At 71.2% G+C, this 54,121-nt stretch carries 48 protein-coding genes and 4 pseudogenes; 23 read left to right on the top strand and 29 right to left on the bottom strand.

From position 1 onward, the window contains the following. Positions 1 to 599, top strand: a pseudogene (locus ACIQU4_RS40935) (2-oxoacid:ferredoxin oxidoreductase subunit beta); the annotation flags it as partial. Between the two features lie 34 nt (positions 600 to 633). On the opposite strand, the gene ACIQU4_RS40930 reads toward ACIQU4_RS40935, so the two are convergent. Then, positions 634 to 996, bottom strand: coding sequence for a winged helix-turn-helix transcriptional regulator (locus ACIQU4_RS40930; RefSeq protein ID WP_385584255.1), 363 nt, complete (start codon positions 994 to 996; stop codon positions 634 to 636). Between the two features lie 105 nt (positions 997 to 1,101). Here ACIQU4_RS40930 and ACIQU4_RS40925 point away from each other — a divergent pair, with 105 nt between their 5' ends. From ACIQU4_RS40925 to ACIQU4_RS40915, 3 genes are all read left to right on the top strand, one after another. After that, complete coding sequence (locus tag ACIQU4_RS40925; RefSeq protein WP_403742558.1) at positions 1,102 to 1,956, top strand: NAD(P)H-binding protein; 855 nt, start codon at positions 1,102 to 1,104, stop codon at positions 1,954 to 1,956. Positions 1,957 to 2,100: 144 nt separating this feature from the next. Further along, positions 2,101 to 3,057, top strand: coding sequence for an EamA family transporter RarD (gene rarD / locus ACIQU4_RS40920; RefSeq protein ID WP_403742570.1), 957 nt, complete (start codon positions 2,101 to 2,103; stop codon positions 3,055 to 3,057). A gap of 210 nt (positions 3,058 to 3,267) precedes the next feature. Then, the gene (locus ACIQU4_RS40915) at positions 3,268 to 4,584 is read left to right on the top strand and encodes a M28 family metallopeptidase (RefSeq protein ID WP_403742554.1); all 1,317 of its coding nucleotides are present in this window, start codon (positions 3,268 to 3,270) and stop codon (positions 4,582 to 4,584) included. A 13-nt stretch (positions 4,585 to 4,597) separates the two neighbouring features. On the opposite strand, the gene ACIQU4_RS40910 is transcribed toward ACIQU4_RS40915, so the two are convergent. The 4 genes from ACIQU4_RS40910 to ACIQU4_RS40895 form a co-directional block, all read right to left on the bottom strand. Then, positions 4,598 to 4,996 (bottom strand): hypothetical protein, encoded by a 399-nt coding sequence (locus ACIQU4_RS40910; protein ID WP_403742551.1) that lies wholly within the window; start codon positions 4,994 to 4,996, stop codon positions 4,598 to 4,600. Then, positions 4,993 to 5,196 (bottom strand): hypothetical protein, encoded by a 204-nt coding sequence (locus ACIQU4_RS40905; RefSeq protein WP_384595905.1) that lies wholly within the window; start codon positions 5,194 to 5,196, stop codon positions 4,993 to 4,995. The genes ACIQU4_RS40910 and ACIQU4_RS40905 overlap by 4 nt, the downstream gene beginning before the upstream one ends. 109 nt (positions 5,197 to 5,305) lie before the next feature. Beyond that, the gene (locus ACIQU4_RS40900; protein WP_403742547.1) at positions 5,306 to 6,523 is read right to left on the bottom strand and encodes an outer membrane lipoprotein carrier protein LolA; all 1,218 of its coding nucleotides are present in this window, start codon (positions 6,521 to 6,523) and stop codon (positions 5,306 to 5,308) included. A gap of 219 nt (positions 6,524 to 6,742) precedes the next feature. Beyond that, a complete protein-coding gene (locus ACIQU4_RS40895) occupies positions 6,743 to 7,753 on the bottom strand; it encodes a polyprenyl synthetase family protein (RefSeq protein WP_403742545.1) in 1,011 nt (336 codons plus the stop codon). Between the two features lie 190 nt (positions 7,754 to 7,943). Here ACIQU4_RS40895 and ACIQU4_RS40890 point away from each other — a divergent pair, with 190 nt between their 5' ends. After that, complete coding sequence (locus tag ACIQU4_RS40890; protein ID WP_403742543.1) at positions 7,944 to 9,470, top strand: peptide MFS transporter; 1,527 nt, start codon at positions 7,944 to 7,946, stop codon at positions 9,468 to 9,470. Positions 9,471 to 9,491: 21 nt separating this feature from the next. After that, positions 9,492 to 11,528 (top strand): annotated as a pseudogene (locus ACIQU4_RS40885) (CocE/NonD family hydrolase). 35 nt (positions 11,529 to 11,563) lie between these two features. Here the strand turns inward: ACIQU4_RS40885 and ACIQU4_RS40880 are convergent. Continuing rightward, positions 11,564 to 12,385: a Cof-type HAD-IIB family hydrolase gene (locus tag ACIQU4_RS40880; protein WP_403742541.1), complete on the bottom strand. Its 822-nt coding sequence runs from the start codon at positions 12,383 to 12,385 to the stop codon at positions 11,564 to 11,566. A gap of 140 nt (positions 12,386 to 12,525) precedes the next feature. On the opposite strand from ACIQU4_RS40880, the gene fahA reads away from it, so the two are divergent. From fahA to ACIQU4_RS40840, 8 genes and pseudogenes are all read left to right on the top strand, one after another. Then, positions 12,526 to 13,764 carry a fumarylacetoacetase gene (fahA, locus tag ACIQU4_RS40875; protein ID WP_403742538.1) on the top strand — a complete coding sequence of 413 codons (1,239 nt, stop codon included), beginning with the start codon at positions 12,526 to 12,528 and terminating at the stop codon, positions 13,762 to 13,764. Positions 13,765 to 13,915: 151 nt separating this feature from the next. Next, positions 13,916 to 14,686, top strand: coding sequence for a GntR family transcriptional regulator (locus tag ACIQU4_RS40870; RefSeq protein WP_403742535.1), 771 nt, complete (start codon positions 13,916 to 13,918; stop codon positions 14,684 to 14,686). 33 nt (positions 14,687 to 14,719) lie between these two features. Continuing rightward, positions 14,720 to 14,947, top strand: coding sequence for a ferredoxin family protein (locus ACIQU4_RS40865; RefSeq protein WP_030011381.1), 228 nt, complete (start codon positions 14,720 to 14,722; stop codon positions 14,945 to 14,947). Positions 14,948 to 14,979: 32 nt separating this feature from the next. Further along, a complete protein-coding gene (locus ACIQU4_RS40860) occupies positions 14,980 to 16,338 on the top strand; it encodes an ABC transporter substrate-binding protein (RefSeq protein WP_403742532.1) in 1,359 nt (452 codons plus the stop codon). Next, complete coding sequence (locus tag ACIQU4_RS40855) at positions 16,335 to 17,234, top strand: ABC transporter permease (protein WP_403742529.1); 900 nt, start codon at positions 16,335 to 16,337, stop codon at positions 17,232 to 17,234. The genes ACIQU4_RS40860 and ACIQU4_RS40855 overlap by 4 nt, the downstream gene beginning before the upstream one ends. Then, positions 17,234 to 18,004, top strand: a complete 771-nt coding sequence (locus tag ACIQU4_RS40850) for an ABC transporter ATP-binding protein (protein WP_403742526.1) — start codon at positions 17,234 to 17,236, stop codon at positions 18,002 to 18,004. Before ACIQU4_RS40855 ends, ACIQU4_RS40850 begins: the two co-directional genes overlap by 1 nt. Positions 18,005 to 18,054: 50 nt before the next feature. Then, the gene (locus ACIQU4_RS40845; protein WP_403742563.1) at positions 18,055 to 20,820 is read left to right on the top strand and encodes a fumarate reductase/succinate dehydrogenase flavoprotein subunit; all 2,766 of its coding nucleotides are present in this window, start codon (positions 18,055 to 18,057) and stop codon (positions 20,818 to 20,820) included. A 149-nt stretch (positions 20,821 to 20,969) separates the two neighbouring features. After that, a pseudogene (locus ACIQU4_RS40840) lies at positions 20,970 to 21,350 on the top strand (Uma2 family endonuclease); the annotation flags it as partial. A 54-nt stretch (positions 21,351 to 21,404) separates the two neighbouring features. Here ACIQU4_RS40840 and nuoN read toward each other — a convergent pair. Genes nuoN through ACIQU4_RS40770 form a run of 14 tightly spaced genes read right to left on the bottom strand, consistent with a single transcriptional unit; the run spans position 21,405 to position 37,240 of the window. Continuing rightward, positions 21,405 to 23,051: an NADH-quinone oxidoreductase subunit NuoN gene (gene nuoN, locus ACIQU4_RS40835; protein ID WP_403742560.1), complete on the bottom strand. Its 1,647-nt coding sequence runs from the start codon at positions 23,049 to 23,051 to the stop codon at positions 21,405 to 21,407. 5 nt (positions 23,052 to 23,056) lie between these two features. Continuing rightward, complete coding sequence (locus ACIQU4_RS40830; protein WP_403742524.1) at positions 23,057 to 24,658, bottom strand: NADH-quinone oxidoreductase subunit M; 1,602 nt, start codon at positions 24,656 to 24,658, stop codon at positions 23,057 to 23,059. A gap of 1 nt (position 24,659) precedes the next feature. Then, the gene (gene nuoL / locus ACIQU4_RS40825) at positions 24,660 to 26,555 is read right to left on the bottom strand and encodes an NADH-quinone oxidoreductase subunit L (RefSeq protein WP_403742521.1); all 1,896 of its coding nucleotides are present in this window, start codon (positions 26,553 to 26,555) and stop codon (positions 24,660 to 24,662) included. 12 nt (positions 26,556 to 26,567) lie between these two features. Then, positions 26,568 to 26,867, bottom strand: coding sequence for an NADH-quinone oxidoreductase subunit NuoK (gene nuoK, locus ACIQU4_RS40820; protein WP_030864698.1), 300 nt, complete (start codon positions 26,865 to 26,867; stop codon positions 26,568 to 26,570). Continuing rightward, a complete protein-coding gene (locus tag ACIQU4_RS40815) occupies positions 26,864 to 27,673 on the bottom strand; it encodes an NADH-quinone oxidoreductase subunit J (RefSeq protein ID WP_403742518.1) in 810 nt (269 codons plus the stop codon). The genes nuoK and ACIQU4_RS40815 overlap by 4 nt, the downstream gene beginning before the upstream one ends. Next, complete coding sequence (gene nuoI, locus ACIQU4_RS40810; RefSeq protein ID WP_385580391.1) at positions 27,670 to 28,284, bottom strand: NADH-quinone oxidoreductase subunit NuoI; 615 nt, start codon at positions 28,282 to 28,284, stop codon at positions 27,670 to 27,672. Before nuoI ends, ACIQU4_RS40815 begins: the two co-directional genes overlap by 4 nt. Continuing rightward, the gene (gene nuoH, locus ACIQU4_RS40805; protein WP_403742516.1) at positions 28,277 to 29,647 is read right to left on the bottom strand and encodes an NADH-quinone oxidoreductase subunit NuoH; all 1,371 of its coding nucleotides are present in this window, start codon (positions 29,645 to 29,647) and stop codon (positions 28,277 to 28,279) included. Before nuoH ends, nuoI begins: the two co-directional genes overlap by 8 nt. Then, positions 29,644 to 32,151: an NADH-quinone oxidoreductase subunit G gene (locus ACIQU4_RS40800; RefSeq protein WP_403742514.1), complete on the bottom strand. Its 2,508-nt coding sequence runs from the start codon at positions 32,149 to 32,151 to the stop codon at positions 29,644 to 29,646. Before ACIQU4_RS40800 ends, nuoH begins: the two co-directional genes overlap by 4 nt. Continuing rightward, entirely contained in the window at positions 32,148 to 33,494 is a 1,347-nt protein-coding gene (gene nuoF, locus ACIQU4_RS40795) for an NADH-quinone oxidoreductase subunit NuoF (RefSeq protein WP_403742512.1), read from the bottom strand. Before nuoF ends, ACIQU4_RS40800 begins: the two co-directional genes overlap by 4 nt. Next, positions 33,494 to 34,240, bottom strand: coding sequence for an NADH-quinone oxidoreductase subunit NuoE (gene nuoE, locus ACIQU4_RS40790; RefSeq protein ID WP_403742509.1), 747 nt, complete (start codon positions 34,238 to 34,240; stop codon positions 33,494 to 33,496). The genes nuoF and nuoE overlap by 1 nt, the downstream gene beginning before the upstream one ends. Next, positions 34,237 to 35,577, bottom strand: a complete 1,341-nt coding sequence (locus tag ACIQU4_RS40785; protein WP_403742507.1) for an NADH-quinone oxidoreductase subunit D — start codon at positions 35,575 to 35,577, stop codon at positions 34,237 to 34,239. Before ACIQU4_RS40785 ends, nuoE begins: the two co-directional genes overlap by 4 nt. Further along, entirely contained in the window at positions 35,577 to 36,314 is a 738-nt protein-coding gene (locus ACIQU4_RS40780; protein ID WP_403742504.1) for an NADH-quinone oxidoreductase subunit C, read from the bottom strand. The genes ACIQU4_RS40785 and ACIQU4_RS40780 overlap by 1 nt, the downstream gene beginning before the upstream one ends. Then, positions 36,311 to 36,865: an NADH-quinone oxidoreductase subunit B family protein gene (locus ACIQU4_RS40775; RefSeq protein WP_266626589.1), complete on the bottom strand. Its 555-nt coding sequence runs from the start codon at positions 36,863 to 36,865 to the stop codon at positions 36,311 to 36,313. The genes ACIQU4_RS40780 and ACIQU4_RS40775 overlap by 4 nt, the downstream gene beginning before the upstream one ends. A 15-nt stretch (positions 36,866 to 36,880) precedes the next feature. Beyond that, positions 36,881 to 37,240, bottom strand: a complete 360-nt coding sequence (locus tag ACIQU4_RS40770) for an NADH-quinone oxidoreductase subunit A (protein ID WP_030028256.1) — start codon at positions 37,238 to 37,240, stop codon at positions 36,881 to 36,883. A gap of 802 nt (positions 37,241 to 38,042) precedes the next feature. Here ACIQU4_RS40770 and ACIQU4_RS40765 point away from each other — a divergent pair. Both ACIQU4_RS40765 and ACIQU4_RS40760 read left to right on the top strand, forming a co-directional pair. After that, on the top strand, positions 38,043 to 38,876 hold the full coding sequence (locus tag ACIQU4_RS40765; protein ID WP_403742500.1) for a C40 family peptidase: 834 nt from the start codon (positions 38,043 to 38,045) through the stop codon (positions 38,874 to 38,876). A 213-nt stretch (positions 38,877 to 39,089) separates the two neighbouring features. Further along, entirely contained in the window at positions 39,090 to 39,386 is a 297-nt protein-coding gene (locus ACIQU4_RS40760) for a hypothetical protein (RefSeq protein ID WP_403742497.1), read from the top strand. A gap of 9 nt (positions 39,387 to 39,395) precedes the next feature. Here the strand turns inward: ACIQU4_RS40760 and ACIQU4_RS40755 are convergent, their stop codons facing one another. Then, on the bottom strand, positions 39,396 to 40,679 hold the full coding sequence (locus ACIQU4_RS40755) for a geranylgeranyl reductase family protein (protein WP_030162011.1): 1,284 nt from the start codon (positions 40,677 to 40,679) through the stop codon (positions 39,396 to 39,398). Between the two features lie 98 nt (positions 40,680 to 40,777). Between ACIQU4_RS40755 and ACIQU4_RS40750 the strand changes: the two genes are divergently transcribed. Beyond that, positions 40,778 to 41,323 carry a GNAT family N-acetyltransferase gene (locus ACIQU4_RS40750; RefSeq protein ID WP_403742494.1) on the top strand — a complete coding sequence of 182 codons (546 nt, stop codon included), beginning with the start codon at positions 40,778 to 40,780 and terminating at the stop codon, positions 41,321 to 41,323. Positions 41,324 to 41,339: 16 nt separating this feature from the next. Here ACIQU4_RS40750 and ACIQU4_RS40745 read toward each other — a convergent pair whose 3' ends face one another. Together ACIQU4_RS40745 and ACIQU4_RS40740 are read right to left on the bottom strand one after the other, a co-directional pair. Continuing rightward, a complete protein-coding gene (locus tag ACIQU4_RS40745) occupies positions 41,340 to 42,251 on the bottom strand; it encodes a glutaminase (protein WP_403742491.1) in 912 nt (303 codons plus the stop codon). Between the two features lie 13 nt (positions 42,252 to 42,264). Continuing rightward, on the bottom strand, positions 42,265 to 42,960 hold the full coding sequence (locus tag ACIQU4_RS40740; RefSeq protein ID WP_403742488.1) for a demethylmenaquinone methyltransferase: 696 nt from the start codon (positions 42,958 to 42,960) through the stop codon (positions 42,265 to 42,267). Between the two features lie 198 nt (positions 42,961 to 43,158). Between ACIQU4_RS40740 and ACIQU4_RS40735 the strand changes: the two genes are divergently transcribed. Beyond that, complete coding sequence (locus ACIQU4_RS40735; protein WP_403742483.1) at positions 43,159 to 44,097, top strand: DUF3152 domain-containing protein; 939 nt, start codon at positions 43,159 to 43,161, stop codon at positions 44,095 to 44,097. An 80-nt stretch (positions 44,098 to 44,177) separates the two neighbouring features. After that, positions 44,178 to 44,447, top strand: coding sequence for a response regulator transcription factor (locus ACIQU4_RS40730; protein WP_403742480.1), 270 nt, complete (start codon positions 44,178 to 44,180; stop codon positions 44,445 to 44,447). On the opposite strand, the gene ACIQU4_RS40725 is transcribed toward ACIQU4_RS40730, so the two are convergent. The 4 genes from ACIQU4_RS40725 to ACIQU4_RS40710 form a co-directional block, all read right to left on the bottom strand. Continuing rightward, a complete protein-coding gene (locus ACIQU4_RS40725) occupies positions 44,444 to 45,085 on the bottom strand; it encodes an imidazolonepropionase-like domain-containing protein (RefSeq protein ID WP_403742478.1) in 642 nt (213 codons plus the stop codon). The genes ACIQU4_RS40730 and ACIQU4_RS40725 overlap by 4 nt on opposite strands. Positions 45,086 to 45,092: 7 nt before the next feature. Then, on the bottom strand, positions 45,093 to 46,292 hold the full coding sequence (gene mqnC / locus ACIQU4_RS40720) for a cyclic dehypoxanthinyl futalosine synthase (protein WP_403742475.1): 1,200 nt from the start codon (positions 46,290 to 46,292) through the stop codon (positions 45,093 to 45,095). Positions 46,293 to 46,364: 72 nt separating this feature from the next. Beyond that, on the bottom strand, positions 46,365 to 48,155 hold the full coding sequence (locus ACIQU4_RS40715) for a serine/threonine-protein kinase (protein WP_403742472.1): 1,791 nt from the start codon (positions 48,153 to 48,155) through the stop codon (positions 46,365 to 46,367). 229 nt (positions 48,156 to 48,384) lie between these two features. Then, positions 48,385 to 49,248 (bottom strand): menaquinone biosynthetic enzyme MqnA/MqnD family protein, encoded by an 864-nt coding sequence (locus ACIQU4_RS40710; RefSeq protein WP_403742469.1) that lies wholly within the window; start codon positions 49,246 to 49,248, stop codon positions 48,385 to 48,387. 238 nt (positions 49,249 to 49,486) lie between these two features. On the opposite strand from ACIQU4_RS40710, the gene ACIQU4_RS40705 reads away from it, so the two are divergent. Continuing rightward, positions 49,487 to 49,690, top strand: a complete 204-nt coding sequence (locus tag ACIQU4_RS40705; protein ID WP_030162033.1) for a cold-shock protein — start codon at positions 49,487 to 49,489, stop codon at positions 49,688 to 49,690. A gap of 168 nt (positions 49,691 to 49,858) precedes the next feature. Here ACIQU4_RS40705 and ACIQU4_RS40700 read toward each other — a convergent pair whose 3' ends face one another. Further along, entirely contained in the window at positions 49,859 to 51,538 is a 1,680-nt protein-coding gene (locus tag ACIQU4_RS40700) for a lytic transglycosylase domain-containing protein (RefSeq protein ID WP_403742466.1), read from the bottom strand. Positions 51,539 to 51,810: 272 nt separating this feature from the next. Between ACIQU4_RS40700 and ACIQU4_RS40695 the strand changes: the two genes are divergently transcribed. Then, the gene (locus ACIQU4_RS40695; protein ID WP_403742462.1) at positions 51,811 to 52,287 is read left to right on the top strand and encodes an SRPBCC domain-containing protein; all 477 of its coding nucleotides are present in this window, start codon (positions 51,811 to 51,813) and stop codon (positions 52,285 to 52,287) included. A gap of 146 nt (positions 52,288 to 52,433) precedes the next feature. Here the strand turns inward: ACIQU4_RS40695 and ACIQU4_RS40690 are convergent. Next, positions 52,434 to 52,712, bottom strand: a pseudogene (locus tag ACIQU4_RS40690) (ATP-binding protein); the annotation flags it as partial. A 193-nt stretch (positions 52,713 to 52,905) separates the two neighbouring features. On the opposite strand from ACIQU4_RS40690, the gene ACIQU4_RS40685 reads away from it, so the two are divergent. Further along, positions 52,906 to 53,775 carry a Scr1 family TA system antitoxin-like transcriptional regulator gene (locus ACIQU4_RS40685; protein ID WP_403742459.1) on the top strand — a complete coding sequence of 290 codons (870 nt, stop codon included), beginning with the start codon at positions 52,906 to 52,908 and terminating at the stop codon, positions 53,773 to 53,775. Further along, positions 53,772 to 54,014: a DUF397 domain-containing protein gene (locus tag ACIQU4_RS40680; protein WP_403742456.1), complete on the top strand. Its 243-nt coding sequence runs from the start codon at positions 53,772 to 53,774 to the stop codon at positions 54,012 to 54,014. The genes ACIQU4_RS40685 and ACIQU4_RS40680 overlap by 4 nt, the downstream gene beginning before the upstream one ends. The last annotated feature ends 107 nt before the right edge of the window (positions 54,015 to 54,121 follow it).

Below are 54,121 nucleotides of genomic sequence, written 5' to 3'. Positions count from 1 at the left end.
AGATCACCAAGTCCACCCCGATGGGCTCGCTCGACGCGCCCTTCAACCCGGTCTCACTGGCGCTGGGCGCGGAGGCCACCTTCGTCGCCCGGACCATCGACTCCGACCGCAAACACCTCACCGAGGTACTGCGCGCGGCCGCCGACCACCAGGGCACGGCGCTCGTGGAGATCTACCAGAACTGCAACATCTTCAACGACGGCGCCTTCGAGGTCCTCAAGGACAACGCGCAGGCGCAGGAGGCCGTGATCCGGCTGGAGCACGGGCAGCCGATCCGCTTCGGCGCCGACGGGCACAAGGGCGTCGTACGCGACCAGGCCACCGGGGAGCTGGAGGTCGTCACGGTGACCCCCGAGAACGAGTCCCGGATCCTGGTCCACGACGCGCACGGCGCCGGCCCGACCACCGCCTTCGCTCTGTCCCGGCTGGCCGACCCGCACACCCTGCACCAGACGCCCATCGGGGTCTTCCGCAGCGTGGAGCGGCCGGTCTACGACACGCTGATGGCCGAGCAGCTGGATGCGGCCGTCGACGCCAAGGGCAAGGGCGACCTCAGCACCCTGCTCGCCGGCAACGACACCTGGACGGTCGTCGGCTGACCCGCGCCTCGCCGAACGGACGGCCCGGAGTTCCTCAGGAGCTCCGGGCCTCGTCGTACGCGGCCCGCGCCGCCTGGACGTCGGTGGTGCGCCGCTCGGTCCAGCGGGCCAGCGCCCATACCTGCTCGGCGGCCTCGCGCCCCAGCTCGGTCAGCGAGTAGTCCACGCGCGGCGGGATCACGGGCTTGGCGTCGCGCAGCAGGAATCCGTCGCGCTCCAGCGTCTGGAGGGTCTGGGCCAGCATCTTCTCGCTGACGCCGCCCACCTCCCGGCGCAGCTCGCTGAACCGGTACGAGCGCTCGACGAGCGCGGCCAGCACCAGGACGCCCCAGCGGCTGGTGACGTGCTCCAGCACTCCGCGGGAGGGGCACATCGGAGCCTTCACACTTACTTCCATACCAGTACCTTACTTTGAAGTGGGTACTTACGAAAGGTTAGCGCTCTCCCTAAGGTGGTGCCATACCCCGAAGCAAGACACGGCCCCACGCAAGGAGCGCACCCCATGAGCATCGTCGTCACCGGAGCCACCGGAGCCCTCGGCCGCCTCGTCGTCGAGGAGCTGCTGAACCAGGTCCCCGCCGAGCGCGTCGCCGTCGTCGTCCGCAGCGAGGAGAAGGCCGCCGACCTGGCCGCGCGCGGGGTCGAGGTGCGCGTCGCGGACTACGACGCCCCCGAAACCCTGGCGGGCGCCTTCCGCTCCGGCGACCGCGTCCTGCTGATCTCCGGCAACGAGGTCGGCCGCCGGGTGCCGCAGCACCTGGCCGTGATCGCGGCCGCGCAGGCCGCCGGCGTCGCCCAGCTCGCGTACACCGGGATCCTCGGCGGCCCCGAGGCCGACTTCGACCTGGCCGCCGAGCACAAGGTCACCGAGCAGGCCGTCCTCGACTCCGGCCTGCCCCACACCCTCCTGCGCAACGGCTGGTACCACGAGAACTACACCGGGAACCTGGGCACCGTCCTGGAGCACGGCGCGGTCGTGGGCAGCGCGGGCGCGGGCAGGATCGCCTCCGCCGCGCGGGCGGACTACGCCGCCGCGGCGGCCGCCGTACTGACCGGCGAAGGCCACCTGAACCAGGTGTACGAGCTCTCCGGCGACTCGGCGTGGAGCCTGGCGGAGTACGCGGCCGAGGTCGCGGCGCAGACCGGCAAGGAGGTCGCGTACAGCGAGGTCCCGGCCGAGGCGCACCTGTCGATCCTGACCGGCGCCGGGGTGCCCGAGGGCTTCGCGGCGATCCTCGTCGACGTGGACGCGGCGATCTCCCGCGGCCGGCTGGCCCACACCGGCGGGGACCTGGCCCGGCTCATCGGCCGCCCGACGACCCCGGTGGCCCACGCCATCGCCTCCGCCCTGGCCTGAGCGAGCCGTCTCGGCCTGAGTCCGCGCCTCCGCGGCCACGCAAGGCCCCGGAGGTGTCATGAGTATCTCCCGTAGACGGGCATGACAGCCGGTCCGCCCGGCGCTACCTTCGTGAGGTTGGCCGAATTACGACTGGAGGGCCCCGTGAAGGCGGAGAACGAACAGCACACGGGTTTGCTCTACGGATTCGGCGCATACGGGATGTGGGGGCTGGTCCCCCTGTTCTGGCCGCTGCTCAAGCCGTCCGGGGCCATCGAGATCCTCGCCCACCGCATGGTGTGGTCGCTGGGCGTGGTCGGGATCGCGCTGCTGGCCATGCGCCGCTGGGCCTGGATACGTGACCTGCTCCGCCAGCCCCGCAAGCTGGGCCTGACCGCGCTGGCCGCGTCGGTGATCTCCGTGAACTGGGGCCTGTACATCTGGGCCGTCAACAACGGCGCGGTCGTCGAGGCCAGCCTCGGCTACTTCATCAACCCGCTCGTCACCATCGCGATCGGCGTGCTGCTCCTCGGCGAGCGGCTGCGCCGGGCGCAGTGGGCGGCGGTGGGCATCGGAGTGGCCGCCGTACTGGTCCTCGCCGTCGGGTACGGGCGGCCGCCGTGGATCTCGCTGGTGCTGGCCTTCTCCTTCGCCGCGTACGGGCTGATCAAGAAGAAGCTCAACATGGGCGGGGTCGAGTCGCTCGCCGCCGAGACCGCGCTGCTGTTCCTGCCCGCCCTGGGCTACCTGCTGTGGCTGGGCGCTCAGGGCCGGTCGAGCTTCGCCGCAGAGGGCCTCGGGCACGCCTCGCTGCTCGCCGCGACCGGGCTGGTCACCGCGATCCCGCTGGTCTGCTTCGGGGCGGCCGCGATCCGGGTCCCGCTCTCCACGCTCGGGCTGCTCCAGTACCTGGCCCCGGTGTTCCAGTTCGGGCTCGGCGTCGTGTACTTCCACGAGGCGATGCCGCCGGAGCGCTGGGCCGGGTTCTCCCTGGTCTGGGCCGCGCTGGCGCTGCTCACCTGGGACGCGCTGCGCACGGCACGCAAGAACCGGGCCCGGCTCGAAGCGGCCCGCGCCGCCGCCGGGCCGGTGGCGGCCGCCCCGGCGCCCGAGCCGGCATAGCCCCACCGCGCGCCCCGACACCCCCACGATCCCCGCTACGGAACCTCCGTAGCGGGGATCGTCCGTTTTCCGAACCACCCTGACCGAATCGCGGTCTTGACGGGCAGTCACCCTTCCACTGAACATCAGGCTCGCACTGACGCACGATCGCTCAATTGCGCCACCCCGCACGTTCCGTTCAATCCCCAACGGAATCCCGGAGTCCCCCACATGAGCCTGTCCGTCTCCCGGCGTCTCGCCGCCGTGACCGCGATCGCGGTCGCCGGCCTGTTCGCCTCCACCGCTCCCGCCGCGCTCGCCGCCCCCACGGCGGCGACCGCGGCGCCGGCCCCGCCCGACATCCCGGTCGCCAACGTCAAGGCGCACCTGGCGCAGCTCCAGTCCATAGCCACCGCCAACAGCGGCAACCGCGCCCACGGCCGGGCCGGCTACAAGGCCTCGATCGACTACGTGAAGGCCAAACTGGACGCGGCCGGCTTCACCACCACCCTGCAGACCTTCACCAGCAGCGGCGCGACCGGCTACAACCTGATCGCCGACTGGCCGGGCGGTGACCCGAACTCGGTGCTGATGGCCGGATCGCACCTGGACTCGGTGACCGCCGGCCCCGGCATCAACGACAACGGATCCGGCTCGGCCGCCATCCTGGAGACGGCGCTGGCCGTCTCGCGCGCACAGCTCCAGCCCACCAAGCACCTGCGGTTCGGCTGGTGGGGCGCGGAGGAGCTCGGCATGATCGGCTCGAAGTACTACGTGAACAACCTGCCGGCCGCCGAGAAGTCGAAGATCTCCGGGTACCTGAACTTCGACATGATCGGCTCGCCGAACCCGGGCTACTTCGTCTACGACGACGACCCGACCATCGAGCAGACCTTCAAGAACTACTACGCGGGCGTCGGCATCCCGACGGAGATCGAGACCGAGGGCGACGGCCGCTCCGACCACGCCCCGTTCAAGAGCGCGGGCATCCCGGTCGGCGGTCTGTTCTCCGGCGCCGACTACACCAAGACGGCGGCGCAGGCGCAGAAGTGGGGCGGCACCTCCGGGCAGGCCTTCGACCGCTGCTACCACGCCTCGTGCGACACCTCGGCGAACATCGACGACACCGCCCTTGACCGCAACTCCGACGCCATCGCGTACGCGATCTGGAACCTGGGGGCGGCCACCACGGTCCCGCCGGGCCCGTCCTTCGAGAACACGGCGGACGTGAACGTCCCGGACTCCCCCGGCGCCGCGGTGACCTCGCCGATCACGGTCTCCGGCGTCACGGGCAACGCACCGGCCACCACCAAGGTCGACGTGAACATCGTCCACACCTACCGCGGTGACCTGGTGGTCGACCTGGTGGCCCCCGATGGCACGGTCTACAACCTGCACAACCGCAGCGGCGGCAGCGCCGACAACCTCGTCCAGACGTACACGGTCAACGCGTCGAGCGAGGTGGCCAACGGGGTCTGGAAGCTCCAGGTCAAGGACGGGGCGGCGCAGGACACCGGCTACATCGACAGCTGGAAGATCACCTTCTGAGACAGGAGCGGGTCTAGGACGGCGGGACCGTCTGCGACTCCTGTATGAGGGCGCGCAGTTCCTCGGCGACCGCGGCGATGTCGGCGCGGCCCAGCTTGGCCGCCTCCACCAGGTCGCCGAGGTCCTCCGGCGAGGGCAGTTGCTTGGCTCCCGCCACGCGCAGGTACGAGCGCGTGGCGGCGGCCGCGTAGAACTCGTTCATCGGCGATTCCAGCGCCGGGCACACCGCGAGGGTGTGCAGAAACGCGGCGGCCCGCCACGCGGTGTCCGGGGCGGGCTGTTCGGGAACCAGGACGAGGTCGTTCTGGTGCCGGGCGACCGCGGCGGCCACCCCGGAGGGATCCCACACGGCGGGATCTGACGGGAGATGGTGGGCCAGAGCGGTCCAGGCCCACTCCATGGTGATCTTCAATTGCCGAACCGCTCCTGGAAGTAGCCCCAGTGGTCGGCGAACTCCTCGATGCCGGACAGGAACTTCTTCCGGTCCTCGTCGAGCTCGCGTTCCGTTACCTCGGTGATCAGCGCGGTGACCGTCGTCCCCAATGCCGCCGCGCGCGCTTTGAGGCGCTCGTGGAACTCTTCGTCCAGGCGGATGGTGACGTGTCTCGACATGCTTTTCACGGTACAGCGGGGCCGCTGTACACGGAGCCGGAACGGCCGAAGGGTGGGCAGGGACACAGTCCCCGCCCACCCTTCGGACAGTCCTACCCGCCGTACGGCACTACTTGTTGGCGTCGGCCGCCTTCACCAGCGCGTCCTTGGTGACCGCCCCGACGTAGACCTTGCCGTCGTCCGTGATCAGGGCGTTGACCAGGCGGGTCTTGAAGACCCGGCCCTCGCCGAACTTGCCGGCGACCTTGCCCCCGAGGGAGTCGAGGAACTGCTTGGCCTCCTTCGGAGTGTCCTTGCCGTTCTCGATGTCCTTCAGGCTCTTGCCGGCACCCGTGTCGACGCGGGCGATGGTCGCCCAGCCCTCGCCGAGCACCTTCGTCTCGCCGCCCTTGCCGGCCGCGCCGCCCATGCCGCCGGTCAGGGCGTCCAGGCCGGGGAAGGAGTCCAGGCCCTTGAACTCCTTGCCGTGGCCGCGGCCGTCCCTGCCCGCCTCGGCAGCGCCCTCGGTCACCTTGGCGCCCTTGGGCGCGGTGAACGCGAACGTGTCGGCGGACGGCTTGGCGAAGTCCACCTTGGTGAACCCCGCGTCGACGATCGGCTTGCCGCCCTCGGCCGCGAGCAGCTGCACCCGCAGCGGCACACCGTTCTTGGCGTCCACCGCGATCTTGACCGAGCCGACCGTGGATCCGCTCTGCTTCGGCTTCAGCACCAGCTGGTAGGCGTCCCGGCCGGCCACCTGCGCGCTCTCGCCCACGCTGACGTCCGTGGTCGGGCCGGCGGCCTTCAGCACGTCCTGGGCCAGCTGCTGGGGCGAGGCGCCGCCGAGCCGCTCGGCCGTCTTCTTCTGGTCCTTGCCGGCCGCCGCCCCGGGGTTCTTCTCGTGCCAGACCTCGTTGGCCTTGCTGTCGTACCCCCAGACGTCGGCGCCGTTGTGGATGAGGCTGTACTCGTCCTTGCCGTCCACGAACGTGAGCTTCTGGCGGTCCGGGCCGTCGGCCGCGACGCGCAGCGTGTGCGAGCCGTTCGCCAGCTGCGCGATCTTGTCCTCGGGGTTGGCCGAGCCGCCCGCGACACCCCCGCCACCGAGGAGGCCGCTCGCCAGGGTCGGCAGACCCAGGTCGGTGCTGATCTTCGCGCTGCCGGACAGCTGCTGCACGTCGGAGGCCGCGACCTTCTCGATGAGCTGCTGCGCGGTCATCTTCGGCAGGTCGGGGCCGCCGGAGTTCGCGAAGGCCGGGACCATCGCCACGGTCGCGGCGGCCACACCCGCCACCGCTACCGGTACGGCGTACCGGGCGGCCTTGCGGGTCTTTGCGTTCGTTGCCATGTCTGCCCTACCTCTGTGTCACCCGTTCTGGTGTGTCTCCATCTGACCAAAAGGGGAGGGGTCGGGGCGTCACTCCCCGGGGCCAACTCGGCGTACGCCGCAGGGATGACACGGCGAGGGCCCGGCATCCTCCACCCTTAGGGGATGCCGGGCCCTCGCCTCTGCCGAACGGCTTGTCCGGACGTATCCGGGCGTACCCGGCCCGTACCGGGCCTCGTCCTAGCCGGCGCGGTGCACCACCGCGTCGCACAGCTCCTCCAGCGCCGACTTCGCGAAGCCCTCCGGCAGCGGCGCCAGCGTGGCCCGCGCCTCCTGCGCGTACCGGATGGTGTCGCGGCGGGCCTGCTCCAGCGCGGGGTGCACCCGCAGCCGGGCGAGCACCTCGGCGTGCGCGGCGTCGTCGGTCAGGTCGCCGTCGAGGAGGCCCACGAGCTCCAGGTCGTCGGGGTCGCCGCCCCGGGCGGCCATCTCTCGCAGCCGCAGTACGGGCAGCGTGGGGATGCCCTCGCGCAGGTCCGTGCCCGGGGTCTTGCCGGATTCGTGCGAGTCGGAGGCGATGTCCAGGACGTCGTCGGCGAGCTGGAAGGCGATGCCGAGGCGCTCCCCGTACTGGGTCAGGATGTCGACGACCGACTCGTCGGCGCCGGAGATCAGCGCGCCGAACCGGCCGGAGACCGCGATGAGCGAGCCGGTCTTGCCGGCCATGACGTCGAGGTAGTGGGCGACCGGGTCACGGCCGTCGCGCGGGCCGGCCGTCTCCAGGATCTGGCCGGTGACCAGCCGCTCGAAGGCCTCGGCCTGGATGCGTACCGCCTCCGGCCCGAGGTCGGCCAGGATGTGCGAGGCGCGGGCGAACAGGAAATCACCCGTCAGGACGGCCACCGAGTTGCCCCAGCGGGCGTTGGCGCTGGCCACGCCGCGGCGCTCGTCCGCCTCGTCCATGATGTCGTCGTGGTAGAGCGTCGCCAGATGGGTGAGTTCGACGACCACCGCGGCGGGCACGATGCCGGGCGCGTAGGGATCGCCGAATCGGGAGGCGAGCATCACCAGCAGCGGCCGGAACCGCTTGCCCCCGGCGCGCAGCAGGTGCTGCGCGGCATCGGTGATGAAGGGGACTTCGCTCTTGGTGGCCTCCAGCAGACCCGCCTCGACGGCGGCCAGTCCGGCCTGGACATCGGTCTCAAGAGCCTGGTCCCGCACGCTCAGTCCGAACGGCCCGACGACGGTCACGAGGGGTACTCCTGTCTGCTGACGATCACGGTGACGATCACCTGGATTGTCGATGTGTCGCTGCCATCACTCAAGCCAGCGTATCCGGTCTGTTTTCGATCACCGAGAGCGGCCGCCATGTCGCGACCCGCGCACTGCCCGATGCGCACCGGTATGTTCGTGAGGAGCCGAAACAACCGGAGAATACGTTTTGTCCAGAACTACCACCGCAATAGAGGAACCGGCGGAACCGGTAGACCCGGAGGCGGACCAGCCGCCGCCCGCCGACGACCACGCGTTCCTCGGCCACCCCCGGGGCCTCGCCACGCTGTCCGGACTGGAGGTCTGGGAGCGCTTCTCGTTCCTCGGCATGCAGGCCATCCTCGTCCTCTACTTCGCGGACACGGTGGCCAACGGCGGCCTCGGGATGGACCCGGGCACCGCGGCCTCCGTCGCGGCGGCCTACGGGACCATGGTCTACCTCGTCTCCGTCGCCGGCGGGTGGCTCGCCGACCGGATCCTCGGTTCGTACCGGGCCGTGCTCTGGGGCGGCGTCCTGATCGCCTGCGGCCACTACGCCATGGCGGTGCCGACGGCCGCCATGACCTGGACGGGCCTCGGCCTGATCAGCGCGGGCACCGGCCTGCTCAAGCCCAACGTGGCCAGCATGGTCGGCAAGCTGTACCGGACGGACGACGAGCGGCGCGACGCCGGATTCGCCCTCTACTACACGGCCATCAACATCGGCGCGTTCGCCGGACCCCTGATCACCGGCTGGCTCGGCGAGCACCAGGGCTGGCACCGGGGTTTCTCCGCCGCCGCCGTCTGCATGACCGCGGGACTCATCCAGTACGTCCTCGGCCGCCGCCATCTGGCCGGGCGAAAGCACTCGGCCGAGTACGCCCTCGCCCCCGACGCGATGCGCCGCGCCGTGCGCCGGATCGTCGCCGGACTCCTCGCCGCGGGCGCGCTCGCCACCCTTCTGGCGGGCCTCGGATGGCTGACGATGGGCCGTTTCGTCGACCTGCTCACGCTCGTCTCGGTGATCGCGCCCGCCGTCTACTTCGCGGTCATGTTCCGCAGCCCGCGGGTGACGCGCGAGGAACGCGGACGGCTGCGCCCGTACGTGGTGCTCTTCCTGGCCTCGGTCGCCTTCAACTTCATCCTCTTCCAGGCGTACTCGACGATGATGCTGCTCGCCTCGACGAACGCCCGGACCGAGGTCCTGGGCTTCCACTTCCCCGCGAGCTGGTACGCCTCCGCGCTCGGCGCGTTCGAGGTGGCGCTCGCCCCGGTCGTGGCCGCGCTGTGGGTCCGGATGGGCCGGGGCCAGCCGCACGCCTCCAACAAGATCGCCATCGGGGTCGTCCTGGGCGGCCTGTCCTTCCTGCTGATGGTGATCCCCACCTCCGGGCACGGCGGGGAGGCGTACCGGATGGCCGCCTGGTGGATCGTCGGCTCGTACCTGCTGCTCGGGCTCGGCGACGTCCTGCTGGAGACCTCCGGCATGTCGGCCACCACGAAGCTCGCCCCGAAGGCCTTCGGCAGCCAGACCATGGCCCTCTGGTTCCTCTCGCTGGCCCTGGCCAACGGCATCCAGGCACAGGTGGTCAAGGTCTACGGCCAGGTGTCCGCTCCCGTGTACTTCGGCGTCAACGGCGCGATCGCGGTGGTGGCGGGCCTGGCCGTGATCGCGCTGGCGCCGTGGCTGCGGCGCACGATGCACCCCGTCCACTGAGGCGAACGAGGTGGTTCCCGCATGATCATCCGTACCGAGTTCCCGTACGAGACGGCGCACGAGGACGTCCGGATCCCGATGCCTGGGGGCACCTCCCAGGCCGAAGGCTCTGGGGGAGGGGTGGAGCTGTACGCCCGGATCTGGCGCCCGCTGACCGACGAGCCGGTCCCGGCGCTGCTGGAGTACCTGCCGTACCGGCTGACCGACTGGACCGCGCCCCGCGACTGGCAGCGCCACCCCTGGTACGCGGGCCACGGCTACGCCTCGGTCCGGGTGGACGTACGGGGCCACGGCTGCAGCGGCGGGAACCCGGGCGACGAGTACGACGCGCGGGAACTGGCCGACGGGGTCGCGGTGGTGGAGTGGCTGGCGGCGCAGCCGTGGTGCACGGGGTCGGTGGGGATGTTCGGGATCTCGTGGGGCGGGTTCAACTCCCTCCAGATCGCGGCACTGGCCCCCGAGGCGCTCAAAGCGGTCGTCACGGTCTGCTCGACGGACGACCGGTACGACAACGACGTCCACTACATGGGCGGCTCGGTGCTGGCCGTGGACATGCACGCCTGGGCGGCGACCATGCTGGCCTTCGCGGCGCGGCCGCCGGACCCGCTGTTCGTCGGCGACGGCTGGCGCGAGCAGTGGCTCGCGCGGCTGGAATCCGTCGAACCCCTGATCCACACCTGGCTGGCGCACCAGACGCGGGACGACTACTGGCGCCACGGCAGCGTCTGCGAGGACTACCCGGCGATCGGCGCGGCCGTGCTGGCGGTCGGCGGCTGGCACGACCCGTACCGGGACACGGTGCTGCGGCTGGTCTCGCACCTGCCCGCCGACCGGGTACGGTGGCTCATCGGCCCGTGGTCGCACCAGTACCCGGACCGGGGGCTGCCGCCCGGGCCGGCGATCGGGTTCCTCCAGGAGACCCTGCGCTGGTGGGACCACTGACTGAAGGGCGCCGACAACGGGGTGATGGACGAGCCCCTGCTGCGGTCCTGGATCTCGCAGTCGCATCCGCCGGCGACCACGTACGAGGTACTGCCGGGCCGCTGGGTCGGGGACGCCGAATGGCCCTCCCCGGCCGTCACCCCGGTCACGTACGCGCTCCAGGGCGCGCCGGTGGCCGTGGCCTCCCCGCAGCACACGGGGCTGGACGCGGGGCGGTTCTTCCCCTTCGGCAACGACGCGGACCTGCCGCCGGACCAGCGGGAGGAGGACGCGAAGTCGGCCTGCTTCGAGTTCCCGGTGGGGCGCGAGCCGGTGGAGATCCTGGGCCGCGCGCAGGTGACGGCCCGGCTGCGGATGGACGTCCCGTACGGGCAGGTGGTGGCGCGGCTGTGCGACGTGGCGCCCGACGGGGCCTCGACGCTGGTGACGCGGGGCGCGCTGAACCTCTCGGCCCGGCTGGGCCGGGACAAGGCGGTGCCGTGGCCGGTGGGCGCGTACGAGGACGTCGTCTTCGAGCTGAACGGCATCGGGCACCGGTTCGCCGCGGGCCACCGGATCCGGCTCGCGCTGTCCTCGGCGTACTGGCCGTGGATCTGGCCGCGGGCCGGGTCGCAGGCGGGGTGGACGCTGGATCCGGCGGGGAGTGCGGTGGTCCTGCCGGTCCGGGCCGCGGGAGCGGACGCCTCCGGCCCGGAGATCGGCTTCGAGCCGCCGGAGCAGGCGGAGCCGCTGGGGGTGTCGTACCCGGCCACGCTGGACGAGCCGCGGCCGGAGCGGCTGGTCGTACGGGACGTGGCGCGCGGGCGGTGGCGGCTGGAGGTGGACCCGCGGTACGGGGGCACACGGGTGTATCCGGACGGGCTGGAGTACGGGGAGGACGCGGAGGAGGTCTACGAGATCGACTCGGCGGATCCGCTGTCGGCCCGGACCCGCTCGCAGTGGCGGATCCGGTTGCACCGGCCGGAGTTGGGGTGGGACGCCCGTATCGAGACCCGGTCGGAGATCTCCTGCGACGAGGGTGGGTTCGTGACCTCGAACGAGGTGGTGTGCCGGGAGGGGGAGGAGGTCGTCTTCCACCGGACGTGGGAGCGGCGGTTGCCGCGGGCCGCCGGCTGACGGCCCTGCGGGGCCGGGATGCCGGCGGGGCCGGATCAGCCCGGGAAGAGGCGTTCCAGGACCACCGCGATGCCGTCCTGCTCGTTGGAGAGGGTCAGTTCGTCGGCCACGGCGATCAGTTCGCGGTGGGCGTTGGCCATGGCCACGCCGTGCGCCGCCCACGCGAACATCGGGATGTCGTTCGGCATGTCGCCGAAGGCGATCGTCGACGACGGGCCGACCCCCAGCACCTGCGCCGCCAGCGCCAGTCCGCTCGCCTTGCTGACGCCCGGCGGCTGGAGCTCCACCGTGTGCTCCCCCGCCATCGTCACGTTCACCAGGTCCCCGACCACCGCACGCGCGACGCGCGTCAGCTCGTCGTCGTCCAGCTCCGGGTGCTGGAGCAGCACCTTGTTGATCGGCGCGGCCCACAGGTCGCAGCGCGTGCGCACCCGGACCGTCGGCAGGTGCGGGTGCCACATCCGGTAGCCCGGCCCTATCAGCATCTCGGCGTCCACCCCCTCCTGGTTGACCGCCGCGTACACCTCACCGATCTCCGCCTCGATCTTCCCGAGCGCCACGTCGGCCAGCTCCCGGTCCAGCGCGATGGAGTGCAACAGGCGCGCGCCCGCCGTGTCGTACACCTGCGCGCCCTGCCCGCACACCGCGAGCCCCGTGTAGCCGAGGTCGTCCAGCACATGGCGGACCTGCGGGACGGGGCGTCCGGTGACGATGATGTGCTGGGCGCCCGCGGCGCGCGCCGTCGCGAGCGCCGCGTACGAGCGGGCGGAGACGGTGTCTCCGGCGCGCAGCAGGGTTCCGTCCAGGTCAGTGGCGATCAAGGCGAACGGGAGGGCCGAATGCGGGTCGGAAGTCACGGCGCAAGGATACGGACCCCTTTGGACAAGTCCTACAAATAGAACCCGAATCCGGCCTCCCACCGGCCCCACTGGCCACGTAACGTATCGACCAGCCGCCGGGACACCCCCGGACCGCATCGAAAGCGAGGCAGTACCCCATGCCCCAGCAGAGCCCCCTCGATGTCCCCGAGGGCGACCCGTTCGGGCCGCACAACCTCCCGTACGGCGTCTTCTCCACCCCCGGACCCACCTCCGCGGAGCCCGGCCGCCGTCGCATCGGCGTGCGCATCGGCGGACACGTGCTCGACGCGGGGGCGGCCGCGGCCGCGCTCGGTTCCCCGTACGCCACGCTGCTCGGGCAGTCCTCGCTCAACCCGCTGCTGGCCGCCGGCCGCACCGCCTGGCGCGACGTGCGCCGCGCGCTGACCGCGTGGGTGACCGACCCCGGCCACCGCGAGACGGTCGAGCCGCACCTCCTCCCGCTCGACGCCGTCACCCTGCACCTGCCGTACGAGGTCGCCGACTACGTCGACTTCTACGCGAGCGAGCACCACGCCACCAACGTGGGCCACATCTTCCGCCCGGACGGCGAGGCGCTGACGCCCAACTGGAAGCACCTGCCGATCGGTTACCACGGCCGGTCCGGCACGATCGTGGTCTCGGGGACGGATGTCGTGCGGCCCTCCGGGCAGCGCAAGGCCCCGGCGGACGCGGCGCCCGTCTTCGGCCCGTCCGTCAAGCTCGACATCGAGGCGGAGGTCGGCTTCGTCGTCGGCACCCCGTCCGAGCAGGGCCGCCCGGTGCCGCTGGCCGATTTCGAGGACCACGTCTTCGGGCTGTTCCTGCTCAACGACTGGTCGGCGCGCGACATCCAGGCCTGGGAGTACGTGCCGCTCGGCCCCTTCCTCGGCAAGTCCTTCGCCACCTCCGTCTCCGCCTGGGTCACCCCGCTGGAGGCCCTGGAGGCGGCCCGGGTCGCCCCGCCCGCCCGCGACTTCCCGCTGCTGCCGTACCTCGACGACGCCGAAGCCGACCGGCCCGGCGGCTTCGACCTGCGCATCACCGTCTCCATCAACGGGCAGGAGGTCGCGCAGCCGCCGTTCGCGACGATGTACTGGACCGCCGCCCAGCAGCTCGCGCACATGACGGTCAACGGCGCCTCCCTGCGCACCGGCGACGTCTACGGTTCGGGCACGGTCAGCGGCCCCGAGGTCGGGCAGCGCGGCTCGCTGCTGGAGCTGACGTGGAACGGCCGCGACGCCATCGAGCTCGCCGACGGCAAGCGCACCTTCCTCGAAGACGGCGACACGGTCACCCTCACCGCCTGGGCCCCGGGCCAGGGCGGCACCCGCGTCGGCCTCGGCGAGGTCACCGGCCGCATTGTGGGATCCCGCTAGTCCGCCCCTCGGGACGAGGGACACCACCGGGGTGGCGGATCTTTCCGCCACCCCGGCGTCGTAGCAGGTCACAGCCCTGCCACTGAGCCTCCGCGGTGGCGCAATACTGCGGCAACACCACCGGCCGGGACCCGTCGGTATGTTCCGTGCCATGCCAGCCGAACGCACCCGTGAGCACACCGTCCCGGTCGCCGCAGCGCGCCGGCGGCGACTGCGCGCGGACCGGGCGCGGCAGCTCGCCGACCTGCTGCGCCACCAGATCCTGGCCGGCGGCTACCCCCGCGGGGTCCTCCCGCTGGAGGACGTCCTCGCCGCCGAGTACGGAGCCGGCCGCAACACCGTCCGCCAGGCCCTCGACCTGCTGCGCGGCGAGCGGCTCGTCGAACGCCGGCCGGGGGTCGGGACCGTCGTCGTCTGCGAGAAGTACCCGCACGGCCTCGACCGCCTCCAGGGGCTGGCCGAGACCCTGCACGAGCACGGCCGGGTGACCAACGAGGTCCGCACGGTCGGCCCGGTGCGCGCCCCCGCCCCCGTCGCCGGCCGGCTGGGGCTCCCCGAGCACGCCGACGTGCTCTACATCGAGCGGCTGCGGCGGCTGAACGGGCTGCCGCTCTCCCTCGACCTCACGTACGTCCCCCTCGACATCGGCGCCGAACTGCTCGGCTGCGACCTGGAGAACACCGACGTCTTCCGGCTGCTGGAGTCCCTGACCGGGCAGCCCCTCGGCCACGCCGAGATCACCCTGGAGGCCGTCAACGCCGACGCGCACTCCGCCGCCGTACTGCAGGCCCCGCGCGGGGCCGCCGTACTGATGCTGGAGCGGCTCACCCATCTGGGCGACGGCCGGCCCGTGGACCTGGAGTTCATCCGCTTCCGCGGCGACCGGATCACCATGAGCGGCCTGCTCCGCCGCGCCCTCTGACCCCCTGCGTACCCACCCTTCCTGGAGACAGCCATGCCTGTGGTCCCCCAGCGCGGCGACGTGCCCGTGACCATCGACGAGTCCCTGTGCATCGACGGCTGCACCCTCTGCGTCGACATGTGCCCGCTCGACTCGCTCGCGATCCGCGAGGACAACGGCAAGGCGTACATGCACGTCGACGAGTGCTGGTACTGCGGCCCGTGCGCCGCCCGCTGCCCCACGGGCGCGGTGACCGTCAACATGCCCTACCTCCTCCGGTGACCCCGGTGACCCCGGTGAAAGGCCGTGTTCCGATGCGCAGTTCGAGACTGCCCTTCGCCCTCGCCCTCTCCGTGCTCCTCGTTCCGCTGGCCAGTGGGTGCGGCGGGAGCGCGGCCGGGGCGGACGGCCCCAAGACCGTGACGGTGACCGTCGGCTACCAGTCCAAGACCATCAACACCGTCACCGCCGGCACCCTGTTGCGCTCCCTCGGCTACTTCGAGCAGGAGCTCGCGGAGCGCGGCCGGCGGGACGGGGTCGCGTACAAGGTGGACTGGCAGGACTACGCCACGGGCGCGCCCATCACCGCCCAGATGACCGCCGGGAAGATCGACATCGGCTCGATGGGCGACTTCCCGCTGCTGATCAACGCGGCGCGCGGCAAGGAGCTGGGGCAGCCGACCCGGCTCGTCTCCGTGACCGGCTACAACCTGCGCGGCGGCCTCAACACGATCGTCACCGCGCCCGGCGCGACCTACGCCTCGCTGGCCGATCTGCGCGGCAAGAGGGTGTCGACCTCGGTCGGCTCGGCCGCGGACGGGACCCTCGTACGGGCCCTGCGGCGCGCCGGCATCGATCCCGCGAGCGGCATCCAGAAGCTCAACCAGCAGCCCAGCGTGGGGGCTTCGGCCCTCCAGGCGGGCAGTGCGGACGCGCTGTCGCAGTTCGTGGCCTGGCCCGGGCAGCTCGCGTACGAGGGGAAGGCCAAGGCCCTGTACGACGGGGCCGAGCTGAACCTGCCGACCTTCCACGGGGTCACGGTGCGGCAGGAGTTCGCGGAGCAGCGGGCCGGCGTACTGGACGACTTCCTGCGGGCGCAGCGCAAGGCGACCGAGTACCTGCGGACGCAGCCGGTCGCGGCGGCGGAGTCGGTGGCGAAGGAGACCGGGCTGCCGGCGGAGGTCGTGTACCTCTACAACGGCGCGAACGGGATCGCGACCTTCGACCCGGCGCTGCGGCCGGAGCTGCTGGCGGCGCTGAAGGAGGACGTACCGGTCCTCAAGGACGCGAAGCTGGTCGGGGACGTGGACGTGGACGCGTTCGTGGACCCGGCGCCGCTCAAGAGGGCCGCGGCGGAGCCCGATTACCCGGCGGCGGCGCCCGCCCGCCCCGAGCTGTGGCTGAGGAACGAGCCGGCCACGCGGACGTTCGACACCCCGGCGGCCCTGCTGAAGGCCCTGAAGGGCGCGGGCGCTTCGGGGGTCCGGGCGGCGTACGTGCCGGACGCGGTGACCGGGACCCCGTGGTTCGCCGACAAGGCGGTGTGGGTGGCGGAGGGCGCCGAGCTGCGGGCGTTCGTCACGCCGGCGGGCGCGAAGTCGTACGTCGACCAGCACGGGGGATCCGGGGCGCGGATCGTGGGCTTCGCCGAAGCCGAAGGCATCGCGTCGTGACCCCGGGGCGCAGGCTGCTGCGGCTGGCTTCGCTCGGGGCGGCCCTGGTGGCGTGGCAGCTGCTGACTTCGCTGGACGTCGAATTCTGGCTCCGCTTCGGGCAGTTCCCGACGGTGACGCGGGTGGCGTCGAAGCTGGTGGAGCGGGCCTCGACGGCGCCGTACTGGCAAGACCTCTTCTCCAGCCTGCGCAGGATCGTGTCGGGCTTCGCTCTGGCGGCGGCCTCGGGGGTGGCGGTGGGCACCGCGATCGCCCGCTCGCGGGTGGCGGCGGACGTGCTCGGCCCGGTCCTGGAGGTCGTGCGCCCGATCCCGGCCATCGCGCTGGTCCCGGTGGCGATCCTCCTCTTCCCCTCGAACGAGCAGGGAATCGTGTTCATCACGTGCGCGGCGGCGTTCTTCCCGGTGCTGGTCTCCACGCGCCACGCGGTGGCGGCGCTGTCGCCGGTCTGGGAGGAGGCGGCCCTCACGATGGGCGCGTCGCGGGCGCGCGTGCTGCTGTCGGTGATCCTCCCGGGCTCCCTCCCCGGTGTCTTCGGGGGTCTGTCGGTCGGGATCGGGGTGTCGTGGATCTGCGTGATCTCGGCGGAGATGATCTCGGGAGAGTACGGCGTCGGCTACCGCACCTGGCAGGACTACACGGTGGTGGACTACCCGGGGGTCTTCGTCGGCATGGCCACGATCGGCGCCCTGGGCTGGCTCACGTCGACGGCGGTGGAGCGGCTGGGACGCCTCCTGACCCGATGGCTCCCGACCCGCGCCGAACGCCCCTCCGCAGGCCCGCCCGCCGGGCACTCCCGACAGCCGGACGGCGCGCGGCGCCATGTCAGCCCCGTCGGCGTTCGAGGCGCCGGGGGTCCCCGACCGGCATTCGACCACGCACAGGAGGTCCCCTGATGTCCGCACATGCGGCCCCACCCACCACCCGCGTCCCTGCCGCCGCGGCCACGGCACCGCGGCCCGGCTCGGCCCTCCGGCTCGACGGCGTGCGGCTCGGCCGGCCCGGCGGGAGCGCCGTCCTCGACCGGCTCGACCTCGACATCCGGCCCGGCGAGGTGCTTGCCGTCGTCGGGCCCTCCGGATGCGGGAAGTCCACACTGCTGCGCACCCTCGCCGGGCTGCTGCCCCCGCTCGCCGGCACCGTCACGCAGGACGGAACCCCGATCACCCGGCCCGACGCCGACCGGGCGCTCGTCTTCCAGGACGACGCCCTGCTGCCGTGGCGCACCGTACGGGGGAACCTGGAACTGCCCCTCCTCATCCGGCGCGTGCCCCGCGCCGAGCGGCGCCGGACCGCCGAGGACTGGCTGGCGCGCGTCGGACTCACCGATCACGCCCTCAGGCTTCCCCACCAGCTCTCCGGCGGCCAGCGCCAGCGCGTCCAGCTGGCCCGCGCCCTCGCCGCGCGCCCCCGCGCCGTCCTCATGGACGAGCCCTTCGGCGCGCTCGACGCCCAGACCCGCGCCGGGATGCAGGACCTCCTGGTCGAGGTCCTCGCCGGCACCGGGGCGACGGTCGTCTTCGTCACCCACGACGTGGACGAGGCCCTGTTCGTGGGCGACCGCGTCGCCCTCCTCGCCACCGGTGCGGTGCTCGACGTACCGGCTCCGCGCGACCGGTCCGCGGATCACCCGGCCCTCCGCCGCCGGATCCTCGCCTCCCTGTGACCTCCGAGACCTCCGAGACCTCCGACCACCCCCGAAGGGCAACCCCCACCATGGACATCCCCGCACTCGCCGACGCCGAGGAACTCTCCTGCGACGTCCTCGTCATCGGCGGCGGCACCGCCGGCACGATGGCGGCCCTGACCGCCGCCGGCCGCGGCGCGCGGGTCCTGCTGCTGGAGAAGGCCCACGTACGCCACTCCGGCGCCCTCGCCATGGGCATGGACGGGGTCAACAACGCGGTCGTTCCCGGCCGCGCCGAGCCCGACGACTACGTAGCGGAGATCACCCGCGCCAACGACGGCGTCGTCGACCAGTCCACGGTCCGCCGGACCGCCACCCGCGGCTTCGCGATGGTGCAGCGCCTGGAGTCGTACGGCGTGAAGTTCGAGAAGGACGAACACGGCGAGTACGCGGTCCGCCGGGTCCACCGCTCCGGCTCGTACGTACTGCCCATGCCCGAGGGCAAGGACGTCAAGAAGGTCCTCTACCGGCAGCTGCGCCGCCGCGAGATGCGCGAGCGGATCCGGATCGAGAACCGGGTGATGCCGGTACGGGTCCTCACCTCGCCCGAGGACGGCCGGGCCATCGGCGCCGCCGCCTTCAACACCCGTACCGGCGCCTTCGTGACGGTCCGCGCGGGCGCCGTGATCCTGGCGACCGGCCCCTGCGGCCGGCTCGGACTCCCTGCCTCCGGATACCTGTACGGGACGTACGAGAACCCCACCAACGCCGGTGACGGCTACGCCATGGCCTACCACGCGGGCGCGGCCCTCACCGGGATCGAGTGCTTCCAGATCAACCCGCTGATCAAGGACTACAACGGACCGGCGTGCGCGTACGTCGCCAACCCCTTCGGCGGCTACCAGGTCAACCGGCACGGGGAGCGGTTCGTCGACTCCGACTACTGGTCGGGGCAGATGATGTCGGAGTTCGCGGCCGAACTCGCCTCGGACCGGGGGCCGGTGTACCTCAAGCTCAGCCACCTGCCCGAGGAATCGGTCTCCGCCCTCGAATCGATCCTGCACACCACCGAGCGGCCGACCCGCGGCACCTTCCACGAGGGCCGCGGCCACGATTACCGCACGCACGACATCGAGATGCACATCTCGGAGATCGGACTGTGCGGGGGCCACTCGGCGTCGGGCGTGCGCGTCGACGACCACGCGCGCACCACCGTGCCGCGGCTGTACGCGGCCGGGGACCTGGCCTCCGTACCGCACAACTACATGATCGGGGCGTTCGTCTTCGGCGACCTGGCCGGCGAGGACGCGGCGCAGTACACCGCGTACGAGGGCCCGCTCCCGGCGGAGCAGGTGGCGGCGGCGCACGAGCTGGTCTACCGGCCGCTGCGCCGCCCGGACGGGCCGCCGCAGCCGCAGGTGGAGTACAAGCTGCGGCGGTTCGTCAACGACTACGTGGCCCCGCCGAAGACGGGCGCGAAGCTGTCGCTGGCCGTGGAGGCCTTCACCCGTATGGGCCGCGAGATCGAGGAGATGGGGGCGCGGACCCCGCACGAGCTGATGCGGTGCGCGGAGGTGTCCTTCATCCGGGACTGCGCGGAGATGGCGGCGCGGGCCTCGCTGGCGCGAACGGAGTCCCGCTGGGGCCTGTACCACGAGCGGCTCGACCACCCGGAGCGCGAGGACCCGGCCTGGCTGCACCACCTGGACCTGCGCAAGTCGGCGTCGGGGGCGATGGAGTTCACGGCCCGCCCGGTGGAGCCGTACGTGGTCCCCGTCCCCGAATTCGCCCCGCAGGGCGGCCCCTCCCGCCACCTGGGCGAGGTCGAACTGGTCGGCGTGGCGACGGCGGGACCGCGCGGGGCGGCCCCGCTCCCGGGCCGGGATCCGGAATCCACGACGCCCTCCGAGGCCTCCCCCGCCGGGGCGGGGGCCGGGGCCGGTGCCGATGCCGGGGCCGCGTCCGGGGCCGGGGAGGCCGGCGGCGCCTCGCCCCGGATCCTCGAACTCCTCGCCCTGGCCGAGGAGTCCCCGGACCTGGCGGTCCTGCGCCCGTACCTCACCGACCCCGATCCGGCCGTACGGGCCACAGCGGTGACGGCGATCGGCGAAACCGTTCCGGCGGGGGCGGGCCCGGAGCTGGCGGCCCGCCTCGGCGATGCGGATCCGGCCGTACGGGCTGCCGCCGCGGCCGCGCTGCGGGAGCTGCTGGAGGTGCTGCCCGGGGACCCGGAACTCGGGGCCGCCCTGCGCGCGGCGCTCCCCGTGCCGGACCCGGTGGTGCGCGCCGCCGCCCTGGAGGCCCTACGCGCGCTGCGGCTCGGCGGGGCCGCCCTGTACGCGCAGTCCCTGGCGGACCCCGACCCGGAGGTCCGTATCCATGCCGTACGGGCGCTGGTCTCGGTGGACGCCGTCGAGGCCCTCGGGCGGGCCGTCGCCGATCCGGCCCGGGAGGTCCGGGTCGCGGTGGCCAAGGGTCTCGCGGCGGTCCACGCCCCGGCCCCCGCCCCGCTGGACCCCCTCCTCGCGGACCCCGACCCGCTGGTCCGGGCCGCGGCCCTGGCGGCGCTGGCCGCCACGGGCTGCCCGGACGGCTACGCGGCCAGGGCGGTGGCGGCCCTGGCCGACCCGGCCTGGCAGGTCCGCGCGGGCGCCGCCACCGCCCTCTCGGCGGCCGACCCCGACACGGCCGTCGCCCCCCTGGCCGCGGCCCTGAAGGACGACAACGCGGACGTCCGCAAGGCCGCCGTCCTGTCCCTGCGCACCCACCGCACCGTCCCGGAGGCCCGCACGGCTCTGGCCACGGCCGCCTCCGACCCCGACGCGGATGTCCGCGCATATGCCACTCGCCACTGACAGGGTCAACATTCCGGGCCCGTTCACACGCGTGGACGGGCCCGGAAGGATCACCGGCGATACTCCGGCGATACTCCGGCGAGCCCGGGAGACTCCCCTGCATGGAACCCGAGGACATCGAGTCGGCATATCGCCGGCCGATCCCCCCTCCACCGGGGCTGGAGGTCATGCGCGAGTTCACGATCGACATCGACCGTCACAACCGGCCCGAGCCCGATGTCATCGTGGTCGACGAAGCCGCCATCCAGAGCATGGAGCAGACCCGCCTTCCTGCGGAGTTCGTGCGGCTCGCCGTCGAGGTCGTCTCCCTCGATTCCGTCCCGCGCGACCGGCACAGCAAGCCGCTCAAGTACGCCCGCGCCGAGATCCCGCACTTCTGGCGGGTGGAGAACAACGACGGCCGAGCCGTGGTCTACGTCTACGAACTCGACCCGGCCACCAAGGCGTACGTCGCCACCGGCACCTTCCGCGACCGGCTCAAGGTTTCGGTGCCGTGCGGCATTGACCTCGACCTCACGGCCGCCCGGTAAGGAAACGCACCTGGGCCCGGCTCCCCCAAGGGAGCCGGGCCCAGGGACAGCCGGTCAGCGGACGAACGTGCTCGCCTGCCCCGCCAGGTCCAGGAAGTACTGCGGGGCCACGCCCAGGACCAGGGTCACCGCCACGCCCACCGCGATCGTCGTCATCGTCAGCGGCGAGGGGACGGCCACCGTGGGGCCGTCCGCCTTCGGCTCGCTGAAGAACATCAGGACGATCACCCGGATGTAGAAGAACGCGGCGATCGCGGACGAGATCACACCGACCACGACCAGCACCCCGGCGCCGCCCTCCGCCGCCGCCTTGAACACGGCGAACTTGCCGGAGAAGCCCGAGGTCAGCGGGATGCCGGCGAAGGCCAGCAGGAACACCGCGAAGACCGCCGCCGTCAGCGGCGAACGACGGCCCAGGCCGGCCCACTTGGACAGGTGCGTGGCCTCCCCGCCCGCGTCGCGCACCAGCGTGATCACCGCGAAGGCGCCGATCGTCACGAAGGAGTAGGCGAGCAGGTAGAAGAGGACGGACTGGACGCCCTGCGCCGACGTCGCGATCACACCGGCCAGGATGAAGCCCGCGTGCGCGATCGAGGAGTACGCCAGCAGCCGCTTGACGTCGGTCTGGGTCACCGCGATCACGGCACCCGCCAGCATCGTCAGGATCGCCACGCCCCACATCACCGGCCGCCAGTCCCACCGCAGGCCCGGGAGGACCACGTACAGCAGCCGGAGCAGCGCGCCGAACGCGGCCACCTTCGTCGCCGCCGCCATGAAGCCCGTGACCGGGGTCGGGGCGCCCTGGTAGACGTCCGGGGTCCACATGTGGAACGGGACCGCGCCTACCTTGAAGAGCAGGCCCGTCAGGATCAGCGCCCCGCCGATCAACAGCAGCGCGTCGTTGCCCATGGTGTCGGCGAGCGCCGGGTCGATCTTGGTGACCGTGCCGTCGACCACGTCGGCGATCGCCGCGTACGAGACCGAGCCCGCGTACCCGTAGACCAGGGCGATGCCGAACAGGAGGAAGGCCGAGGAGAAGGCGCCGAGCAGGAAGTACTTGACCGCCGCCTCCTGCGACATCAGCCGCTGGCGGCGGGCGACGGCGCAGAGCAGGTAGAGCGGGAGGGAGAAGACCTCCAGGGCCACGAACAGCGTCAGCAGGTCGTTGGCCGCCGGGAAGATCAGCATGCCGGAGACCGCGAACAGCGCCAGCGGGAAGACCTCGGTCGTGGTGAAGCCCGCCTTGACGGCGGCCTTCTCGCTCTCGCTGCCCGGTACGGACGCCGCCTGCGCGGCGAAGGAGTCCACCCGGTTGCCGTGGGCGGCCGGGTCCAGGCGCCGCTCGGCGAAGGTGAAGACCGCGACGATCGCGGACAGCAGGATGATGCCCTGCAGGAACAGCGCCGGGCCGTCCACGGCGACGGCGCCCATCGCCGCGATGTGCGCCTTGTCGCCGGCGTACCCGCCGGCGGCGAGGCCGACGACCGCCGCGAAGGCCGAGGCCAACGCGGCGACGGCGAGGAACACCTGGATGTAGTAGCGGGACCTGCGCGGTACGAAGGCCTCGACGAGGACTCCGAGGACCGCCGCGCCCAACACGATCAGCGTGGGCGCGAGCTGCGCGTACTCGATGTGGGGGGCCGGGATCCGGTCGACCGGCTCCCCGGCCGCCAGCGTCAGCAGCCCTTGGGCAGCAGCCATCGTGCTCACTTCGCCGCCTCCCCGTTCTTGGCCTCGACGGCCACCTGTGGCTTCGGGTCCTTCTCGTGCACGTCGGACATGGTGTGCTCCACCGCCGGGTTGACGATCTGGGTGAGCGGCTTCGGGTACACGCCCAGCCCGATCAGCAGCACGATCAGCGGGGCGACCACCAGCACCTCGCGCAGGCGCAGGTCCTTCATGGTGCGGACCCCCTCCTTGACGGGGCCGGTCATCGTGCGCTGGTAGAGCACCAGGGTGTAGAGCGCGGCCAGCACGATGCCGATGGTGGCGATGATGCCGATGACGGGGTACCGGGCGAACGTACCGACCAGGACCAGGAATTCACTGACGAAGGGCGCGAGGCCCGGCAGCGACAGGGTGGCGAGGCCACCGATCAGGAAGGTGCCGGCCAGTACCGGGGCCACCTTCTGCACACCGCCGTAGTCGGCGATGAGCCGGGAGCCGCGGCGCGAGATCAGGAAGCCGGCCACCAGCATCAGCGCGGCCGTCGAGATCCCGTGGTTGACCATGTACAGCGTCGCGCCCGACTGCCCCTGGGTGGTCATCGCGAAGATGCCCATGATGATGAACCCGAAGTGGGAGATCGACGCGTACGCGACCAGCCGCTTGATGTCCCGCTGCCCGACCGCGACCAGCGCGCCGTAGACGATGCTGATCAGGGCCAGGACGAGGATGGCCGGCGTGGCCCACTTGCTGGCGTCGGGGAACAGTCCGAGGCAGAAGCGGAGCATCGCGAACGTGCCGACCTTGTCGACGACCGCGGTGATCAGGACGGCGACCGGGGCGGTGGACTCGCCCATCGCGTTCGGCAGCCAGGTGTGCAGCGGCCACAGCGGGGCCTTCACCGCGAAGGCGAAGAAGAAGCCGAGGAACAGCAGCCGCTCGGTGTTGGTCGCCATGTCGAGCGTGCCCGCGGCGCGGGCTGCGGTGATCTCCTGGAGCGAGAAGTTCCCGGCGACCACGTACAGGCCGATGACGGCGGCCAGCATGATGAGGCCGCCGACCAGGTTGTAGAGGAGGAACTTGACCGCCGCGTACGAGCGCTGCGCGGCCGCGTTCTCATCGGACCCGGCGTGGGCCCGGTCCCCGAAGCCGCCGATGAGGAAGTACATCGGGATGAGCATGGCTTCGAAGAAGATGTAGAAGAGGAAGACGTCGGTGGCCTCGAAGGAGATGATCACCATCGCCTCGACCAGCAGGATCAGGGCGAAGAAGCCCTGCGTCGGCCGCCAGCGCGAGTTCGCCGGGGATTCGGTCTCCAGCGGGTCGGCGTCGTGCCAGCCGGCCCCGATCACGAACGGGATCAGCAGGGCGGTGAGCGCGATCAGCGCCACCCCGATGCCGTCGACGCCCAGTTCGTAGCGGACGCCGAAGTCGGGGATCCAGGCATGCGATTCGGTGAGCTGGTAGCGGGCGCCACCGGGCTCGAAGCGGACCGTGACGAGCGCGGCCAGGGCCAGCGTCGCCAGGGAGAAGACCAGCGCCAGCCACTTGGCGGCGGTCCTGCGGGCGGCCGGGACGGCTGCCGTCAGGACGGCGCCGACCGCGGGGACCACGGCCGTCACCGTCAGAAGCGGGAAACTCATCTCACACCGCCCTCATCAGCAGGGTCGCGGCGATGAGGATCGCCGTGCCCCCGAACATCGAGACCGCGTAGCTGCGGGCGTAGCCGTTCTGCAGCTTGCGCAGCCGGCCCGAGGCCCCGCCGACCGAGGCGGCCGTCCCGTTGACCACCCCGTCGACCAGGCTGTGGTCGACGTACACGAGCGAGCGGGTCAGGTGCTCCCCGCCGCGCACCAGCACGACGTGGTTGAAGTCGTCCTGGTACAGGTCCTTGCGGGCCGCCCGGGTGACCCAGCTGCCGCGCGGGGCGACGACCGGGACGGGCTTCCTGCCGTACTGGACGTAGGCGAGGCCCACGCCGATGAGCAGGACCACCACCGTCGAGGCGGTGATGGCGGCGGCTCCGATCGGCGGGTTCCCGTGCTCGAAGGAGGTGACGGGCTCCAGCCACTTCACGAAGGACTCGTTGAAGCTGAAGAGGGCACCGGCGAAGACCGATCCGAAGGCCAGGACGACCATCGGGAGGGTCATGGACTTCGGGGACTCGTGCGGGTGCGGCTCGTGGCCCTCGGCGTCCGGCTGCCAGCGCTTCTCGCCGAAGAAGGTCAGCAGCATCACGCGGGTCATGTAGAACGCGGTGATGGCCGCGCCCAGCAGGGTGACCGCGCCGAGGATCCAGCCCTCGGTGCCGCCCTTGGCGAAGGCCGCCTCGATGATCTTGTCCTTGGACCAGAAGCCCGACAGGCCCGGGAAGCCGATGATGGCGAGGTAGCCGAGGCCGAAGGTGACGAAGGTGATCGGCATGAACTTGCGCAGGCCGCCGTAGCGCCGCATGTCCACCTCGTCGTTCATCCCGTGCATCACGGAACCCGCGCCGAGGAAGAGGCCGGCCTTGAAGAAGCCGTGCGTCACCAGGTGCATGATCGCGAAGGCGTAGCCGATGGGGCCGAGGCCCGCGGCCAGGATCATGTACCCGATCTGCGACATCGTCGACCCGGCGAGGGCCTTCTTGATGTCGTCCTTCGCGCAACCGACGATCGCACCGAAGAGGAGCGTGACCCCGCCGACCACGACGACCGCGGTCTGCGCGTCCGGCGCGGCGTTGAAGATCGCACCGGAGCGGGTGATGAGGTACACGCCGGCGGTGACCATCGTCGCCGCGTGGATCAGGGCCGAGACCGGGGTCGGGCCCTCCATCGCGTCACCGAGCCAGGACTGGAGCGGCACCTGGGCCGACTTGCCGCAGGCGGCGAGCAGCAGCATCAGGGCGACCGCCGTCAGCTTGCCCTCCGTCGCGTTCCCCACCGAGGCGAAGACCGGTCCGAAGGCGAAGGTCCCGAAGGTGGTGAACAGCAGCATGATCGCGATCGACAGGCCCATGTCGCCGACCCGGTTGACCAGGAAGGCCTTCTTCGCGGCGGTCGCCGCGCTGGGCTTGTGCTGCCAGAAGCCGATGAGCAGGTACGAGGCGAGGCCGACGCCCTCCCACCCGACGTACAGCAGCAGGTAGTTGTCGGCGAGGACCAGCAGCAGCATCGCCGCGAGGAACAGGTTCAGGTAGCCGAAGAAGCGGCGGCGGCGCTCGTCGTGCTCCATGTACCCGATCGAGTACACGTGGATGAGCGTGCCCACGCCGGTGATCAGCAGGACGAACGTCATCGACAGCTGGTCCAGCTGGAAGGCGACGTCCGCCTGGAAGCCCTCGACCGGGATCCAGGTGTACAGCTTCTGGTACAGGGTCCGGTCGTCGGCGCCGCGTCCGAGCATGTCGGTGAACAGGGCCACGCCGATGCCGAAGGAGGCGGCGGCGAGCAGGGTGCCGAGCCAGTGGCCGGCCTTGTCGAGGCGCCGGCCGCCGCACAGCAGCACCGCCGCTCCGAGCAGGGGCGCCGCGATCAGCAGCCCAATCAGATTCTCCACTGTGAGCGCCCCTTACAGCTTCATCAGGCTGGCGTCGTCGACCGAGGCCGAGTGGCGGGTACGGAAGAGCGACACGATGATCGCGAGGCCCACCACGACCTCCGCGGCGGCGACGACCATCGTGAAGAAGGCGATGATCTGGCCGTCGAGGTTGCCGTGCATCCGGGAGAAGGCCACGAACGCGAGGTTGCAGGCGTTGAGCATGAGCTCGACGCACATGAACAGCACGATCGCGTTCTTCCGGATGAGCACTCCGGCCGCGCCGATGGTGAACAGCAGGGCGGCCAGGTACAGGTAGTTGACCGGATTCACTTCGATGCCTCCTCACGGCCGAGGCGCTCCGCGGACGCCTGCTCCAGCGCCTTCAGGTCGTTCAGCGCCTCGCTCGACACGTCCCGGATCTGGCCGCGGGCGCGCAGCGTCTTGTTGACGGTCAGCTCGGACGGGGTGCCGTCCGGCAGCAGGCCGGCGACGTCCACCGCGTTGTGCCGGGCGTAGACGCCGGGCGCGGGCAGCGGCGGGAGCTGGACGCCCTCGCGCACGCGCCGCTCGGCGAGCTCGCGCTGCGTGGCGGCCCGCTCGGTGCGCTCGCGGTGGGTGAGGACCATCGCACCGACGGCGGCCGTGATCAGCAGCGCGCCGGTGATCTCGAAGGCGAACACGTACTTGGTGAAGATCAGCGTGGCCAGCCCCTCCACGTTCCCGGCGGAATTGATCCGGCCGAGCCCGTTGAAGTGGGTCAGCTTGGCGTTGGCGAGGCCCGCGATCAGCAGGACGCCGAAGCCGAGCCCGCACAGGACGGCCATCCAGCGCTGCCCCTTGAGGGTCTCCTTCAGCGAGTCGGCGGCGGTGACGCCGACGAGCATGACCACGAAGAGGAAGAGCATCATGATCGCGCCGGTGTAGACGATGACCTGGACCACGCCCAGGAAGTACGCCCCGTTGGCGAGGTAGAAGACCGCCAGGATGATCATCGTCCCGGCCAGGCTCAGCGCACTGTGCACGGCCTTCTTCATCAGGATCGTGGACAGCGCGCCGATGACGGCGACGGTGCCGAGGATCCAGAACTGGACCGCCTCACCCGTGGAGGTCGAGGTGGCCGCCGCGAGGGCGCTCATGCCTGCACCTCCTCGGCATCGGGCGCGGCCGCGGTCTCGCCCTTGGAGACCGCCACCTGCCGGACCGTCCCCGGAGCCGCCCCCGTCACCAGCCCGCGGTAGTAGTCCTGCTCGTCCGTGCCCGGGAAGATCGAGTGCGGCGACTCCACCATGCCCTCGGTGAGGCCCGCGAGCAGCTGCTCCTTGGTGTAGATGAGCGATTCGCGGCTGGAGTCGGCCAGTTCGAACTCGTTCGTCATCGTCAGTGCCCGCGTCGGGCAGGCCTCGATGCACAGCCCGCACAGGATGCAGCGGGCGTAGTTGATCTGGTAGACCCGCCCGTACCGCTCACCCGGGGAGTACCGCTCCTCCTCGGTGTTGTCCGCGCCCTCCACGTAGATGGCGTCGGCGGGGCAGGCCCAGGCGCACAGCTCGCAGCCGATGCACTTCTCCAGGCCGTCCGGGTGCCGGTTCAGCTGGTGTCGTCCGTGGAAGCGCGGAGCGGTGGTCTTCTGCTGCTCGGGGTACTGCTCGGTGAGGCGCTTCTTGAACATGGCCTTGAAGGTCACGCCGAAGCCGGCCACCGGGTTCTGCCACTTCTCGCCCTGTTCGGCATCAGACTTGTCAGACATTCTCAGCACCCTCCTCTCGGTCACTGTCAGTATTCATCCCGCCACTGACAATCAGCTCCCGCTCACTGCGAGGCCGCCTGCGCGGTACGGGTGCCAGGTGCTGGCCGGGCTTGGGCGGTACGGGGAACCCGCCCGCCAGCGGGTCGAACGGCTCGGCCCCGGCGGCCTCGTCGGCCTGCTCGGCGGCCACCTTCTCCTTCCGGTCACGGAAGAGGTCCGCGACGAAGGACAGCAGCAGGATCGCGACGACCGCGCCGCCGACGTACAGGACGATCTCCGAGAAGTCGTAACTCTCGTTGCGCAGCGCCCGGACGGTCGCGACCAGCATCAGCCAGACCACGGAGACCGGGATCAGCACCTTCCAGCCGAGCTTCATCAGCTGGTCGTAGCGCACGCGGGGCAGCGTGCCGCGCAGCCAGATGAAGAAGAAGAGCAGCAGCTGGACCTTGATGACGAACCAGAGCATCGGCCACCAGCCGTGGTTCGCGCCCTCCCAGTACGTGGAGATCGGCGCGGGGGCGCGCCAGCCGCCGAGGAAGAGGGTGACCGAGACCGCCGAGACGGTGACCATGTTGACGTATTCGGCCAGCATGAACAGCGCGAACTTGATGGAGGAGTACTCGGTGTTGAACCCGCCGACGAGGTCGCCCTCGGACTCGGGCATGTCGAACGGCGCGCGGTTCGTCTCGCCGACCATCGTGATGACGTAGATGATGAACGAGACCGGCAGCAGCACGATGTACCAGCGGTCCGCCTGCGCCTCCACGATCGCCGAGGTCGACATCGACCCGGAGTAGAGGAAGACCGAGGCGAAGGCCGCGCCCATCGCGATCTCGTACGAGATCATCTGCGCGCAGGAGCGCAGGCCGCCGAGCAGCGGGTACGTCGAGCCCGAGGACCAGCCGGCCAGGACGATGCCGTAGATGCCGACCGAGGCGACCGCGAGGATGTAGAGCATCGCGATCGGCAGGTCGGTGAGCTGCATCGTGGTGCGCTGGCCGAAGATCGAGACCTCGTCGTCGGCCGGGCCGAACGGGATCACCGCGATGGCCATGAAGGCCGGGATCGCCGCGATGATCGGGGCCAGGACGTACACCACCTTGTCGGCCCGCTTGACGATGAGGTCTTCCTTGAGCATCAGCTTCACACCGTCGGCGAGCGACTGGAGCATGCCCCAGGGGCCGTGCCGGTTGGGGCCGATGCGCAGCTGCATCCAGGCGACGACCTTGCGCTCCCACACGATGGAGAAGAGCACGGTCACCATCAGGAAGGCGAAGCAGAACACCGCCTTGACGACGACGAGCCACCAGACGTCCCTGCCGAACAGGGAGAGGTCCTCGGCCGCGAGCTGTACCGCGTTCACGCGCCCACCTCCGCAGGGGTGCCGCTGCCGTCGGCCGGCGTCGCCGGGCCGATCCGTACGAGGGTGCCCGGGTGGGCCCCGGTGTCGGCGAGGACGCCGTGCCCGGTGGAGTTCAGCGGGAGCCAGACCACCCGGTCGGGCATCTCGGTGATCCGCAGCGGGAGTTCCACGGAGCCGGCCGGGCCGGTCACCGCGAGGACGTCGCCGTCCTTGACCCCGGTCTCGGCGGCCGTGGCGGCCGACAGCCGGGCGCTCGCCTCGTGCCGGGTGCCGGCCAGGGCGTCGTCGCCCTCCTGGAGCCGGCCCAGGTCGAGCAGGAGCCGGTGGCCCGCGAGGACCGCCTCGCCCTCTCCGGGGCGGGGCAGCGGCGCGGTGTCCGCGGACTGCTCGGCGGCGCGCTCCCCGGCCCACGGGCCGAGCGCGTCGAGCTCGCGGCGTACGGCGTGTACGTCGGGCAGCGCGATCGGCCGGTCGGCCGCGTCGGCCAGCATGTGCAGCACGCGGGCGTCGGCGGGGGCGAGCCGGCGGGTCATCTGGTCGGGCTTGAGTGCGGCCTCGAACGGCCGGACCCTGCCCTCCCAGTTGATGAACGCGCCGGCCTTCTCGGCGACGGCCGCCACGGGCAGGACCACGTCCGCGTGGTCGGTGACCTGGCCGGGCCGCAGTTCCAGCGAGACCACGAAGGCCTCCTGGAGGGCGACCAGCGCCCGGGCCGGGTCCGGCAGGTCGGCGACCTCGACGCCCGCGACCAGCAGGGCGGAGAGCTCGCGCCCGGCGGCGGCTTCGACGATCTGGCCGGTGTCGCGGCCGTAGCGGTGCGGGAGTTCGTCCAGCCCCCAGGCGGTGGCGACCTCGGCGCGGGCTCGCGGGTCGGTGGCCGGACGGGCCCCCGGCAGCAGCGACGGCAGGGCGCCCGCCTCGACGGCGGCCCGCTCGCCGGCCCGGCGCGGGATCCACACGAGCTGCGCTCCGGTGGCGGCGGCGGCCCGTACGGCGGCGGTCAGCGCGCCGGGCACGCCCGCCAGGCGCTCCCCGACGACGATGACCGCACCGGCCTGGCGCAGCGCGTCGGCGGCCTCGGCCCCGCCGGCCTCCAGGCCGGTCCGGGAGGCCAGGGCGGCCAGCCACTCGGACTCGGTGCCGGGGGCGGCGGCCAGCAGGGTGCCGCCCGCCTTCTCCAGGCCGCGGGTGGCGAACGGGGCGAGGGCGAAGGTCCGCTGCTTGTGCTTGCGGTGGGCCTTGCGCAGCCGCAGGAAGACGCCGGGGGCCTCCTCCTCGGACTCGATGCCGGCGAGCAGGACGGCGGGCGCCGCCTCCAGCTTCGCGTACGTCACACCGCGGCCGTCGAGGTCCTTGCCGGTGCCGGCCACGGTGGCGGCCAGGAACTCGGCCTCCTCCGCGCTGTGGATCCGGGCCCGGAAGTCGATGTCGTTGGTGTCGAGGACGACACGGGCGAACTTGGCGTACGCGTACGCGTCCTCGACGGTGAGCCGCCCGCCGGTCAGCACCCCTGCCCGGCCGCGCGCGGCGGCGAGTCCGGCGGCCGCGGCCTCCAGGGCCTCGGGCCAGCTCGCCGGGGCGAGGATCCCGTCGGCGCCGCGTACCAGCGGGGTGGTGAGCCGGTCCGGGCGCTGTGCGTAGCGGAACCCGAAGCGGCCCTTGTCGCAGATCCACTCCTCGTTGACCTCGGGGTCCTCGGCGGCCATCCGGCGCAGCACCTTGCCGCGGCGGTGGTCGGTCCGGGTCGCGCAGCCGCCCGCGCAGTGCTCGCACACGCTCGGGGAGGAGACGAGGTCGAACGGGCGGGAGCGGAACCGGTAGGCGGCCGAGGTGAGGGCGCCGACCGGGCAGATCTGGATGGTGTTGCCGGAGAAGTACGACTCGAAGGGGTCGCCCTCGGCGATGCCGACCTGCTGGAGCGCGCCGCGCTCCAGGAGTTCGATCATCGGGTCGCCCGCGACCTGCGTGGAGAACCGGGTGCAGCGCGCGCACAGTACGCACCGCTCGCGGTCCAGCAGCACCTGGGCGGAGATGGGTACCGGCTTCTCGTACGTGCGCTTCTTGCCCTCGAAACGCGAGTCGCTCTGCCCGTGGGACATCGCCTGGTTCTGCAGCGGGCACTCGCCGCCCTTGTCGCAGACCGGGCAGTCCAGCGGGTGGTTGATGAGCAGCAGCTCCATCACCCCGCGCTGGGACTTCTCGGCGACCGGGGAGGTCAGCTGCGTCTTGACGACCATGCCGTCCGTGCAGGTGATGGTGCAGGAGGCCATCGGCTTGCGCTGGCCCTCGACCTCGACGATGCACTGGCGGCAGGCGCCGACCGGGTCGAGGAGGGGGTGGTCGCAGAACCGGGGGATCTCGATGCCGATCTGCTCGGCGGCCCGGATGACCAGGGTCCCCTTGGGCACCGAGAGTTCGATGCCGTCGATGGTCAGGGAGACCAGGTTCTCGGGTGGTACGGCAGCCTCTCCGCCACCGGTCGGAGCATTAGTGGTGACGGTCATGCGTTCACCTCCGTGTCAGCCCAGAGGGTCGACTTCTTGGGGTCGAAGGGGCAGCCCTTGCCCGTGATGTGCTGCTCGTACTCCTCGCGGAAGTACTTGAGCGAGGAGAAGATCGGGCTGGCGGCGCCGTCGCCGAGCGCGCAGAACGACTTGCCGTTGATGTTGTCGGCGATGTCGTTCAGCTTGTCGAGGTCCGACATGACGCCCTTGCCGGCCTCGATGTCGCGCAGCAGCTGGACCAGCCAGTAGGTGCCTTCGCGGCAGGGGGTGCACTTGCCGCAGGACTCGTGGGCGTAGAACTCGGTCCAGCGGGTGACGGCCCGCACCACGCAGGTCGTCTCGTCGAAGCACTGCAGCGCCTTGGTGCCGAGCATGGAGCCGGCCGCGCCGACGCCCTCGTAGTCCAGCGGCACGTCCAGGTGCTCGGCCGTGAACATCGGGGTGGAGGAGCCGCCCGGGGTCCAGAACTTCAGCCGGTGCCCGGGGCGCATCCCGCCGCTCATGTCGAGCAGTTGGCGCAGGGTGATGCCGAGCGGGGCCTCGTACTGGCCGGGGCCGGCGACGTGCCCGGAGAGCGAGTACAGGGTGAAGCCGGGGGACTTCTCGGTGCCCATCGCCTTGAACCAGTCCTTGCCCCGGTTCAGGATCGCGGGAACCGAGGCGATCGACTCCACGTTGTTGACGACAGTGGGGCACGCGTAGAGCCCCTCGACGGCGGGGAAGGGGGGACGCAGCCGGGGCTGACCGCGCCGGCCTTCGAGGGAGTCGAGGAGTGCCGTCTCCTCACCGCAGATGTACGCGCCCGCCCCCGCGTGCACCGTGATGTCGAGCTTCAGTCCGCTCCCGAGAACGTTCTCCCCGAGGTAGCCGGCCTCGTACGCCTCGCGCACCGCCTCGTGCAGGCGCCGCAGCACCGGCACGACCTCGCCGCGCAGGTAGATGAAGGCGTGCTCCGACCGGATCGCGTAGCAGGCAATGATCATTCCCTCGATGAGGGAGTGCGGATTGGCGAAGAGAAGGGGGATGTCCTTGCAGGTTCCCGGCTCCGACTCGTCCGCGTTCACGACGAGGTAGTGCGGCTTTCCGTCGCCCTGCGGGATGAACTGCCACTTCATTCCGGTGGGGAAGCCCGCGCCGCCGCGGCCGCGCAGACCGGAGTCCTTCACGTATGCGATGAGGTCGTCCGGGGTCATCGCGAGCGCCTTGCGCAGGCCCTCGTACCCCTCGTGCCGCCGGTAGGTCTCCAGCGTCCACGACTGCGGCTCGTCCCAGAAGGCCGACAGCACGGGCGCCAGCAGCTTCTCCGGGGCACCGTTCTCATGCATTTCGGCAGTCACCGTCATCACTCCCCCTCCTCGGTGGCAGCAGAAGCCTCACCACGCGGGTGCACGACCTTGCCGAGCTGCGGGGTCTCGCCGCGCGCGATGCGCAGCCCGATCAGGGAGGCGGGGCCGGCGCCGCCGCTCGCCTCGACCGCGCCCTCGCGCTCGTCCGGGAAGCCGGCCAGGATCCGGGCCGTCTCCTTGTACGTGCACAGCGGCGCGCCCCGGGTCGGCGCGACGGGCCGGCCGGCGATCAGGTCGTCGACCATGGCCTTGGCGGACTCGGGGGTCTGGTTGTCGAAGAACTCCCAGTTGACCATCACCACGGGGGCGTAGTCGCAGGCCGCGTTGCACTCGATGTGCTCCAGCGTGACCTTGCCGTCCGGGGTGGTCTCGTTGTTGCCCACCCCGAGGTGCTGCTTGAGCTCGTCGAAGATCGCGTCGCCGCCCATGACCGCGCACAGGGTGTTCGTACAGACGCCGACCTGGTAGTCGCCCGAGGCCTTGCGCCGGTACATCGTGTAGAAGGTGGCCACGGCGGTGACCTCGGCGGTGGTCAGGCCCAGCACCTCGGCGCAGAACCGGATGCCGGTGCGCGAGACGAAGCCCTCCTCGGCCTGGGTCAGGTGCAGCAGCGGCAGCAGCGCGGACCGGCTGTCGGGGTAGCGGGCGATGATCTCGGCGGCATCGGCTTCGAGCCGAGACCGTACGTCCGCCGGGAAGTCGGGCGCCGGTAGCTGGGGCATGCCCAGACTGACGTCGGTCATCGGTCGACGCCTCCCATCACGGGGTCGATGGAGGCGACGGCGACGATGACGTCGGCGACCTGGCCGCCCTCGCACATCGCGGCCATGGCCTGCAGGTTGGTGAAGGACGGGTCGCGGAAGTGGACCCGGTAGGGGCGGGTGCCGCCGTCGGAGACGACATGGACTCCGAGCTCGCCCTTGGGCGACTCGACGGCCGCGTACACCTGCCCGGCCGGTACCCGGAAGCCCTCGGTCACCAGCTTGAAGTGGTGGATGAGGGCCTCCATGGAGGTGCCCATGATGTTCTTGATGTGGTCGAGCGAGTTGCCGAGGCCGTCCGGGCCCATCGCGAGCTGCGCCGGCCAGGCGATCTTCTTGTCGGCGACCATGACCGGGCCCGGCTCCAGCCGCTCCAGGCACTGCTCGACGATCCGCAGGGACTGGCGCATCTCCTCCAGGCGGATCAGGAACCGCCCGTACGAGTCGCAGCTCTCGGTGGTCGGCACGTCGAACTCGTACGTCTCGTACCCGCAGTACGGATCCGACTTGCGCAGGTCGTGCGGCAGGCCGGCGGAGCGCAGGATCGGGCCGGTGGCGCCCAGCGCCATGCAGCCGGTGAGGTCGAGGTAGCCGACGTCCTGCATGCGGGCCTTGAAGATGGGGTTGCCGGTGGCGAGCTTGTCGTACTCCGGCAGGTTCTTCTTCATGGTCTTGAGGAAGTCGCGCAGCTGGTCGACGGTGCCCGGGGGCAGGTCCTGGGCGAGGCCGCCGGGGCGGACGAACGCGTGGTTCATGCGCAGGCCGGTGATCAGCTCGAAGATGTCGAGGATCAGCTCGCGGTCCCGGAACCCGTAGATCATGATCGTGGTCGCGCCCAGCTCCATGCCGCCGGTGGCGATGCACACCAGGTGGGAGGAGAGCCGGTTGAGCTCCATCAGCAGGACGCGGATGACGGTGGCGCGGTCCGGGATCTGGTCGGTGATGCCGAGCAGCCTTTCGACGCCGAGGCAGTACGCCGTCTCGTTGAAGAACGGCGTCAGGTAGTCCATGCGCGTCACGAAGGTGGTGCCCTGCGTCCAGTTCCGGAATTCGAGGTTCTTCTCGATGCCGGTGTGCAGGTAGCCGATGCCGCAGCGGGCCTCGGTGACCGTCTCGCCGTCGATCTCCAGGATCAGCCGGAGCACGCCGTGGGTGGAGGGGTGCTGCGGGCCCATGTTGACGACGATCCGCTCGTCGTCGGCCCTCGTCGCGGACTGGACGATCTCGTCCCAGTCGCCGCCGGTGACGGTGTAGACGGTGCCTTCGGTGGTCTCCCGGGAGGCCGCGTGGTCCGAGGAGGCGTTGTTTGACGTTGACATCAGCTGTACGACCTCCGCTGGTCGGGAGCCGGGATCTGGGCGCCCTTGTACTCGATGGGGATGCCGCCGAGCGGGTAGTCCTTGCGCTGCGGGAAGCCCTGCCAGTCGTCCGGCATCATGATCCGGGTGAGCGCCGGGTGCCCGTCGAAGACCAGGCCGAAGAAGTCGTACGTCTCGCGCTCGTGCCAGTCGTTCGTCGGGTAGACGGAGACGAGCGACGGGACGTGCGGGTCGGCGTCCGCGACCGAGACCTCCACGCGCACCACCCGGCCGTGGGTGATCGAGCGCAGGTGGTAGACGGCGTGCAGCTCGCGGCTCTTGTCGTCGGGGAAGTGGACGCCGGAGACGCCGGTGCAGAGCTCGAAGCGCAGGGCCGGGTCGTCGCGCAGGGTCTTCGCGACGCGGACGAGGTGCTCGCGGGCGATGTGGAGCGTCAGCTCGCCCCGGTCGACGACGACCTTCTCGATCGCGTTCTCCGGGAGCAGATCCTGCTCCTCCAGGGCCCCTTCGAGCTCGTCGACGACCTCGTCGAAGTACGAGCCGTACGGGCGGTGGCTCGCGCCGGGCATGGCCACGGTGCGGACGAGGCCGCCGTAGCCGCTGGTGTCGCCGCCGCCCCCGGCGCCGAACATGCCCTTGCGGACGCCGATCACCTCAGGGCCGCCGGCGGAACCCCGCGGGGCAGGAACGTTGTTCCCGTTGCCGTTGTCTTCGGTGCCGGGGGAGGTCTCGCTCACCGGAGCAGCCCCTTCATCTCGATCGTGGGGAGGGCCTTGAGGGCCGCCTCCTCCGCCTCGCGCGCCGCCTCTTCCCGGTTCACGCCGAGCTTCCCGCCCTGGATCTTCTGGTGGAGCTTGAGGATCGCGTCGATCAGCATCTCGGGGCGCGGCGGGCAGCCGGGGAGGTAGATGTCCACCGGGACGATGTGGTCGACGCCCTGGACAATCGCGTAGTTATTGAACATTCCGCCTGAAGATGCGCAAACCCCCATGGAGATGACCCATTTGGGAGCGGGCATCTGGTCGTACACCTGCCGCAGCACCGGCGCCATCTTCTGGCTGACCCGCCCGGCCACGATCATCAGATCGGCCTGGCGCGGGGATCCGCGGAAGACCTCCATGCCGAAGCGGGCCAGGTCGTACCGGCCCGCTCCGGTGGTCATCATCTCGATGGCGCAGCAGGCCAGGCCGAAGGTCGCGGGGAACACGGATGACTTGCGCACCCAGCCCGCGGCCTGTTCGACGGTGGTCAGCAGAAAGCCGCTCGGCAGCTTCTCTTCCAGTCCCATGGGAAATTCAGCCCCTCAGTCCCATTCCAGGCCGCCGCGGCGCCACACGTAGGCGTAGGCGACGAAGACGGTGAGCACGAAGAGCAGCATCTCGACGAGCCCGAAGATCCCCAGGGAGTCGAAGGTGACGGCCCAGGGGTAGAGGAAGACAACTTCGATGTCGAAGACGATGAAGAGCATCGCCGTCAGGTAGTACTTGATGGGGAAGCGACCGCCGCCGGCCGGCGTGGGCGTCGGCTCGATGCCGCACTCGTACGCCTCAAGCTTCGCCCGGTTGTACCGTTTTGGGCCGATCAGCGTGGCCATGACCACGGAGAAGATCGCAAACCCTGCGCCGAGGGCGCCGAGCACGAGGATGGGCGCGTATGCATTCACGCTCCTCGCTCCTTCCAGTCGTCCTTGACCGTTGGACCGCTGTGCCGGCGCCGAGCGAACCGCCCCGCGAAGATCGCCCAACTCGACGAGATCGCATGTGAGGCAGTTCACAAGCCGGACTGCTGCGCATCTTATGCCCGGTGGTCTGTGATCTGCGACACGGGAAACAACACCGAGTTTGTGATCTCCACCACCTGACGAACGATCATGAAGTCCGATGAGCTGTGATCTTCATACGCGAAGCATCCACATGATCACCAAAGGTGACATCTGGCCCCGTTACCGCAGGTAGAAGGCTGATGGCACTATCAAACGATGGCGGGTGCAGGCAAATTTGCGAGATCAAGCCTTGCACGGTAAAGGAAATCGCCGTCGCCCGGCCGGGGGAGGCCCCGGGGACGGGAGTGGACGGACATGAAGAGGGGCGGGACGCGTGCGCGCGTTCACGAGCGGCGGGCGCGGGCGGCGGCTCGCCGGGGGTGCCGCCCCACGGGAAGTTCACGGACGGATCACGGTCGGACCACAGCACCCTCACAGTGAGACGGTTCTGTGACCTGCGCCACTTCGATTTCTCGGTTCCGAAAGCGGGCTTGGCCATCTGTCCGCAGGGATGGTAGGTCGTGGATCAATTCGGACTTATTACGGAAACCCCTTGATCACAGCCCTGTGACGGCGTGTCCGATACGTCCGTTACGGCGTCAATAAGACGCGCGACGCGCCCGGTTAGCCCGATTCGCGAACAACTGTGGCGCAGACCACGTTTCTTGAAGGGAACCCGGACCCCCTGATAGCGGTTGTCCTCATGTCCCACACCGCTCACATACCCAGCCACCGGAAGCCCCGCCGCAGCGCCTCGAAGCTCGCGGTCCGCGCCGGAGTTGCCGGTGGCGTCCTCAGCACCCTGGCGATGGCCGGCACGGCGAGCGCGTCCCCGTCCGAGCCCGTGACCGAGACGACGCTCGAAATGCCGGTCCTGAACCTGGATCTGGCCGCCGACGTCTCCTCCGCCGTCACCACCGCCGCCGAGAACACGGCCGCCGCCGCCGTCACCGGTGAGCTGCGCACCCAGGAGGAGCAGGCCCGTACGGGCGCTGCCGCCGAGGCCAAGAAGGCCAAGGAAGACGCCCAGAAGGCCGACGCCGAGAAGAAGGCGAAGGCGGAGGCGGACCGCAAGGCCGAGGCCGAGCGCGCCACCCGCAGCTCCTCCCGGACCTCGCTGCAGAACGCCTCCGCGTCCGACTCCGGCGAGCAGGGCTCGGGCACCGTCACCGCCCCGTCGACCGGCTCCGCCGCCGCGATCGTCAACTTCGCCCGCGCACAGGTCGGCAAGGCGTACATCAGCGGCGGCACCGGCCCGTCCTCGTTCGACTGCTCCGGCCTCGTCCAGGCCGCCTACCGCCAGGCCGGCGTCTCCCTGCCGCGCGTGTCGCAGGACCAGTCCACCAGGGGCTCCGCGGTCTCCCTGAGCGCCCTCCAGCCGGGCGACATCCTGTACTGGGGCTCCAGCGGCAGCGCCTACCACGTCGCCATCTACGTCGGCGGCGGCAAGTTCGTGGGCGCCCAGAACTCCGGCACCGGCGTCGTCGAGCGCTCCCTGAGCTACGACCCGCCGACGGGCGCCCGCCGCGTCCTCTGAGCTCCCTGACGTCGCGGACCGTCCCTGAGGCTCCCCAGGGGCTCCTGAGCCCCTCTCGGCGCGTCCCGGCACGTCTCAGCACGTCTCAGCACGGCCCGAGGGCCGGCACTCCCCCGCTCGGGGGCGGAGTGCCGGCCCTTTCCGCGTTCGCCGGCACCCTGAGAGGATGGCGGGGCGCAGCGCCCGATTCAGGCCAGGAGGTGGCGGACCGTGATGACCGACGCGTACGAGGAGCACGACGGCGCCGCCGACCCCACCCCTGTACCTGCCGCCGCCGGGCTCTTCCTGCTCGCCGTCGGCGGCTGGCTGCTCAACATCACCCGCCCGTGGCACAAACCCGGACATCCCGTCATCCTGGGGCTCGGCTGGGCCGTTGCGTTCGCGCTGCTGCTGTGGGGCGCGGTACTGGTGGCCCGCTGCGTACGGACGGTCCACGGCGGAATGGCCGGCGCTGCCGAAGACGACGAAGCGGGCCGAACCGGAGCAGACCCGGCCCGACCCGCTCCGTAGGACGCGCCCTCAGGCCTTGGGGGCCACCTTCGAGAGGCCGTTGATGATGCGGTCCATCGCGTCACCGCCCGCGGGATCGGTCAGGTTGGCCAGCATCTTCAGCGTGAACCGCATCAGCACCGGGTGCGTCAGGCCGCGCTGCGCGGCGACCTTCATGACCTTCGGGTTGCCGATCAGCTTCACGAAGGCGCGGCCCAGCGAGTAGTAGCCGCCGTACGTCTCCTTGAGCACCTTCGGGTAGCTGTGCAGCGCCAGCTCCCGCTGGGCCGGGGTGGCCCGGGCGTGCGCCTGCACGATGACGTCGGCGGCGATCTGACCGGATTCCATCGCGTACGCGATGCCCTCGCCGTTGAACGGGTTGACGAGCCCGCCCGCGTCGCCGACCAGCAGCAGGCCCTTGGTGTAGTGCGGCTGGCGGTTGAAGGCCATCGGCAGGGCCGCGCCGCGGATCGGCTGCGTCATGTTCTCGGGGGTGTAGCCCCAGTCCTCCGGCATGGACGCGCACCAGGCCTTGAGGACCTCGCGCCAGTCCAGCTCCCGGAAGGCGGAGGAGGAATTGAGGATGCCGAGGCCGACGTTGGACGTGCCGTCGCCCATGCCGAAGATCCAGCCGTAGCCGGGCAGCAGCCGGTCCTGCGCACCGCGCCGGTCCCACAGCTCCAGCCAGGACTCCAGGTAGTCGTCGTCGTGGCGGGGCGAGGTGAAGTACGTACGGACGGCGACGCCCATCGGGCGGTCCTCGCGCCGGTGCAGGCCCATCGCGAGGGACAGCCGCGAGGAGTTGCCGTCGGCGGCGACCACGAGCGGGGCGCTGAAGGTGACCGGGGTCTTCTCCTCGCCCAGCTTCGCCTGCACGCCGGTGATGTGGCCGGTGCGGGGGTCGCGGACGGGCTCGCCGACGTTGCAGCGCTCGTACAGGCGGGCGCCGGCCTTCTGGGCCTGGCGGGCCAGGGTCTCGTCGAAGTCGTCGCGCTTGCGGACGAGTCCGTAGTCCGGGAAGGAGGCGAGTTCCGGCCAGTCCAGCTGGAGCCGCTGGCCGCCGCCGATGATCCGCAGGCCCTTGTTGCGGAGCCAGCCGGCCTCTTCGGAGACGTCGATGCCCATCGCCACCAGCTGCTTGGTGGCACGCGGGGTCAGACCGTCGCCGCAGACCTTCTCGCGCGGGAACGCCGTCTTCTCCAGCAGCAGGACGTCGAGTCCGGCCTTGGCGAGGTAGTAGGCGGTGGTCGAGCCGGCGGGCCCGGCCCCGACGACGATCACATCCGCGGAGTGTTCGGAGAGGGGCTCGGTCACTGCGGGGTCTCCCGAAGGCTCGATAAGGGGTGCCCAACGGCACGGGACATGTGCAGTCTATGCAGCGAGAGAGATCACGAACCCGAAGGGCTGCCCCGATGACCGCTTCGCCCACGTCGCCCACCTCGCCCACCTCGCTCCCCGCCGTCCGGCTGCGCGTGCCGACCGACGAGGACGCGCGGGCCTGGCACGAGGTCTTCGACGACCCCGACGTCATGGAGTTCCTCGGCGGCCCCGCCGAGCTGTCCCTGTACGAGGAGTTCACGGCGCGGCAGCGGCTGCACGACGCACAGCTCGGCTTCTGCCTGTGGACGCTGCTGGACGCGCAGGGCGCGGTGATCGGCTTCACCGGCGCGCAGCCGTGGCCGCAGGAGAAGGCGTGGGGCCCGGTCGGCGAGATCGAGATCGGCTGGCGCCTGGGCCGCTCCGCGTGGGGCAAGGGCTACGCGTACGCCGCGGCCCTGGCCACGCTGGAGCGGGTGCGCGCGGCCGGGGTCGGAGACGTGGTGGCGATGATCAACGACGAGAACCGCCGCTCGATCGCGGTGGCGGAACGCCTGGGCATGACCCTGGCGGACCGCTTCCTGCTCCCCAACGGCATCCGCTACGGCCGCCGCTACGAACTCACGCTCGCCACCGAGTAGGGGCGGGGGAGCCGGCTCAGAAGACGGAAAGGCCGGTCAGCGTCGTGAAGCGGTCCAGGGCGGCCACGCCCGCAACGGAGTTGCCGTGCGGGTCCAGGCCCGGTGACCAGACGGCCAGCGTGCACACGCCCGGGACCACCGCCACGATGCCGCCGCCCACACCGCTCTTGCCGGGGAGGCCGACGCGGTAGGCGAACTCGCCTGCCGCGTCGTACGTCCCGCAGGTCAGCATCACCGCGTTGACCTGCTTGGCCTCGCTGCGCGTCAGCAGCCGCGAGCCGTCCGCCCGCAGCCCGTGCCGGGCCAGGAACCGCGCCGCCCGCGCCAGATCGGCACAGGTCATCTCGATCGAGCACTGCCAGAAGTAATGGTCCAGCAGCGTCGGCACGGGGTTGTCGATGTTCCCGTACGAGGCCATGAAGTGCGCCAGCGCGGCGTTGCGGTCGCCGTGCTCGTGCTCCGAGGCCGCCACCTCCGCGTCGAAGCCGAGCTCCGGGTTCCCGCTCTCCTCCTGGAGGAACTTCAGCAGCTCGCTGCTCGCGTCGCCCGTCAGCGTCTGCAGCCGGTCCGTGACCACCAGCGCACCCGCGTTGATGAACGGGTTGCGCGGAACGCCGTTCTCGTACTCCAGCTGCACCAGGGAGTTGAACGGGTTGCCCGACGGCTCCCGGCCGACCCTCTCCCACAGGCTGTTGCCGCCCTCGGCCAGCGCCAGGGCCAGCGCGAAGACCTTGGTGATCGACTGGGCCGAGAACGGAACCTGCCAGTCCCCCACCCCGAAGACATTCCCGTCCAGATCGGCGACGGCCATCCCGAACTGCCCCGGATCCACGGACGCGAGCGCCGGGATGTACTCGGCCGGCGTGCCGCTGCCCACCAAGGGGGCGACGTCCGCCGCTATCTGCTCCAGGAGCGGCTGGTAGTCCACTGCCCGCTGCCCGCTACGCCGTCTTGACGCCGCGGTGCAGCGCCACGATGCCACCGCTCAGGTTCCGCCACGCCGCCTTCGACCAGCCGGCCTTCTGGAGCAGCGCGGCCAGCGCCGGCTGGTCCGGCCACTCGCGGATCGACTCGGCCAGGTACACGTACGCGTCGGGGTTGGAGGACACCGCGCGGGCCACCGGCGGCAGGGCGCGCATCAGGTACTCCATGTACACCGTCCGGAAGGGGGCCCACGTGGGCTGCGAGAACTCGCAGATCACGACCTGCCCGCCCGGCTTGGTCACCCGGTACAGCTCCCGCAGTGCCGCGTCCGTGTCCTGCACGTTGCGCAGCCCGAAGGAGATCGTCACCGTGTCGAAGACGTCGTCCTTGAACGGCAGCTTCGTCGCGTCGCCCGCGGTCAGCGGCAGCCAGGCGTGGCGCTTCTTGCCCTCGCGGAGCATCCCGAGCGAGAAGTCGCAGGGGACGACGTACGCGCCCGTCGCGGCGAACGGCAGCGAGGAGGTCGCGGTTCCGGCGGCCAGGTCCAGCACCTTGTGCCCGGGGCGCGCACCGACCGCCTTGGCGACCTCCTTGCGCCACAGACGGGCCTGCCCGAGGGAGAGGACGTCGTTGGTGAGATCGTAGTTCGCCGCCACACCGTCGAACATGGAGGCGACTTCGTGCGGCTGCTTGTCCAGGGAAGCGCGGGTCACTGGCGTTGGCCCCTCAGATGCGGTGCGGTACGGGTGGGCGGATACCGGGCCATTCTCGCAGGCTGCCCCGCGCCCCGCCGTCGGGGGCACAACTGGCCCGATGGACAGTTACGCGGGGCCCGCGCGTCCGCGTTGACTGGCGAACAGGGTCCGACAAGGCCTACTGAATCGCAACATTTACGAACAAAGGGCTCCACGATGCCGGCAGGCCAATCCACCGGTCACGGTCGAGGTACCCGCCTCGGCCCCCGCGCCCAGCGGCGGGCCGAGCGGCGCAAGCGGCTCCGCCGCACCGTCCTCGGAACGGCCGCACTGGTCGCCGTCTCGGCGACGGCGTACGCGGTCGTGCCGCTGGACGACGCCGCCTCCGTCTCCGACTCCGTGGCCGCGCCGCCGCCCGGTGCGCCCGGGCCCGGTGCCTCCGGTGCGCCCGGGCAGGATCCCGCCGCCGCGTCCGCGTCCCCCTCGGCCCCGGCCGGGTCCGCCGGGCCCGGGAAGTCCTCCGACGGCTCCTCGAAGCCGGGCGGCGGCGGTGGCGCGGGCGCGGGGGGCTCGGCCGCCGGCAAGGTGCCCCAGTCCGGCCCGGGGACCTTCGCCGCCTCCTCCCGCTCCGGGCAGGCGCAGGGCAGGGGGACCGCCCTCCGCTGGCGGATCGAGGTCGAGGAGGGCAGCGGGGTCGACGCGGACGCCGCCGCCCAGTCCGTCGAGGCGATCCTCGGGGACCCGCGCGGCTGGATCCAGGACCCGGCGTACGGCTTCCAGCTCGTCGGGGCCGGCCAGCCGGTGGACTTCACCGTGAAGATCGCCACACCCACGACCACCGACCGGCTGTGCGAGGTGGTCACCCCCGAGCTCATCGGCGAGACGAACTGCCGGGCCGGGCACACCGTCGTGGTCAACCTCAAGCGCTGGCAGGAGGGATCTCCGCAGTTCAAGGGGGCCGTGGAGGAGTACCGGGCGCTGATCGTCAACCACGAGGTGGGCCACGAGCTGGGCCGCGACCACGAGACCTGCCCGGGCCCCGGAAAGCCCGCTCCGGCGATGATGCAGCAGATCAAGGGGCTGCTCGGCTGCGAGGCCAATGCCTGGCCGTTCGACCGGAAGGGAACCTACCTGTCCGGCCCGAACGTTCCATAGGACACAGGGAGAGCCGATGGGCCGGCCGAGTTGACCACTCGGCCCACCGATCATCGGCCGGGGGCGAGGAGTCGAAAACCGTGCGCGTCGTCAGCTTCAGCGTCCCCGCCTGGTTTCCGCCCCGCGCCGAACAGGAAGTGCGGCCTCAGGCGCAGCTCACCGAGCAGGAGTCGGCCGTGTTCCTGTGCCTGGCGACCGGCGCCTCGAACGCGGAGCTCGCAGGCGAGCTGCAACTGTCCGTCAGCACCGTCAAGTTCCACGTCCACAACATACGGGCGAAGCTGGGCGGCATAAGCCGCCTCCAGGCCTGCCTCCTGGCCGCCCTGGCCCGGGAATCCGTAAGAACCTAGCGGCGGCGGTGGAGCAGGCGGCCGCCTATGACCGTGGCCACGCAAGTGGTCGCGCCCTGCGCGAGGAGCTCCGCCGGGCCTGCCACCGCGAACACCGCGAAGCGGGCCGGGGCGCCCGCGTCGAGTGCCCCGTGGAAGGCCTCCTCGGCCGACTCGCGGCCGGCGAAGGGGTCCAGCGAGGGTTCCCCGGCGGCGGCCGGGGGCAGCAGCGTCAGCCCCGAGCGGACCACCGCCGCCCGGACCGCCGGGACGATGAGCTTCCCGGTCACCGCCACCACCCCGCGGGCCAGCAGCTTCTGCGTGGCCCGCCGGGCGCTGTTGCCCCAGCGGGCCTCGGTCAGCTTCAGGCCGGCCAGCGCCCCGGCTCCGCTGACCGGGTCGGCCCCGAGCTCGGCGGTCTCGTACGGATCGTCCGGGTAGTACGTCCGCTCCAGCAGCACGTCCGCCCCGCGCACCAGCAGCCCCGGGGTCAGCACCCCGGGCCAGCGCCGGACCCGCGCGTGCGGCCAGGCCGCGGCGAGCTCCTCGTACGGGCCCACCCGGGCGATCCGGTCACCCTCGACCAGGACCGCCCCGGCGGGCAGCGGCTCACGGCCGGGCCCGGACAGCAGGACGTCGGCGGTGTGAAGCGTCAGCACGGCCGCGTCAGTTCGTGGAGATGAGCTTCAGCTCGGGATGCGCAGTGCCGCCCTCGATCGCCGTGGACGAGATGTGCGAGACCACGCGGTCGTCGACCGGGTCGTTCGCCGGGTCGTCGTGCACGAGGAGGTGCTCGTACGTGGTCGCGCGCTGCGCCGGAACGCGGCCCGCCTTGCGGATCAGGTCGATGATCTCCTGGCGGTTCGAGCGGTGCTTGGCACCCGCCGAGGAGACGACGTTCTCCTCCAGCATGATCGAGCCGAGGTCGTCCGCGCCGTAGTGCAGCGAGAGCTGGCCCGCCTCCTTGCCGACGGTCAGCCAGGAGCCCTGGACGTGGGCGATGTTGTCGAGGAAGAGCCGCGCGATCGCGATCATGCGCAGGTACTCGAACACCGTCGCCTGGGTCCGGCCCTTGAGGTGGTTGTTCTCGGGCTGGTACGTGTACGGGATGAAGGCGCGGAAGCCGCCGGTGCGGTCCTGCGTGTCCCGGATCATCGCGATGTGCTCGATGCGCTCGGCGTTGGTCTCGCCGGTGCCCATCAGCATGGTGGAGGTGGACTCCACGCCCAGCTTGTGGGCGATCTCCATGATCTCCAGCCAGCGCTCGCCGGACTCCTTCAGCGGGGCGATCGCCTTGCGCGGCCGCTCCGGCAGGAGTTCGGCGCCGGCGCCCGCGAAGGAGTCGAGGCCGGCCGCGTGGATGCGGCGGATGGCCTCCTCGGCCGAGACGCCCGAGATACGGGCCATGTGGTCGACCTCGGAGGCGCCGAGGGAGTGGATGACCAGCTGCGGGAACGCCTTCTTGATGGCGGAGAAGTGCTCCTCGTAGTACTCCACGCCGTAGTCCGGGTGGTGTCCGCCCTGGAACATGATCTGCGTGCCGCCGAGCTCCACGGTCTCCGCGCAGCGGCGCAGGATGTCGTCGAGGTCGCGGGACCAGCCCTTCTTGGTGTCCTTCGGGGCCGCGTAGAAGGCGCAGAACTTGCACGCCGTGACGCACACGTTCGTGTAGTTGATGTTGCGCTCGATGATGTACGTCGCGATGTGCTCGATACCGGCGTAGCGGCGGCGGCGCGCCGCGTCGGCCGCCTGGCCGAGCGCGTGCAGCGGGGCGTGCCGGTAGAGGTCGAGCGCCTCTTCCTTGGTGATCCGGCCCCCTGCGGCGGCGCGGTCGAGGACAGACTGGAGAGCGGCCTGGTCGGTCACCGGTGCGTCACCTTTCGGCGGTGTCAAGAGGTACGGACCGATCCAGCGTACGCCAGGGCCCGTCGACGGGTTTCAGGGGATGCGGGTCAGGTCGCCTTCGGGGTTTCCGGCCGGGCCGTCGCCCGACTTGTAGTGGAGCGTCCCGTTGGCGTTGAGGGTGAAGCGCTCGTCGGCGGAGCCGTTGGAGCAGACCCCGGGAGCCGGGTTGGGGCCGCCCGCCGTGTCCAGGACGAGCGAACGGTCGGTGGCGGAGGCCAGCTTCCAGTCGCCGCTGCAGTCGGTGCCGAAGATCGGGACGACCGACTTGTCCCGGGCGACGACCTCGCCGACCTTGCCGGCCTTGATGGTGATCTCGAACTCGCTGGAGACCCCGGCGCGGGCGGTGGTGACCGTCCCCTTCCACGTGCCCGTCAGCTCCTTGGGGACGTCGCCCCGGGTGCCGGTCGGCGCCCCCGTCGAGGGCTTGGCCGTCGAGGGCGTGGAGGAGGGCGCGCCCGAGGGGGTGGCCGAGTCCTTCGGGGCCGGGGTGCCGGACGCCGCCGTCGACGGGGGCCTGGCGGCGGAGTCGCCCGACGCGTGCTGGTCGCCGTCGCCGCCCGGGAGCAGCCCCAGCCCGTACAGCCCGCCGCCGGACAGCACGGCCAGGGCGGCCGCCGCCGCGAGGACCAGCGAGCAGCTGAAGCGCCGCCCGGCCGCGTTGAAGGTGACCTGGCGCGCCTGGTCGGGAGAGGTCCGCGGCTGCGGCACCCCGCCCCCGGCGGTCTCGGTGGGGCTGTGCACCGCGTCCGTCGGCGGCGGCCCGTAGGGCCCGTACGAGGGACCCGCCCCGCCGCCGGACGCGGCGGCGCTCCCGTACGAGGGGTCCGGCGCTCCGAAACCGACCGCGGGTCCCCCGTACGAGGAGGCGGTGAACGGCACCGGCCCCGACGCGGATTCGTCGACGGACGCCGCGAAACCCTCCGAGGGGCCCACCGGCGCGGCCTCCAGGTCCAGCAGGGCCATGGCGGCGCGGCTGGCCTCCTCCACCACGGGCGCCGGAAGCCAGCCGGGAGCGCGCAGGGCGCCGGCGAGCGCCTCCGCGATCTCCGCCGGGGCGGGCCGGTCGGAGGCCGCCTTGGCCAGGCAGGCCGCGATCAGCTCGCGCAGCCCGCCGGCCGGGACGGCGTCGAGCTCGGGCGGTTCGTGGACCACCTTGTAGAGGAGGGTCGCCGAGTTGTCCCCGGTGAACGGCGGCCGCCCGGTCGCCGCGAAGGCCAGCACGGCGCCGAGCGAGAACACGTCGGCGGCCCCGGTGATCCCCTTGCCGAGGATCTGCTCGGGGGACATGTAGCCGGGGGAACCGATGGAGACGCCGGTGGAGGTCAGCGAGGCCGTCCCGTCGGTGGCCCGGGCGATCCCGAAGTCGATGAGCCGGGGGCCGTCGAGAGTCAGCATCACGTTCGACGGCTTCACGTCCCGGTGGACGAGCCCCAGCCCGTGCACGGCCACCAGCGCCCGGGCCAGGCCTTCGCCGACGGCCCGTACGGAGGCCTCCGGAAGGGGCCCGTGCGCGGCCACCGCACCGCCGAGCGAGGGGCCCGCCACGTAGCCGGTCGCCACCCACGGCACCGCCGCCTCCGGGTCGGCGTCCAGCACGGGCGCGGTCCACTCGCCGCCGACCCGCCGCGCGGCCTCGACCTCGCGGCGGAAGCGGGCTCGGAACTCCTCGTCGGAGGCGAAGTGCGGGTGCACGATCTTGACGGCGACCGTCCGGCCGCCGGCACTGCGGCCGAGGTAGACCCGCCCCATGCCACCCGAGCCGAGCCGGCCGAGCAGCCGGTACGCGCCGATGGTCCGCGGTTCGCCGGCTTCGAGCGGCTGCATCGCGTCCCCCTCCCCCGTCGATCCCCTGGGCGCTGATCGCCAAGAGCACCTTAGAGCGGTCGCGGTCCCGCCGGGGCGGATCCGGCGGGCTCGAATCCGGATCTCCGCATTCCTGCTGTAAAGCGAAAAGATGGGGAATTACCGGGAAAGGACATTTCCCCCGACCGGGCTCTGCCCGGAACCGCGGCTACCGCTCGGAAAAGCGATCACGGGAACCGACCGGAAGCGATCAGCGGCGCGCGCCGTCCCCGTTCAGCAGCTCCACCTCGACATCGGCGGCATAGCCCGTACTCGATCCCGTACGACGGGCGAATTCCCTTACGCCGGCCAACTGTTCGGGCCCGAAGCGGAAGTCGAGCGTCGTGAAGTACCGCTCCAGCAGATCGGCGTCGAAGGCCTCCCAACGGGCAGCCTGCTCGGCGACCTTGGCGACCTCCTCCAGGGAGAGGTCGCGCGAGTCGAGGAAGGCCTCGTGCACCTTCTGCACGACGACCGGCTCGCGGGCGAGGTAGTCCTTGCGGGCGGCCCAGACGGCGAAGACGAACGGCAGTCCGGTCCACTCCTTCCACATCAGCCCCAGGTCGTGCACGTCGAGGCCGAGCCGGGGCGCGTCGTGCAGCGAGGCGCGCAGGGCGGCGTCCCCGATCAGCACCGCCGCGTCCGCCTCCTGCATCATCAGGCCCAGGTCGGGCGGGCAGGTGTAGTAGTCCGGCTGGACCCCGTACCGCTCGGAAAGCAGCAGCTGGGCGAGGCGTACGGACGTACGGGAGGTCGAACCGAGGGCGACCCGCGCCCCGTCCAGCTGCTCCAGCGGCACCTGCGAGACGATCACGCAGGACATCACCGGGCCGTCGCAGCCGACCGCGAGATCGGGGAACGCGACGAGCTGATCGGCGTTGCGGAGGAACTCCACGAGGGTGATCGGACCCATGTCGAGCTCCCCCCGGACGAGGCGCTCGCTGAGCTTCTCCGGGGTGTCCTTGGTCAGCTCCAGGTCCAGCAGCGTGCCGGTTCTGGCCAGTCCCCAGTAGAGCGGAAGGCAGTTCAGGAACTGAATGTGGCCGACGCGGGGCCGGCTGCGATAGACGTCCACATCGCGAGACTAGCCCCCGCGTCCACGTCAGCCTTCGGGCGGGCCTCAAACGTCCGGGTGACGTGATCTTTCCCTCTGGTCTCCGCCACAGGGTGCGTGCTAGGCTCGTCCGCAAGTTGCAGTTTGGTTTCCCTTGCAGTACGAGGCCTGCGGAGAATGTGACCCGCAGGCTTTTGTAGTTTTCAGACTTCTTAGCAGGTTCTGGAGCAGGGCGACCCTTTGGCCCATAGGAGGGCTCATGGCTACCGGAACCGTGAAGTGGTTCAACGCTGAAAAGGGCTTCGGCTTCATCGCCCAGGACGGCGGCGGCCCGGATGTCTTCGTCCACTACTCCGCGATCAACGCCTCTGGCTTCCGCTCCCTTGAGGAGAACCAGATGGTGAACTTCGACGTCACGCAGGGTCCGAAGGGCCCGCAGGCGGAGAACGTCACCCCGGCCTAGTCGCCTGGGCCAACCTAATCGCGGTTGGAAAAGCAGTACCCAAGGAGCCCTGCCTCCTCCGTGCGAGCGGAGGTCGCGGGGCTCCTGCCTTTTGCCCGAAACGCCGACCGCCCCCGGTCACCGTTCGAGACGGTGACCGGGGGCGGTCCGTGTACGTGTGCGGACTGCCTACGAAGCCGGCGGCGTCGGGGCCGCCGTGATCTTCAGGTCCAGGATCAGGACCACGTTGTCCTTCGTGATCAGACGCAGGTGGTACGTGCCCGGGGCGACGTCCGCCGTGAACAGCTCCGGCAGCGCGATCTTGCCGTCGGCGCCGGTCGGGGCCAGGAGCAGGCTCGTCACCTTGGCGCCGTCCTTGTCCTTGAACCAAGGGCCCTTGGACTTGGCCGGGTCCACCGGGACCCACGCACCGTCTTCGTTCTTCTCGACCAGCCCGGCCGTGACCTGCGTACCCTCCGCGGCCTCGCCCTTTGCCGTGGCCGTGACCTCCAGGCCCTTGAGGCTCTTGCCCGCCTCGACCTCCAGCGGCTTGTCCGCACCGGCGTCGGTCCGGGCCAGTTTGTCCGCGACCGGGACCGGCTTCGCCGTGACCGTGCCGGTGAAGTTCACCGTCAGCTGCGCCTCGGTGTTGTACGCCGCCACCCGCAGGGTGAAACCACCCGCCTTGGCACCGGCCTTCAGGCCGGGCAGGGAAGCGATGCCCTCGGAGTCGGTCTCGACCACGAGGAAGGTCTTGCCCTCGGCGGCGATGAAGGAGCCCGTGGTGTCGTCCTTGAGCTCGAACAGGATCGGCTTCGCGGCGGCCGGCTTGCCGTCGCTGAGCACCGCCTTGATCCGCGGGACCGCCGTGAACGCGGACCCGGCCTCGGCCTTGAGCTCCGCACTGCCGAGCAGCTCCAGCTTGGCCAGGCTCGGCGTGGGCGTGGGCTTCTGCGGCTCCTGCGGCTTCGACGGCGTGGGCGTCGGGGTCGGAGTCGGGGTGGGCGTGGGCTTGGGCGTCGGGGTGGGAGTCGGGGTCGGGGTCGGCCTCGGCGTGGGCAGCGTGGTCGTGGGCGGCGTCGGGAAGTTCCCGACGGGCGGGTTCGGCACCCCGGCGACACCGCTTTGGTACTGGTGCATGTACCCGACCACGGTGTTCACGTACTCGCGCGAGCTGTTGTAGCTGAGGATCGCCCGGTCGAGCTGCGCCTCGTCCGAGAGGTTCCGGTCGCCCGCGCACAGGTAGAGACCCGCACCCAGCGCCGCGTCGTAGATGTTGTTCGGGTCGCGCTTGGAGTCGCCGTTGCCGTCCGCTCCCCACTTGGCCCAGGTGGACGGGATGAACTGCATCGGGCCGACGGCACGGTCGTAGACGGCGTCCCCGTCGAACTCGCCCTTGTCGGTGTCCTTGACGTCGGCGAAACCGTTGCCGTCGAGGCGCGGGCCGCGGATCGGCTTCTCGGTGTAGCCGTCGGCCTTGAGCCCGTAGCCCGAGGCGTGGACGGACTCGACGCGGCCGATGCCGGCGAGCAGCTGCCAGGGCAGCTTGCAGCCGGGGAGTGCGGCGGCCACGGAGAGCTCGGCGCGCTTGTACGCGTCGAGGGCGGTCGCGGGTATGCCGCTGGCCCCCTCGCCGGCGCCCGCACCCGTGGTGGGCGGTACGGCCGGGTCGGCGAGCGGGTCGGGCAGATCGAGGCGGGCATCGCCGCGGTCGGTTGCCTGGGGACTGTCCGGGGTGGGCTCGGACTCGCCCGCGTCGGCGGTGGACGTGTTGGTCACCACTGCGGCGGTCGTCAGGCTGGCCGCGAGCGCGGCAGTGCACAGGACCTTGCGCGAGGTGTTGACGAGGTGACGGTGAAGCGGCTTCACAGTTCGGCGATCCCCCCAAGGCGGCCGACAAGGTATACGGCGGGTCGAGCCGTGGATATCCACTGTCTATCAGGTATTCGGACACGACTCACCGGTGCCTCGGCAGATGTGACACACCATTCGTCTCGGCTTCACCGGGTCCTCACGGCCGTTCGCACAAAGGGCGTTGGTCCATGACGGGAAGGCCCCGAAATCCTACCGTTTGACTGAACCGGAAGTCCTGACGCGCCGCGCACCGGAGACGGCCCCGGCCGGACCTACGGTGGGGTGCCATGACCACCACCGAGCCGGTCCGCGTCCCCGACCTGTCGGACCGCCCCCACCAGCTGACCGTAGAGCGGTCGATGATCGCCACCGAGCACACCCTGTACGCGGGGTGGACCGAGGAGTTCGACCGCTGGTTCGCGGCGCCGGGCTCGGTCCTGATGAGGGCCGAGGTGAACGCGCCGTTCTTCTTCGAGACGGAGTTCGCGCCGGAGCAGGGGGCTCCGCCGACCAGGCACCCCCACTACGGGCGCTTCCTGCGCCTGGTCCCGAACCGGCTGGTGGAGCTGACCTGGGTGACGGGCCGGGGCGGCACGGAGGGCGCCGAGACGGTGGTCACCGTGGAGCTCCTCCCGCACCCGATCGGCACCCATGTGCGGCTGACGCACGCGGGGTTCCACGACGAGGCCGCCCGGGACCGGCACGAGGCGGCCTGGCAACAGGTCCTGGTGCAGCAGGACGAGGTGCTGACCGGGGCGGAGTGAGGGCCGGCCCCACCCGCCGCTACAGGCAGGCCCACACCGTCTTCCCCGGATGCCCCGGCGGCCGGTCCCGCACCCCCCAGTCCCGGGCCACGGCCTCCACGACCACGAGCCCCCGCCCGCCCTCCGCCGACCACGGACCGGCGGGCGCCGGCGCCTCCGGCGGGCGCCGGCGCCTCCGGCGGCCGCTGCTCCCCGCGCGCGTCGCTCACCTCCACCCACACCCGCCGCCCGTCGTACCGGAGTACGACCTCGAAATTCCGCCCGGGTACGTGCCCGTGCACGACGGCGTTGGCGGCCAGCTCGCCGATCACGAGCTCGACGTCCTCGGCGAGCGTGCAGCCGTAGGGGATCCCCCAGGCCTCCAGCTGAACCCCCACGAGCCGCCGCGCGAGCCGCGCCCCGCGGCGGGTGGCGCTGAGCAGCATCCGGGACTCGCGCGTCCCGGGGGTCGCGCGGCCCTCACGGCCCTCTTGTGCAATGTCACTGATTTCGGTCGTCACCTCACCGAGCGTGTCCGGAGCGCCGTACGCTTTCCAGTGGCGGCGGCACTACGGCCGAGTCCCGTAGGGCCGACCCCTGTTGCGTGTACGGCCCGTACGGACGAGGGCGGTTCAGCCTATGAACGACCTGTCAGACCGCGAGGAACAGCCGGAGCGACCAGTCGAGGTCGACGGCACGACACACCTCTTCAAGGCGCTCGGCAAAATGATCAAGTTGCTGAGAGAAGCGGCGGGCCTTCAGCAGAAGGAACTGGCCGCGCTGGTGCACGTGAGCGAGGACCTGGTGTCCTCGATCGAACGGGGAGTACGCACCCCCCAGCCGGAGTTCCTGGAGAACGCCGACCGTGCGCTGGGCGCCAGGGGCGTCCTGCTGGTGGCGATCCCGGAGGTGAAGGAGGCACTGAGGCGGGCGCGGACGCGGCATCCGGATTGGTTCCGGAAGTTCGCGGAGGCGGAGGCGGAGGCGGTTGCGCTGCACTACTACAGCGTGCAGGCCATCCCCGGACTCCTCCAGACGGAGGCGTACGCGCGCGCCGTGTTCAGCCATCGCCGACCGGTACTCGATGAACAGACCATCGAGAAGCGGATCGCCGACCGGCTCGCGCGGCAAGCGATCCTCGACCGCTGGCCCGCTCCGACGTTCAGCTTTGTCCTGGAGCAGGCACTTCTGGAGCGTCCCACCGGCGGTCGGGCGGTCCACGCGGAACAGCTACGTCGACTGCTGGACATCGGACGGCGTCGCACCGTACATCTCCAGGTGATGCCCATGGATCGCGAGGAACACCCCAGCCTGGACAGTTCGTTCACACTCTTGCGCCCCAAGGGGCGCAACGAGGTGGCATACACCGAGACCTACGGCCACGCGAACATCATCACTGATCCGGAACAGGTAAGGATCTACAGCGAGCGCTATGGGATCATCCGGGCACAGGCACTCACGCCACACGAGTCCCTAACCTTGATCGAGAAGATGCTGGGAGAACCATGAACACCACCGACCTGGACTGGTTCAAGAGCAGCTACAGCAGCGGCGAAGGCGGCCAGTGCCTCGAAGTCGCCTACGCCTGGCGGAAGTCGAGCTACAGCAGTGGCGAGGGTGGCGAATGTGTCGAGGTGGGGGCGTGCGCCGAAGCCGTCCACATCCGGGACTCAAAGGTGACGGCCGGCCCCGAACTGGCCGTGGCGCCGGCGGCCTGGGCTGCGTTCCTGGGCGGGATCTCCCGCTAGCGGGGTCCCGGCAACCGGTATCAGAGGGAGTCCGGGGGTTTCCCGACAGTCCACTGTCCTTCCGGTGCGGTCCGGCCCGTCAAGGGCGCTCACTTCGTTCGCGTCGC

The organism is Streptomyces sp. NPDC090741, from assembly GCF_044769045.1.
In the GTDB taxonomy this organism is placed as follows: Bacteria; Actinomycetota; Actinomycetes; order Streptomycetales; family Streptomycetaceae; genus Streptomyces.
This window is presented reverse-complemented; position numbering and strand designations above follow the sequence as displayed.

Coding starts and splice junctions, on each gene's coding strand:
- ACIQU4_RS40860 (WP_403742532.1), top strand. CDS start 14,980: ATGCGCAGTTCGAGACTGCCCTTCGCCCTCGCCCTCTCCGTGCTCCTC.
- ACIQU4_RS40765 (WP_403742500.1), top strand. CDS start 38,043: ATGTCCCACACCGCTCACATACCCAGCCACCGGAAGCCCCGCCGCAGC.
- ACIQU4_RS40865 (WP_030011381.1), top strand. CDS start 14,720: ATGCCTGTGGTCCCCCAGCGCGGCGACGTGCCCGTGACCATCGACGAG.
- ACIQU4_RS40830 (WP_403742524.1), bottom strand. CDS start 24,658: ATGAGTTTCCCGCTTCTGACGGTGACGGCCGTGGTCCCCGCGGTCGGC.
- ACIQU4_RS40845 (WP_403742563.1), top strand. CDS start 18,055: ATGGACATCCCCGCACTCGCCGACGCCGAGGAACTCTCCTGCGACGTC.
- ACIQU4_RS40685 (WP_403742459.1), top strand. CDS start 52,906: ATGAACGACCTGTCAGACCGCGAGGAACAGCCGGAGCGACCAGTCGAG.
- ACIQU4_RS40785 (WP_403742507.1), bottom strand. CDS start 35,577: ATGTCAACGTCAAACAACGCCTCCTCGGACCACGCGGCCTCCCGGGAG.
- ACIQU4_RS40905 (WP_384595905.1), bottom strand. CDS start 5,196: ATGTCGAGACACGTCACCATCCGCCTGGACGAAGAGTTCCACGAGCGC.
- nuoF (WP_403742512.1), bottom strand. CDS start 33,494: ATGACGGTGACTGCCGAAATGCATGAGAACGGTGCCCCGGAGAAGCTG.
- nuoE (WP_403742509.1), bottom strand. CDS start 34,240: ATGACCGACGTCAGTCTGGGCATGCCCCAGCTACCGGCGCCCGACTTC.
- ACIQU4_RS40870 (WP_403742535.1), top strand. CDS start 13,916: ATGCCAGCCGAACGCACCCGTGAGCACACCGTCCCGGTCGCCGCAGCG.
- ACIQU4_RS40775 (WP_266626589.1), bottom strand. CDS start 36,865: ATGGGACTGGAAGAGAAGCTGCCGAGCGGCTTTCTGCTGACCACCGTC.
- fahA (WP_403742538.1), top strand. CDS start 12,526: ATGCCCCAGCAGAGCCCCCTCGATGTCCCCGAGGGCGACCCGTTCGGG.
- nuoI (WP_385580391.1), bottom strand. CDS start 28,284: ATGTCTGACAAGTCTGATGCCGAACAGGGCGAGAAGTGGCAGAACCCG.
- ACIQU4_RS40705 (WP_030162033.1), top strand. CDS start 49,487: ATGGCTACCGGAACCGTGAAGTGGTTCAACGCTGAAAAGGGCTTCGGC.
- ACIQU4_RS40735 (WP_403742483.1), top strand. CDS start 43,159: ATGCCGGCAGGCCAATCCACCGGTCACGGTCGAGGTACCCGCCTCGGC.
- ACIQU4_RS40850 (WP_403742526.1), top strand. CDS start 17,234: ATGTCCGCACATGCGGCCCCACCCACCACCCGCGTCCCTGCCGCCGCG.
- ACIQU4_RS40750 (WP_403742494.1), top strand. CDS start 40,778: ATGACCGCTTCGCCCACGTCGCCCACCTCGCCCACCTCGCTCCCCGCC.
- ACIQU4_RS40695 (WP_403742462.1), top strand. CDS start 51,811: ATGACCACCACCGAGCCGGTCCGCGTCCCCGACCTGTCGGACCGCCCC.
- ACIQU4_RS40900 (WP_403742547.1), bottom strand. CDS start 6,523: ATGGCAACGAACGCAAAGACCCGCAAGGCCGCCCGGTACGCCGTACCG.
- ACIQU4_RS40760 (WP_403742497.1), top strand. CDS start 39,090: ATGACCGACGCGTACGAGGAGCACGACGGCGCCGCCGACCCCACCCCT.
- ACIQU4_RS40715 (WP_403742472.1), bottom strand. CDS start 48,155: ATGCAGCCGCTCGAAGCCGGCGAACCGCGGACCATCGGCGCGTACCGG.
- ACIQU4_RS40925 (WP_403742558.1), top strand. CDS start 1,102: ATGAGCATCGTCGTCACCGGAGCCACCGGAGCCCTCGGCCGCCTCGTC.
- ACIQU4_RS40930 (WP_385584255.1), bottom strand. CDS start 996: ATGGAAGTAAGTGTGAAGGCTCCGATGTGCCCCTCCCGCGGAGTGCTG.
- ACIQU4_RS40680 (WP_403742456.1), top strand. CDS start 53,772: ATGAACACCACCGACCTGGACTGGTTCAAGAGCAGCTACAGCAGCGGC.
- nuoN (WP_403742560.1), bottom strand. CDS start 23,051: ATGGCTGCTGCCCAAGGGCTGCTGACGCTGGCGGCCGGGGAGCCGGTC.
- ACIQU4_RS40915 (WP_403742554.1), top strand. CDS start 3,268: ATGAGCCTGTCCGTCTCCCGGCGTCTCGCCGCCGTGACCGCGATCGCG.
- ACIQU4_RS40815 (WP_403742518.1), bottom strand. CDS start 27,673: ATGAGCGCCCTCGCGGCGGCCACCTCGACCTCCACGGGTGAGGCGGTC.
- ACIQU4_RS40800 (WP_403742514.1), bottom strand. CDS start 32,151: ATGACCGTCACCACTAATGCTCCGACCGGTGGCGGAGAGGCTGCCGTA.